Here is a 57,671-nt window from a genome sequence, read left to right on the forward strand (position 1 = left end):
CAAGGCTCTAACCGGCCGGCTGCTCCGCCGTCCCCGGACCTGGACGCTGATCATCGCCTTCGGCCTGGTCAACGCCGGCTACTCCTCCGCCGTTGCCTGGCTTGCGTCCTACTACCAGTCACTCGGCTGGAGCAGCGGCGACAGCGGCAACCTTGTGGCGCTGATGGCGATCTGTCAGGCCGCTGGCGCCCTTGGCCTCCCGGTCCTGGCCCGGCACAACATCGATCGCCGCGCCTTCCTGCGGTTGACGCTGGCCATGCAGGCGGTCGGCTTTGCCGGCCTTGCGTTCCTGCCGGAGGCAGCGCCCGCGATCTGGGTTGGCCTCTGCGGAGCCGGCCTCGGCAGCAGCTTCTCGCTGGCGATCGTCACCGCCCTCGACCACCTGCCGCGGCCGCAAGAGGCCGGCGTACTGGTGGCGTTGATGCAGGGCGGCGGCTTCCTGATCGCGTCGCTCGGCCCCTTTGCCACGGCGTTTCTGCACAACATCAGCGGCAGCTTCGCTCCCGGATGGACGCTGCATCTGGCCTGCGTTATCGGAGTGTTCTTCCTCTACATGCGCTTCAACCCGTCACGTTACGCGCAGGCCATGCAGTCGCCCGTCTGAGACATTGCCCTCGAAAGGGTGCGGCCTTGCCTCGCTTCGCGCGTGCTGGCCGCATCTTGCCGGCCCACGCGCGCGGGCACGAAGGGCGCTTCCTGGCGCCTGACTTTTCGAGAACCGACTTTTGGGGTCGCCGCTGTTGCCGTGATCCAAACGCCAAATCACTGGACAGCTCGCCGATTTGTATGCAATTCGAAGAAATAATTGCGACGACTTGGAGTGAACCGAATGGCAAAGAAAGAGAGCGAAGGAGGTGGCGGCCGCGCTCATGCCGTTCATCGCGTCCTGAAACGCGCGATCCTCGATCAGGCGCTGTCTCCGGGATCAAAGCTGCCCGAAGATTCGATCGGCGAACGATTGGGTGTCAGCCGAACCCTGGTGCGCGAGGCGCTGGTCCGCCTCAGCGAGGAGGGGCTGGTGGAACTCAGGCCGAACAGGGGCGCCGTGGTTGCACGACCGACGCTCGAGGAGGGCCGCAATCTGTTCCTGACCCGAATGGCGCTGGAACGGCTGGTGGTCGAGACGCTTTCGGGAAAACTCACGCGCGAGCAGATCGACGTTCTCTCGTCTCATATCGCCGCCGAGGAGGCCGCGAAGAAAGAGCGAGCTCAATCGATCCGGCTAGCCGGAGAATTCCATACGCTGCTGGCGCAGATGACGAACAATACCAGCCTCATCCGCTACGTGAACGAACTGGTCGCCCGCAGTTCCCTGATCCTCGCGCTCTACGGCCGGCCGCATTCATCGGAATGCGCCGTGTCGGAACACCAGGACCTGCTGGACAAATTGATTGCCGGCAAGACCGACGAGGCGGCGGCCCTCATGGCGCATCACCTCGATTCGGTGACGACCCGTGCACTGCTTCCGACCGACGGCGACAGAAACATCAAGGAAGTGCTCTCCGCCTACGCCGTGGCAGAGGGCCTGGCCTAGGCAAGGTGCGGCGCTCCCGGAGGATATCCGGGAGCCTTGCAGGCTGGTCCGGCGCGCGAACCATCTCCTAGACATCGGGGCTATCGGCCCTTGCGTCACTTCGACTGTGAACGAGGCGGCCACTGCCGCCTCGCGATGACAAGCGCTGTCGTGGCACGCAAGCGCCCAACTCGTCAGGCTTCGCCAACCCCACCCGACACGAGACGCCCCTTGTGGAACGTCGCAGTTCTCTCCGGCACGCGGGCGACCGCCTCCGCCGAGCAGCTTGCTCCGACGAGCGTGAACGAGGCCTCGTCGCCGACGTTCGGCCAGGCGCGCTTGCCCTTGTCGTCGAGCGGCAGGATGCCTCCGGTGGCAATGGACATCGACCGCGAGAGGCGGAACTCGTCCGACCCGCGATAAAGCTGCGCGTAGAGATACGCCTTCTCCAGCATGTCGCCGCTGCCGAATGGCGACCAGTGGTCGATCACGCTATCGGTTCCGGTCATGACAAAGACCCCCTTCTCGGCCAGCTGCGGCAGGGGCATCACCAAACCGATCGGCACCGTCGAGGCAATCGAGATCTTTTGTTCCGCCAGCCGCATGGCGGTCTCTTCCAGAGCCTCAGGAGCAAGCGTGCTCAGCGCGAAGGCGTGGCTGATCGTCACTTTTCCGCGCAGAGCGGGATTCTTCTCGACGGTGTCGATCATGTAGTTGACCGCGGCAACGCCGGCCGGGCTGGTTTCGTGCAGGTGGATATCCACCCCTTTGCCGGCATCGAGCGCGATCTGGAACATGGCGTCGAGCGATTTTTCCATCGCACCGTCGACATTCGTCGGATCCAGGCCACCAACATATTGAACGCCCATCTGCATCGCTTCGCGCATCAGGCCATCGACCTTGGAGTGAAGCAGGCCGTGCTGCGGGAAAGCGACGATTTCGCACACGAAATCATCGCGATGGTATTCCAACGCCTGCTGCAGGTGTTCGAGGCTCTTGAGACCGCTGACCGGGTCGATGTTGCAATGGCTGCGGGCGACGGTGCTTCCCTTGGACTGCAAAAGGGCGATCAGCCCCTCGGCGCGTTCACGCGAGGTCGGCAGCAACTGAGGCAGCAGCTTCTCTTCGAGCGCGATCATGTCCATGATGGTCTTGCCCTGACGCGGGCGCGGCGCCTGCCACGGACCACCATAAAACGTCTTGTCGAGATGGATGTGCATATCGCGCATCTGCGGCAGCAACAGTTGCCCATTCGCCTGATAACGCGGCACGCCCTCGGGCAGGTTCGCATTTTCCGGATGCAGAGCGACGATCGCGCCGTCCTTGATCTCCAGGCCGTAGAGCGCGGTCCGGGTGGCGACGACGACATCGCCGTCATATTCGAACCCTTCCTCCAGTCGCACGCCGGTCAGGACGTAATGGCGATCCGCGAGCGTCTTGGTGTTCGTCTCGCCGACGCTCTTGCCCGCGCTGGCCGATGCCTCGCGAACCGCCCCACCGGACAACCCAGCGACAGCGCACGCCGTAGTCAGCGACCCGGTGCGGCTGAGAAAGGTCCGGCGGCTTTGCGGTAGCATCTGTTCCAACATTTTTGCCTCATCATGGATTGGTTAGAGCCGCCAATTTACCGAACGGCGGCACGGCATGGCAGCGACATTTGCCAATGCTGGCTATTCGATTTGCCAATGCGAGCGGACAACATCACGGCATTCACGAATAGCAAAGGGGTGCGCCCCGTCGCTACCGCCTGAGGTCGCAATACTCGATGAGACGTTTCGCCAGCGCCAGTGCTGCAGGGCTGGCATCGTCGCGGTAAAACAGCGCCAGTTCGAAGTCATCGACGGACGGCAGACGTTCAGCCGCGCCCAGCACGCGGTGGGAAGGCAGCCGGCAGCTCGCGGGCAGCAAGCTGACACCAAGCCCGGCAGCGGAGGCGGCAGCGAGCGCTGCCAGGCTGGCGCTGCTGTAGCTGATGCGCCAGCGAATGCCGAGGGTATCGAGCGCCTGACACAATTCCTCTCGATAAAGACCGTTGAGCGGGAACACAGCCAGGGGCACTGGCACCTGTTCGATCGCCGGGCGCACAAGACTATCCAGCCACAGCAGGGGTTCCGGCCTCGCCGCGCGCGGCTGTTGCTTGCGGCGCTGCTTGACGAGGATGAGATCGAGCTCCCCGTCTCTATAGGCGTGTTGCAGATCGGCGCTGAGCCCGCTCGTCACGTCCAGTCGCAAGTGCGGATGCTGGCTGTTGAAAGACGCGAGCAGATCGGCCGTCGGCACCATGAAGTCTTCGGGCATCCCCAAGCGCAGCACGCCGTCACGCCAGGGGCCAGCCAGGGCATCATGCGCCTCTTCGTTCAGCGCGATGATACGACGCGCATAGCCCAGCAACTTGACGCCCTCTTCCGTCAGCTGCACCAGATGCGACGAGCGCTCGAAAAGCGCTTTCCCGAGCATTTCCTCCAGCCGGCGAATTTGCTGACTGACCGTCGACTGGGAGAGGTTTACCCGCTCGGCGGCACGGGTGAAGCTGTTGCTTTCGCAAATGGCCACAAAGCTCAGCAACAGCTGGGGATTGAACATGGGATAGCGGTTCATTCTTCCCCCAAATGCACTGGAACCGGTTGCTGGCGAGGATGACGGCTCCGACTGGAGCGTGACGGTGCGATCCCCGGGGCGTTCCAGTTCACGCGTCGCACCATGCTTGAATGCGCTGAATTTATTACATTGTATACAATCTGCGTGCAAAGAGAAAAGTGCAGGCTTCACCCCGGGGGCGATGGCCGCCCTTTGCCTTCACCAGCGCGATAAACCATAGAGCCCGCCAAGATTGCACCCAATGAGCTCATGAGGGACCGTTGCATTCGAGGCGGAACTTAGCACCTGCTACCATTCTCCAACGCAATGCTTTCCATCGGTTTTCTTAATTTCCGAACCGTCGAGATGTCGCGGTCTCCGGTCGCGAATTGCGCAATGCGGCAGCGGCGAAATCCGCATTGACACCCCAGACGCCGCAACGAGCAGCCACCTCTCGCAAAAAGAGATCCAGCCCCTCGGCGACTGGCTGCCTGGAAAGGTGCGATGCAATGATTGAAGACCTTGAGGGCGCCATGCGTTCCGACACTATCGCGAGCGGGCGTTCTTCGTCATCCGCGCCTCGCGCCGGCTTCCTGGCCCGGATCGCGTCGTCCCTTATCCTTTATCCAGGCTACCGAAGACTCTGGATATCCAACCTTTTCTTCTTCGGCGGTGTCTGGACACAGACGCTCGTGCTCGGCTGGCTGGTGTTCGAGACCACCCGTTCGGAGTTTTCCGTCGCCCTCTTCACCGCGGCAAGGTTGGGCCCGATGATGTTCGGTCCGCTCGCCGGCGTGATCTCGGACCGCTTCGACCGGCCGAGGCTGCTTTTGGTTGCGTCAGGCTGGGCCTTTGCCGTCCTCAGCGCGATCGCGCTGCTGGTGGCACTCGACAAGATATCCTTCTGGGGCCTGGTCTTTGGTGGCTTCTGCATTGGCCTGGCGCAATCTCCGTCTCAGCCGGCACGGTTCGCACTGGTCGCCGATCTCGTCGATCGCGAAAAGCTCAGCAACGCCAATGCTCTGAACTCGCTTGTGCTGAGCATGACGCAGATGATCGGTCCCGCGCTTGGGGGAACGATGATCGTCGCATTCGGCGCTGCCTCGGCGCTCGCCATCTCCGCCTGCTGGTATCTCGTTTCGTTCATAGCGCTCTGGCCGATGCGGAACCTGAAGAACAGCCGCCAGCAGCATCGAGGAGAAGACTTCGCGAGCCTCGTGGCGGCAGGCTTTCGCACCATCTCCGGGAACGTCCTCCTTAGGTCCGTCCTGGGTGTCACGTTCTTGGCCAATATTCTGTTGTGGCCTATCTACCAGGGCTTCATGCCTGTTATTGCCAAGGAACATCTGGGTCTGACGCCACAGGGGCTCGGCTTGCTGCTGGCATGCGCGGGCACCGGCAGCCTGGCCGGCGCCCTCGTCATCGCCAGCCTCGGGGACTTCCGCTACAAGGGCGGCCTCTTTCTGGTCGGCACAGCGGTTTGGGGCGGCCTTTGGGCTGTCTTCGCCCTGTCGTCCACGATGCCTTTGTCGTTTGTTCTCATGGGGCTGATCGGATTTTCGGCATCGCCGTTCGGCGTCCTGCAGACCACGCTCATGCTCATGATGACGGAACCGCACGTACAGGGGCGTGTGATGGGCATTCAGGAGTTGACGATCGGCGTCATGCCGGTTTCGGGCCTGGTTCTCGGCGCGGCGGCGGAAGTCTTCGGCATTGCCAATGTGGCGCTGGTCAGCGGGACGCTGCTGGCCATTTCACTTGCAATCTTGGCTCTGCGCGTTCCGGAACTGCTCCGCTACAGCGGCCACAACACCTGAACGCGCCAACGGAAGCTTGCCCTCGCGAAGGAACACCGTTCAGCGAGCTTCCGTTGAGAGCGCGATGCACCCAGCCATATTAGGCGTCAACGGGATCGGCGGCTAGCGGCTTCCACGAATGCGTCAAAGACGCGTGCGCCCGGATGGCTTTCGGCGTCCAGCATCTCCGGGTGCCATTGGAGCCCCATGGCAAAGGACTGCGAGCCGACCTCGATCGCTTCGACCACTCCATCCGGGGCTCGCGCCGCAACGGTCACGGCGTCGGAGACCTCCACGATCGCCTCGCGATGAAACGTGTTCACGGCGAATGTCTCGGCGCCGAAGATACCAGCCATTCTGGTGCCCGCGACGACACGGACATCATGCGAGAAATTGGCCTGGTCGTGATTGAGCGCGCCAGGCCACGACGAATGGACATCGGAAACCATCCGGCAGCCGTTGAGGCAGCCGAGCATCTGCATGCCGTTGCAGATGCCGAGCACAGGCTTGTCGCGCGCAAGGAAGCTTTCCATCAATGCCATATCGACGGCAAGGCGATCCGATGGCGGGTACTGGGATTGGTCTCCTTCGACATACCAGCTCTTCGGAAAATTGATGCGGCCGCCGACGCTTAAGAACCCATCAAACTCCTCGACGACCTGCTCGACGAGATCGGGAATATACGGGATGCCGAAGGCAAAGGCGCCGGCGCGGCGGATCGCGGAGAAGTAATTCCTCGAGGTGTCGTAACGTCCGCCACCTGAACTGGTGTTTTCATCCATGATCACGGCGATCTTCGGCATGCTTTTCATCGTGTTCATCCTAGATTTCAGAGATTCCACGCTCGAACGTCGGCCAACCTAGCCTATCCTTGCCGCAGGACGGAACGGGGCTTGTCTGACCGCGTCCCCGATTATGCCAAAGCCATCCGAACCCTATGGTTCCCGCCGATCTCGATCAGTTCGGATCGAACAGGGGCGGTAAAGACATCCGGCGCGGTGCTGCCATCGGAAACGAAGCGGCGGCCGGCAAGTTGCGGCACGGTGGCGTCGCTCCCCTGCATGGCCGCCGGCTTCAGCGCCGCATCCGGGTCAGGAATGGCGGCGATCAGGCGGCGCGTGTAGGGATGGGTGGGCGCTTCGAAGATCTCGCGCCAGCCGCCCTCTTCCACAACTTCGCCGAAATACATAACCAGCACCCGGTCGCTCATGTGCTCCACCACGCTCAGATCGTGGCTGATCATCAGATAGGAGAGGCCGAGTTTTTCCTGAAGGTCGAGCAGGAGGTTGATGATCTGCGCACGGATCGACACGTCGAGGGCCGAGACCGGCTCGTCGAGCACGACGATCTCAGGCTCGAGGATCAGCGCGCGGGCGATGCCGATGCGCTGGCGCTGGCCCCCGGAGAATTCGTGCGGATAGCGCCCTGCCTGTTCGGGCGTCAGGCCGACATTCTTCAGCATCGCCTCGATGCGGCTCTCAATTTCCGAAGCGGCGGTGATGCCGTGCAGCCGCAGCGGTGCGGCGAGCGAGGTGCGCACGGACTGGCGCGGGTTGAGCGAGGCATAGGGGTCCTGGAACACCATCTGCACCGCTTTCGCCCTGTCCATCCGGTGCGGCGCGCCGGCTCCCGCGAGCGGCTGACCGCGATAGCGGATCATGCCCTCGGTCGGCTCCTGCAGTCCGAGGATGGAAAGCGCCGTCGTCGATTTGCCGCAGCCGGACTCGCCGACGATCGACAGGCATTCGCCCTTGGCGAGTTCGAAGCTGATGCCGTTGACGGCGTGGAGCGTGCGCCGTCCTTTGCCGAGCAAGCCACCGCCGGAAATCGGGAAACGGACGTGGAGATCATCCACCTGCAGCAGCGGAGCGGTCATGTCTGGCTCCCTTCCAGTTCACGTGGCGCGATGAAGCGGCTCTCGGTCAGCTTCGAGCGATCGGCGATGATGCTGTCGATATCGACGAGCCGCTGCCGCCCATGTTCGCTGCGGCTGCCAAGGCGCGGCAGTGCGCCGAGCAAGCCGCGGGTATATTCATGCCGCGGGCTTTCAAAGAGCGCCCGCGTCTCGTTTTCCTCAACAAGGCAACCCGAATACATCACGCCGACGCGCTGGCAGATGCTGGCGATGACGCCGAGGTCGTGACTGATGAAGAGAACCGCCGTCCCGCGCGCCGCGCAGAGTTCCTTGATGAGGCGCAACACCTCGGCCTGTACGGTCACATCGAGTGCCGTCGTCGGCTCGTCGGCGATCAAAAGGTCCGGACTGCAGGCAAGCGCCATCGCGATCATCACGCGCTGGCGCAGTCCGCCGGACATCTGATGCGGGTAGTTCTTGGCACGGCGATCCGGGTTGGGCACGCGGACATTCCCTAGCGCCTCGACAGCGAGCTTTTCAGCTTCCGCCCAGCTTTTTCCCTGATGCAGCACGAACATTTCCGCGATCTGGCGTCCGACCGTCGAAAGCGGGTTCAACGCGGTCATCGGTTCCTGGAAGATCATGGCGATGCGATTGCCGCGCAGGCGCCGCATTTCACGCTTCGGCAGCGCCAGCAGGTTCTGCCCCTTGAACAATATCTCGCCACCGGTAACGGCGAGCGGTCTTTTCAAGAGCCCCATGACAGCGAGCGATGTGACCGATTTTCCGGAACCGGACTCGCCGACGAGACCATAGGCTTCGCCGGGCATGATCTGGAAGGAGACGCCCTTGAGCAGCGGATGGTGACTGGAGCGGCCAAGCGAAACGCCGAGGCGCAGGTCCCTGATGTCGAGAAGCGGCTGAGTCATGGCTTGCGCGTCCTCATATGCGGATCGAGGCTGTCGCGCAGTCCATCGCCGAGAAGGTTGAAGCCGAGCACCGAGAGGAAGATGGCAAGGCCGGGGAAAAGCGCTGCCCAGGGCGCGAGCTGGATGAGCTGGCGGGCGTCAGTCAGCATCGAACCCCAGCTCGGGAACGGCGGCTGGATACCGAGCCCGAGGAAGGAGAGTGCCGCTTCCGACAGCACTGCCGACCCCATGCCGAGCGTCGCCATGACGAGGATCGGCCCCATCATGTTGGGCAGGATCTGCGTGAACATGATGCGCAGGTCGCCATAGCCGAGAGTCTGGGCCGCCTGCACATAGCCCTGCGATTTCAGCGAAAGCGTCGAGGACCGGGCAATGCGGCAGGTCCAGCTCCAGTTGGTGAGGCCAAGCGCGATCAGCAGCGACGGCAAGCCTGGGCCGAGCACCGCCATCACGGCGAGCGCGAAGATCAACGAGGGGATGGCGAGCATGACGTTGGTCAGACCGTTCACCAGATCGTCCCACCAGCCGCCCCAGTAACCAGCGGTCATGCCGAGCGTGACGCCGATGATCGAGTTGATCACCTGCGATACGATACCGACGGTCAGCGAGATCTGCGCGCCGTAGAGAATGCGGGTATAGACGTCCCGTCCCTGCCCGTCCGTGCCGAACCAGAAGGTGGCGTCCGGCGGCAGTTCGGAGTTCATCAGGTCCGCATCGAGCACCGGGTCGAAGGGCGCGATCCAATGGGCAAGGACACCGGCGAAGATGACGAGCGCAGTCAGCGTCGCGCCGAGCCAGAAGTTGAAGCCGAGGCGCACGGGCGTCACTCCTGCTTGATGCGCGGATCGATCGCGGCATAGACCAGATCGACGGCGGTGTTGATGATCAGGAACCACAGCACGATGACGAGGATCGTGCCCTGCACCACGGGAATGTCGCGGATCGCCACGCTATCGACCAGCAGCGAACCGATCCCGGGCCAGGCGAAGAGCTTTTCGATGACGACCGCTTGGCCGATCAGCGAACCGAACTGCAGACCGATGGTGGTGACGATCAGCACCAGCGCATTGCGCGCCACATGCCAGCGCACGACCTTCGCCTCGCTCATGCCCTTGGAGTGGGCGGTGCGGATGAAATCGGCGTTCAACACGTCGAGCACGCCCGCCCGCGTGGTGCGCGCGAGCAGCGCCAGCGGCGTGACGCCGAGGGTCACGGCCGGCAGGATAAGGTTCCGCAATGAGCCGTCACCATAGCCGAAACTGGGCAACCAGTTCAGTTGCAGCGCAAAGAGATACATCATCAACAGGCCGAGCCAGAATTGCGGCATGGAAAGGCCCGAAACCGCACCGATCATCGTCACGGTGTCGAGGATCGAACCGGGCCGGAGTGCGGCGAGAGAGCCGAGCGGCACGCCGACGACAATGGCAAAGACCATGGCGGCGACGGCAAGCTGAAGCGAGGCACCCATGCGGTCGTTGATGAGGTCGATGACCGGCTGGCGCGTGCGGAAGCTGGTGCCGAGATCAAACCGCGCGAGATCCGTGACGTAGGTCACGAAGCGCTCCATCAGCGGTTTGTTCAGACCGAATTCCTCGTTGAGACGAGCGATCATTTGCGGATCGGCGGCACGTTTGCCGTCAGCAAAGAGGCTGGCCGCGAAGGTACCGGGAACGACGGAGAAGATAACGAAGATCAGCAGCGCCACCACGACGATCGTCGGGACGACCTGCAGAATGCGGCGCAGGGTAAAACGAAGCATGAGCGGTTCCATTTTGGCCACCCGGACGGGTGGGACAACTGATGCGTGGGGCGGCCGAAGCCGCCCCGAACCTCTCAGGGCTTATTTGCGTGCGTCCGGAGCCGTATCGTCGATCCAGATCTCGTCGTAGGGCTGGACCGCCAGTTCCGTCGCGTTCGGAACAAGGCCGTGGATCCATGGCTGGTAGGCCATGACTGCCTTGTTGTAGTTGAAGAACCAGACCGGCGCATCGTCCTGCACGATGTTGTTGGCCTGGCGGAGCAGATCGCTCTGCTTGGCCGGGTCGCGTTCCTGTTGGGCCGCCTCATAGAGCTTGTCGAAATCCGGGCTCGAATAGCTCGCGTAGTTGCAGGCCGACTGCGCCGTCTTGGAATAATAGCAACGCAGGGCGTTCAGCGGATCAGGACCGGACAGGTTCGACCAGATGAAGGCCTGGAAGTTGTTCGACGTCACGGCGTCGCCAAGGGCCGAGCTTTCGACCGGCTTCGGCTTCACGGTGATGCCGACCTTCTTCAGCATCGGCAGAATGGCTTCCACGATCGGCACGCCCCAGCTTTCGTTCGGGCTCGCCGTCACTTCGAATTCGAAGCCATCGGCATAACCGGCTTCGGCCAGCAGAGCCTTCGCCTTGTCCGGATCAAAGGCGTAAGGCGCCTTGTCCTTGTCGAAGGCAGGCGAAGACAGCGGCAGCCAGCCTGAAGCGGGGTATGCCTTGTTCTTCACGAGCCTTTCGATGATCAGCGGCGCGTTGATCGCATGGTTGATCGCCTGGCGGACCCGCTTGTCCTTGAACGGTTCGAAGGCCGGGTTGAAGCCGATGTTGCGCGTATAGACCTCGGCGACTTCGAGCAGGTGATCCTTGAGGGCTTCCTCACCCTGATAGGCCTGGTACTGGGTGGGACCGAGGATCGAGACGTCGATCTCCTTGTTGCGGAAAGCCACGTCGCGCGCGGCATCCTCGGCCATCAGCACGATGTTGATGCGGTCGAGGTAGGGCTTGCCCTCCTCGTAGTACTTGTCGAACTTCTCGACGACGACCTGCGAACCCGGGACGTGCTCCTTGAAGACGAAGGCGCCGAGGCCGACGGGGGTCTTGGCGAAGCTCGATTCATCCTCGACGTTCGATGGATAGATCACCGTCGTATTCTGCATCAGCGGGAAGCCGGGATTGATCGGTCCGGTATAGGTGATCTCCAGCGTGTGGTCGTCGATCTTCTTGAGACCGGAAATCTCCTGTGCCTTGCCGGCAATGAACTCTTCCGCGCCCTTGATGACGGCAATGTAGCTCGCGCCCGGGAAGGCGTTCTTCGGGTTGGCGATGCGCTTGTAGCTGTAGATGATGTCGTCAGCCGTCAGCGGCTTGCCGTTGTGGAAGACGGCGCTGTCGCGCAGGTGATAGGTGTGCACCGTGCCGTCTTCGGAGACCTCTTCCGAGCTTGCCAGTTCCAGCACCGGCTTGTTCTGGATCGAATCCCAGCTGTAGAGCGCGCGGTGGATGGCCTGGGTGATAAATTCTTCCTGCGTGTTCGGGCTTGCCTGCACGTCGAGCGTGGCGAAGCTCGAGCCATAGGGTGCGGTGAAGACGAGCGTCCCGCCATGGCGTTCGCCGGCGGCCAGCGCCCCGGTAGCCACGCCGAGGCTGAGCATTGCGGCCAGTGTCAATCTTTTCAGCATGCTGTTTTCCCTCTCGTGCCGTTTTCGGCTTTGTGTTGGTCAGTCCGGCAGGCCGTCAGCGCGCGTCATGCACGACGCGGCCTGCAAGCAGGGTCATCAGGCAGCGTGTGCCTGAGAGGATGGTGTCCGCCGGCGCTTCCAGCAGGTCGTTGTCAAAGACAGCAATGTCGGCCCATTGGCCCGGCACCAGCCTGCCCTTCACGCTCTCGGCCTTCTGCGAATAGGCGCCGTACTCCGTGTAGGCCTGCAACGCTTCCTCGCGGCTCAGCTTCTCCGTCTCCACCATCACGGTGCCCTTGCCGGTCTTGCGCGTGATCATGGCGTGAAGGTTCGGGAAGGGATCGGGCGAGCAGACCGGTGAGTCCGAGCCTGTCGAAGGTTTGAGGCCCATGCGCATCCACGTGCCGATCTGGTAGGACGCCTTGCCACGCTCATCACCAAGCACCGAGATGTAGCTGTCGCCGAAATCGTGGATGAAGGCCATCTGCGGCGCCGGAAGGATGCCAGCCGCCTTCATGCGTCGATCCTGCTCGGGGCTCGAGAAGCCGCAATGCTCGATGCGATGACGCCGATCCGGGTCGGGGTTGTCGGCCAGCGCCTTTTCATAGGCTGTGACCAGCTGCTCGATCGCACCGTCGCCAATGGCGTGGCAGGCCATCTGATAGCCGAGATCGTGACAGGATTTGACGATCGCCTCGACGTCCGCATCCGGCAGCATCTGCACGCCGATATTGTCGGGCTCACCCTGGTAGGGTTTCGTCATCCAGGCGGTGCGCCCCCCGGCCGAACCGTCGAGAAAGATCTTCACCGCGCCGACGCGCAACATATCGTCGCCCGCGCCGGTAATGAGCCCCGCGCGCCAGGAATCCTCGACGATCGAAACGCCGGGATCCCCCAGCAGCGTCAGCCAGACGCGCACCGGCAGCCGACCCGAAAGCTTGGCCATCTCATAGGCCTGGATTTCTGCAAAGCCCGCGAGTTGACCGACCGCCGCGTCCATGCAGCTCGTTATGCCCAGCGAGAGAAGATAGCGTCCGGCCCGTTCGATGCCGTCGATCAGCTCCTCGGTCGTCACCTCGGGCATGGCGGTCTTGATGAGGTTCTGCGCGTTTTCCGCAAGGAACCCGTTGAGGCGGCCGTCGGTGGTACCGATCACGCCACCATCCGGCACTGGCGTCGCCTCGGTCACATCGGCCAGACTGAACGCCAGCGAATTTGCGATGGCGACATGGCCGCAGGCGCGCGTCAAGAGCACCGGATGATCCGGAACGGCGCGGTCGAGCTCCTCGCGGGTCGGATGCCGGCCGACATCGAGCTTGACCTGGTCATAGCCCCGCGCCCGCACCCAGTTGCCCTTCGGTGTCGCGGCGGCGCGTTCGGCAAGCTTTTCCAAAAGGGCGGCAAGCGTCGGCGCGGCGGCAGGCGTCGCATCGACCCATCCCATGGTGATGCCGGTGGAGATCAGGTGAAGATGGTTGTCAATGAGCCCGGGGCTGGCGAAACGACCTTCGAGGTCGATGACCTCGGTGTGCGGACCCTTGAGGCTCAGCATATCGGCGTCGCTGCCGGTAGCCAGAACCTTGCCCTGCCAGATGGCTAGGGCCTCGCTGATCCCCTCCTCCCTGCCCCGCCAGATGCGGCCATTGCGCAGGATAAGATCAGCGTGAAGCTGGAAGGCCATTAACAATCCCCCTTTTGTTATCAGCTTGATTTCGTGAGCCTCCTCGCTGCCTCGAAATCAGAACTGTTTGCCTTGGGCGCAACGTGGAAGGTTTGTTGGGGTTTGGCTAATTCGCTTTTAGCAAAGGCTGATGCAATATCGGCATAGCGATTTCTTTCCAACAACTTATGATCCCCCACAACCATAAAGCACAAGGGAGCGGGGCATGGAGATCAAGTGGCTGGAGGACTTCGTGACGCTCGCCGACACGTGGAGCTTTTCGCGCGCTGCCGAATTGCGCAACGTGACTCAGCCGGCCTTCAGCCGCCGCATCAAGCAGTTGGAGGGTTGGCTCGGTGCAACGCTGATCAGCCGCGCCACCATGCCAGCGGAACTGACACCGGCCGGTCGCAATTTCCTCCCCATTGCGCAGGAGGCGATCCGAACCTTCTACGCGGCACGCGAGTCACTGCGACCGTCTCACGAAGAAGGCCTCATCCGCTTCGCCGCGCTCCATACGCTGACGGTAACGATCTTCCCGCGCTGGCTCAAACTCCTGGAGAAGTCTGGCGGCGCCTTCAGCACCTCACTGATGCCCGACCGCGGCGGCATCGAGGCCAATCTCGACGCCCTCATCGGCGACGAGGCGGATTTTTTCCTGACCTATGCGCATTCGGAGGTGCCGTTCCATCTCGACCGCGGACAGTTCTCGTCATTGACGATTGCGCATGATCGGCTGATCCCGCTCGCCGCCGCAAACGTCTCCATTCCCGGTGGCACACTGCCGGGGCTGCACATCCTCGACCGCGCCGTGGCACAGCCGCGGCTCGCCGTTCCCTATCTGAGCTACGGGTTCAATTCCTTTTTCGGCGTCGCCCTGTCGCGCCTCATGCTCCGTCGCCCGCCCTTCCGGCGCCGCACGACGCATGAAAACACGATCAGCGCCGGGCTGATGAACATGGCGGTGACGGGCGCCGGCGTCTGCTGGCTGCCAGAGAGCCTCGCGCGCGACGTGATCGAGGCCGGAGACCTGGTACCCGCCTCCGCGGACACGGGCTGGAATCTCGACCTCGAAATACGCCTCTATCGCCACGCCGCTGCGCGCAGCCGCAGGGTTGAAGACCTCTGGCACACGGCAAAGCTGCTGCTGGAACGCGAGCCCGCCTGATCAGGCTTTCAGGAAGACCAGCGCGCGCAGGATCTCCGCAAAATCCGCATGCTTGAAGGCGACGGCGCGAGGACCGTGCGCATAGGCACCGGGATACCAGCCGGCACGATAGGCATCTGTCGGATTGTTGAACTCGATCACCACTTCGTAGCGCTCGGCCCTGGACGGCAGCGCCTGAGCGAAATCGCCGGAAAGCGCTTCTGCCACGCCTTCGCGAATAAGTCGGCGCGACCAAGCAGGCGAGATCGACGTCGTCGAGCGACCTTTACCCTCCAGTGTTTCCACGGACTTCAGCCCCGGCACCATCGCCCGCGCCTCAGAGCAAATGCCGGCATCGCCGGCAAGGAAGACCGACGGTACGCCGTAACCGGCGGCGCAGAGCGCGTTGACAGTGAATTCCGAGGCGACCTCGCCGTTCAGAAGCAGACGCGAGATGCGCATGGTGGAGGTATGGGCGAGCGGATTTGCCTCGCTGCCCGCTTTGGAGTGGTAGCCCGTATAGATCGCGGCGGCGAAGCCGGCATCGAGGCCGAACATCATCGCATCCGGATGGCCGGACCAGCCGCGCACGATGCGAACATAGTCCGGCAGGCGGTCGAGGATGAGGTTGCGGCCGCTGTCATGGGCGTCTTTCACCACGACTTCGGTCGCCCCCGCAGCGCGCGCACCCTCGCAGGCGGAGACCACCTCGGCGGTCATCAGGGCGCGAAATTCGGTCCAGTCGGCATGGGTGCGCTCGGCTTCGTCCCATTGCGCGATGCCTGCGGTGCCTTCTATGTCAGCGGAAATGAAAACTTTCATGGGTGGGTTCCTCTATCGGTCAATCGGGAAGAGCGGGATAGATGCGGTCGTTTCAGGCAGGCATCGCGAAGGCCAAACAGCGCGCTCGGCGCCGCCAACCGCGGGGCTACAGCGGCCGCTTGGGCAGACTTGGTTATCGGCGAGGCACGCGTGACTGGTGATTGGCGATTTGCATGTCGTTTGGAAGGAACATTGGTGCAGCTCGCCGCCACAGGCCAATTCAATTTGGGCAAAACTCCATGCAAAAATCGCCTAAGTCCTGACATTTCAATCGGTTATGCATAACCCTCGCGAGCAGACGTGCGCGCTCGGTCGGTAGCGCGGAGCTCTCGCCGACGCCAAATTCGGTGACATCACCACACTCAAGTCTAGAGGAGCTCGCCCATCGACTGCAGGAGCCGATCGATCTGATCGGTCGTGTGCTCGGAAAACACCGCAAGCCGCATGGTCGCGACATCTGACGCGTCGGAATAGCCACCAGGTTGCTGCACCCTGACGATGATATCGCGCTCCGCAAGACGATCGCGCAGCTGTTCGAGGTCGGTGACGCCCTTGATGGTGACGATCGGCACCGGCGTGTCGGCAACCTCGAACCCGAGGGTCCGCAGTCCGCTGCGCACATGCTTGACGTTGCGGATGAGGTTGGCGCGCTTTTCCGGCGTCGCCTGCAGAACGCGCAACGATGCAGCGGCAGCGGCTGCAAGGCCCGGTGGTGCCGGCGAGGCCCCACGCATGATCATGGCATTGCCCGCGATCTTGGCGGCCAGATCCGCACTCCCCGGAACGATGCCGCCAAGCGCGCCGAACGCCTTGCTCATCGTGCCGGCGAGATAGTTGCCCTCGCCTTCGAGCCCCGCGTGCTGCAGCGATCCGCGGCCGGTCTCACCAAGGACGCCGACGCCGTGGGAATCGTCGATGCAGAGCAGCGCGCCATCATAGGGGGCCATGGCCTGCCGATAATCGCCAAGTGGCGCCAATCGCCCGGACGACGGAAAGACGCCGTCGGTCAGCACCGCCGGCCGCTCGCCCGCCTTCACATGCAGCAGCAGTTGTGCAGCAAGATCCTCCGGATCGGCATGCCGAAATTCATGAACCCGCTTGCCGAGCGTCGGGATCGCATCACGGGTGCTGTAATGCGTTGCGGAATCCATCAGGATGACATCGAATTCGTCGCGCAGCCCCTGCAGCAACACCATGGGGCTGGTGTAGCCGGAGATCATGTAGACGACCTCCTCCGTGCCGAACCAGTCGCGCAGCCGCTCCTGCAAATCGGCATACACCTGCATATGGGCAAGTGTCCCCGGCCCCATGCCGTAACGCCTCGTCGCTTCGCAGGCCGCCTCGATCACCTCGGAGTGGCCATGCAGGCAGAAGTAGGACGTGCCGCAATAATAGTCGACCTCGCGCCCGCCGATGAACATGCGGGCGCCAAGAGGTGACTCCATCTTGATTGGAGCGGTCATGGTCGGGTCACGCAGCTTCGGCCTGAGACGGGCTGCGTCGCTCCAGGAACATCGGCCCGACGCGGATGCCGCGCTTGCCGTTGTCGTCGACGGCGTCGAGTTCGAGGATCTCGTCTTCGTAAAGCCGCCCATGCATGCGGAAGCGTCCCTCTTCGACCGGCTCGCACGTGTGCGTGCAGAAGTACTCGATCAGGCACTTCAGTCCGCCGTGGCTGTAGGTCAGGTAGGTGATGTTGAAATCCGGCCCGTATTCGCCGAGATGCGGCGCAATGGCGTCGGGCACGGTCTCGTCATCAGGCGTCTCTATGCGTGTCCAGCTTGTATCCCGCCAGACGAGTTTGCCGGCCTCCGGGAAAGAGAGGTTCATGTGGGCGTAGTCCGCGCCGCGCCCGTAGATACGACCGTCGATGACGAAATCGTTGCCGGCAACCGGACGGATCCGGTGCGGAACGCCCTCTCCCATCAGGTAGATCTTGCCGTCCTTGGATTTGACCTCGACGATCTCCTGCGTGGCGTCGTCGCGGTAATAGCCCGGCAAGGCCTTGAACTGCGCCTCGAGGATCTCCGGCGGACGCTGTGTCCGCTCCGGCATCTTGCCCATCTTGCGCTCGGCAAGAACGATGCGCACGCCGTCGACGCCGAGCCGCGAGGCGATCTGGTTGGCGAAATCAAGGGTCGCAAAGATCAGCACGCCGACGCCGGCGGCAGGCAGAAGCATCATCTGCGAAGCATAACCATAGACGGCGCCACCATGGCCGACCGAGGTCCAGCCGTCGACGTCGCCGGAACCGAAACACAGGCCATACCCGTTGAGTGTCCTGTCGTGGCCAGCCGGACGTTTGCCGAACGGCGTCCACATCTCACGCAGCGATGCCGGCGAGATGATCGAGTTGCCTTCAGCATCGAAGCCGCCGCGCAGCAGGCACTGGGCGTAGCGTGCCATATCGCCCGTGGTGGAAAAGATGTTGCCGGCCGGCGAGCCGCCCAGGCTGAACACCGGCGCCGGCGTATCGCCGTCGAGCGTCCACATGTCGGCCGGCGCAAGCCGCTCGCGAATGCCGGGCGCCATGCCGCAGGAGGAACTGTCCATGCCAAGCGGTTTCAGGATGTTGGCAGCGACATAGTCGGAATAGCTCTGGCCGGTGACGACCTCGATCACCCGGCCGACGACCGCAATGCCGGCGTTGGAGTAATGCATCACCCCGAGGCTCGGATCCTGCTTCAAGGTCGAGCTTGCAAGCTCGTCGACGGTGTCCTCCAGCGGAGGACGGGTCGCGTCGAGATAGTGGCCACTCTTCGGTTCGCGCACCAGACCGGCCGTGTGGGTCATGAGCTTGCGCAGGCTGATGACCGAGCCGTAAGGCCCACCCTCGGCGCCGGCGAACGGGTTCACCGGCTTGAATCCGGGCAGATAGGTCGAGACGTCGACATCGATATCGACAAGGCCCTTTTCGACCAGTTGCATGATCGCCAGCGAGGTGAAGGTCTTGGTGATCGAGCCGATACGGAAGCACGTGTCCTTGCCCATGTCGAAATGGCGGTCATGGCGCTGGATATGGCCTTCGGCAAGCACACCGTCGCGGTCGACGAGGGCGTAGGAGATCGACGGGATCGCCTTATCCTCGACCTCGTACCGGATCAGATCCTCGAACAGCTCGATGGAAGCAGCAGACAGAGAGGACATGGAAAATGCTCCTTGGTCGTAAAGGGATTGGGTCTCAATGGGCGTGGCGTGGGTCGAGCATGTCGCGCAGCGCATCGCCGACCAGGTTCCACGACAGTACGAAGAGGAAGACAGCCGCACCGGGGAAGGCCAGCGTGTACCAGAACTGGAAGGGATTGCCGGGCTGACCGACGATCCAGTTGCGCGAATAGGCGATGAACTGGCCCCAGTCGGCATAACCTTCTTCGGTACCGACGCCGAGGAAGCTGAGCGCCGAGGCGGACAGCACCATGGAACCAGTCGCCATCGTCGCGAGAACCAGCACCGGGAACATGGCGTTGGGCAGGATATGCAGCACGATCAGCCTGAGATCGCTGGCCCCATAGCTCCTGGCTGCGTGGATGTAATCCATCTCGCGGATCCTCAGGATCTCGCTTCGAACGATACGGGCATAACTCATCCAGCCGAAAGTCGTGAGCGCGATCGTGATGGGCACGATGCCTTTGCCGAGCAACGCCGTCAGCACCATGGCGGCGATCAGGAACGGCACCGCCATGAACACGTCGACGATGCGCATCAGCACTTCCTCGACGACGCCGCCGTAGTAGGCCGCGACAGCGCCGACGACCGTGCCGATCAGCACGGAGATCGCCACGACCCCGAGCCCGATTTTGAATGCCGTGCGGGTACCCCAGACGACACCGTAGAAGATGTCGTACTGGCCCTGGGTCGTGCCAAACATGGCCTCCGGAGAAGGCGGTTGCGGCGTCGCCAGGAAACCCGCGCGCGGCGTGTCGTAGGGCGAAAGCTGGAAGCTCTGCGGTGGTGCCAAGACGGGGGCGAAGACGGCGATCAGCACGAAAGCGAGCAGGATCACGACGCCGAACAGCGACACCGGATTGCGTGCGAGGTAGCGAAGAAACTTCATTGCGTCTTCACCCTCGGGTCAAGCAACGGATAGATGAGATCGACGACCAGGTTCATCAGCACCAGGACGACCGCGAAATAGAGGCCGAAGCCGAGAACGGCGGGAAAGTCGAGATTGGCGGCGGTCTTGGCGGCAAACTGGCCGAGCCCGGCATAGTCGAAGATGGTCTCGGTGATGACCACGCCGCCCATCATCACGGCGAGTTCCATGCCGGCGATGGTTGCGAGCGGCAGAAGCGCGTTGCGCCTGGCGTGATGCAATTCGACAACGCGGCGCGGCAGGCCCTTGGCGCGGGCGGTGCGCACATAGTCCTGGCGCAGCGTTTCCAGCATCGAGGTGCGCATCACCCGCGTCATGCTGGCGACGTTGACATAGGTCAGCGTGATGACGGGCGCCGCAAGGTGACGAAGTGCATCGCCGAAGATCGCCAGGTTACCGTTCAACAGCGCATCGACGGTGTTGGCGCCGGTGTAGCGCACGAAATCGCCGGAACTGACGATGGTCTGGGCCCACTGGCTGAGCCGGCCGGGCGGGAACCAGTCAAGCGCCGAATAGAAGATCAGGAGCATCAGCAGGCCGAAGACGTAGACCGGAAAAGACCAGCCAAGAATGGTGAAGATGCGGATGACATGGTCCGGCCAGCGGTTGAGATAGATGCCGGCGCGTGAGCCGAGGTAGACGGCGAGCAGCAGACAGGGAACGAAGGCCAGCACGACCAGTTCCAGCGTCGCCGGAAACAGCGACATCAGGGCGGTCGACACCGGCTGGCGGGCGGTCTCGGACCAGCCGAGATTGCCGCTGAGAACGCCGCCGATCCAGCGGCCATACTGGAGGTAGAACGGATCGTTCAGCCCGTACTGCTCGATCATCCGGCGAATGCTTTCCTGACCGCCCTTGAGATAATCGGGCGACGGCGCGTAGGCCGCCAGTCTCTGTGTCGGCGAAAGCGACATCTGCAGCGCGAAGATCATCAACGACAGCGCGAAGAGAACGATCGGCAGCATCATCAATCGTCTGAGTGCGTAGTTCAGCACGGTTCACACGTTCCGATTTCAGGGAAAAATCAAACAAGGGCTGCCGGGTGGGATCGCCACCCGGCAGCCCTGGCCAATCAGTCGTTGGCCTTGGTGACCGGGTAGAAGTCCCACGCACCGTAGAGGATCATGTTGTCGACATAACCATCGATATTGCTGCGGGTGACGACGTAGCCGAAGTCTTCCCAGAGGAACTGGGTGGTGGCGTATTCGTACGACATTTCCTGCAGCTTGGCGTAGATCGGCTCGCGCACAGCGGGATCGACCGAAGCCCATGCCTCGTCGAGCAGAGGCTTGAACTTCTCGGCCATCAGATCGCGGTACCCCTGGCCGACCATGCCGCCGACGAGGCCGGTGGGCGAGAGATAGTAGCTGGCTGCACCGAGCGGACCGCCCGGATCGGAATAGTCAGGCCCCCAGCCCATCACCGTCAAAGGAGCCGCCGGCTTCTCGCGGTTGTTGAGCTTGTCCGAGACCGATGCCCAGGGCAGTGCCTGGATCTGCATCTTGAACTTCGGGTTGATGCGCGACAGGCCCTGCTGCAGCGCCGAGAGTGCGGCCGTCAGCTGCGGATTGCCCTCGGTCACATAGGCGGTGAAGGCGAAGCCGGTATCCCAGAGCTTGCCGCCGAATGCCTTCTTGAAGTGCTCCTCTGCCTTGGCAGGATCGTAGCTGTAGATCGGTGAGTCCGCGCGGTAACCCATGATGCCGCGCACCGTCGGCCCGCGCGACTGCACGGTCTTTCCGAGCAACACCTGGTTCAGGAGCGCATCATAGTTCTGGGCATAGTTGAAGCCCTTGCGCACGTCGATATCAGCGAAGAAGTCCGGCGGGATGCCGGCGCCGTCCAGCTTGCCGCTGCCGATCGCCGGATTGTCGTTGTCGTCGAGCGGCCAGGCGAAGAAGATGCCGCGCGAGAACACTTTCTGCAGGCCGTCGATGACCTTGACGCCTTCGGTCTTGCTGAGTTCGTCGATGAACTCGACCGGGGCGGTAACGAAATCAGCGTCACCGGACAGAAGCTGCAGGCGCCGCGTCGTCCATTCCGGCACCGTGCGCATGACCACGCGTTCAAGCTTGGCGGGGCCCATGAAGTAATTGTCGAAGCGCTTCAGGGTGATGCGCCGGTCGGTCCGGTCCCACTCCTCCAGCATGAACGGACCGGTGCCATTTTCTTCCGCAAACAGCGGATTGGCGCCGAGTTCCGGACGGTAATGGGCCTTCCAGGTGTCGCCCGAGCCATCCCAGCCGCCAACCGATGCAACCCATTCCTTGTCGACGACCGAGGTGCCGAAGGGCAGCGCGATCACGCCGAGCGTTGCTGGAAACGACTTCGGCAGCTTCAGCGTGACGTTGTCGCCATCGACGACAATCTGCGATGAGAGTTCGTCATAGACCTTGCGCAGGATCTCGGGGCTGGCGTCGTTGATGGACTTGATCTGGCCTTCGGCCTCAACCCACTTCGCGATGTCGGTGTATTTGCCGGCAGTGATCACCTCGGTGATCGCGTTCGACATCCACGACTGCCCCTGAAGGATGGCGCGCAACAGCGAATAGCGCACGTCCTCCGGCGTGATCTGGCCGTAGCCAGGCTCGATCGTCGCCTTCTGGGCGTCGGTCAGCTTGTCGTAATACTCCCAGGTGACTTTACCGTCGGCGCCCTTGATCCCGACCTTGTGGGCGAGAACGCCCTTGCGGATCGGGAAGGTGTAGCTGACGGAGCCGTCGGCAGCCTGCTTGATGAGGCCATTCTCGAGCGACGGTACTTCGGTCGAGAGCGACGGCACGAACTCGGAAATCTTCGAGCCGTTGAAGTTCAACAGGCGGCTGTAGATGTTGAGCGCGCCGTAGGAGCTCGGCGTGTTGGCGATATAGGCGGGGTCGAACGACTGGATGTCGTCGGTCCACATGAAGACGAAAGTGCCGGGGTTCTTGGTCTCGGCCAYAGCGGGCGCAGCCGCGATGCCGAGCCCCAAGCAGAGAGCTAGGGCTAAGGTGCGTTTCATCGTTGTTCCCATTTGGTGGAGGCGGAAGTTTTCTTCTCGTTATAGGGGAGGCTAGAAGAGCCCTTGCAGGTCTGTCCAATGTGTAATTAGGATAGACTATGCAAATCACGCATGAGGGCCGGCATGGAACTGCAATGGCTTGAAGATTTTCTCGAAATCGCCGCCACGCGGAACTTTTCGACGGCGGCGACTGCGCGCAACATTTCGCAGCCGGCCTTCAGTCGCCGCATCAAATCACTCGAGAACTGGATCGGCGCGGACCTCATCGACCGCAGCACCTATCCCGTGCAATTGACACGGGCGGGAACGATGTTCCTGCCGGGCTGCCAGCGTCTCGTGCGCGAGGCCTACAGGCTGCGCACCGATTGCCGCAATGTCGCGGGCGAAAGCTCGGCCATGCTGACATTTACCTCGCTGCATACGCTGGCGATGTACTTTTTCCCGAGATGGATCGGCTCGCCACTGATCTCGCGGATGCCGCTGCGCACTAGCATGCATGCCGCCGACTTCCTTGAAAGCATCGATCACCTGTGTTCGGGCCAGTGCGATTTTGCCATCACCTATGTGCATCCCGATGGCCCGCCGGTGCTGGAAGGCGGGCCGTTCGAATCCCTGCAGATCGGCAAGGACAGGCTCATCCTGGTGTCTGGAACCGACGAGAGCGGCCGACCGCTGTTCGACATCGACGGGCCCGAAAGCACGGAAATCCCTTACCTCGCCTATTCCTGGAGCGACGGCTACATCGGCAAGCTGGCGACCTTGATCCAGTCACGCTGGCGCCGGCCGCTCAATCTCAGCACCGTCTATCAGTCGGGCCTCGCCGACGGTCTGAAGCACATGGCCGTCGCCGGGCGCGGCGTCGCCTGGCTGCCGCAGATCTGTGTGGCGGAAGCCTTGCGGCAAGGCCGCCTCGTCCAGATCGGCGGACCACAAATGTCGCTCGAAATGGAGATCCGCATCTTCCGCCGCGCCGGCCCCGGCAGCGCCGACAGCGATGGGTTGTGGCAGCATCTCAAGCAGTGTGCGGCACTGCCGCAATACAAGAACGGTTTCGATGCCGGCATCGACGCCGCCTGAGGCATCGTCATGACCGAAATCGTCCGACCGAGGCCATATGCGAAGACAGGCGACACGATGCAGAAAGCGCATAGTTTCGATTGCCGCATTCGTGACACATTGATTTCACTCGGTTTTGTGGCGCGGACCGAAGCTAATCGCGTGCCGCCCCGGCACTGACGGTCTACCGCGCAGGGCGTTCACCGCCATCCGAGCATATTGACAGGATGCAACCCCGTTGCGAGACCTGATAGGGCAACGTCCCCTCTAAATCGGGTCCATGTGCTGATGTTCCTGTCTAAATCCGCGCCCCCTGAACTGCCCGAGGATGTCATCCTTTCCGTCGAAGACCTTGAGGTTTCTTTCGCGGCCGGCACCCGTTCCCAGCTGCGCGCGGTGCGGGGCGTCTCCTTCCGCATTGCGCGCGGCGAGACCGTCGCACTGGTCGGCGAGTCCGGATCCGGCAAATCGGTGACCGCCATGACGATCATGCGACTGACCGAGTATGACGGCGCGGCGATCACCGGCGGACGGGTGCTGATGCGCTTGAAGGACGGCAAGGTCGCCGACCTCGCGACATTGTCGGAAAAGCGGGTCGAAGCCCTTCGCGGCGCGGATATCTCGATCGTGTTCCAGGACCCGATGTCGAGCCTGAACCCGGTCTTTACCGTCGGCGACCAGATTGCCGAAGCGGTGATCCATCATCAGAACAAGACACCGGAGGAAGCGCGCCAGATCGCGCTCAACACCCTCAAGCTGGTGCGTGTGCCCGATGCGGAACGCAGGCTCGACCAGTATCCTCACCAGCTCTCCGGCGGCATGCGCCAGCGCGTCATGATCGCCATTGCGCTCGCCTGCCGCCCGTCGCTGATGATCCTCGACGAGCCGACGACCGCACTCGACGTGACCATTCAGGCGCAGATCCTCGATCTGGTCCGCGCCCTGCAGCGCGAGATCGGCATGTCGGTGCTGTTCATCACCCACGACATGGGCGTCGTTGCGGAAGTCGCCGACCGGGTCTGCGTGATGCTCAAGGGTGAAATCGTCGAGACGGGTTCGGTCTACGAGATCTTCGCCAAGCCGAAGCATGCCTATACACGCGCCCTGATTTCCGCCGTGCCGCGCCTCGGCAGCATGGCCGACAAGGATGTGCCGGAAAAATTCCCGCTGCTGGTGTTCGAACCGGAGCGGCAGCCCGCGGAGACGACAGAATGAACGCGCCGGCTCACATGACGGAAGCCCTCCGCCCACTCGTCGAGGTGCGAAACCTTGTGACGCGCTTCGATCTCAAGGCCGGGCTATTCGGCCACGTCTCCGGCCGGGTGCACGCGGTGGAGAACGTCTCCTTCGACATTTTTCCCGGCGAGACCCTGGCGCTGGTCGGCGAATCCGGCTGCGGCAAGTCGACGGTCGCCCGCTCGCTCATGCAGCTCGATCGGCCGCGTTCGGGCTCCATCCGCTTCGATGGAACCGAGCTGATCGGCGCGCCGCGCCCCGTCCATGCGCGATTTCGGCGCGAAGCCCAGATGGTCTTCCAGGATCCGTTTTCCTCGCTCAACCCGCGCATGACGATCGAGCAGTCGCTGATGGACCCGATGCGGGTCCACAAGCTGGGTTCGACCGGGGACATGCGCGCCCGCGCCGCCGAACTTCTGGCGAAGGTCGAGCTTTCGCCTGAGCATCTCGAGCGCTATCCGCATGCATTTTCCGGTGGCCAGCGCCAGCGCATCTGTATCGCCCGGGCGCTCGCGCTCAAGCCGCGTCTCATCGTCGCCGACGAAGCGGTCGCTTCGCTCGACGTGACGATCCAGGCGCAAGTCATCAACCTCCTGATGGACCTGCAGCGCGAGATGCAGATCGCCCTTCTGTTCATCAGCCACGACATGGCGGTGGTCGAGCGCATCGCCCACCGCGTTGCGGTCATGTATCTCGGCGAAATCGTCGAGATCGGCGATCGCCGTTCGGTGTTCGGCAATCCGCAGCACCCCTATACCCGCAAGCTGCTATCGACCGTGCCGATTGCCGACCCGACGCGCCGTCCGGAAGGGCGCCAGCCGATGTCCGACGAAATCCCGAGTGCGGTGCGTGCGCCGGACTTTGTGCCTCGCGAACTGCCGATGCGGCAAATCTCATCGACCCACTACGTGCGCCAGGTCGCAACCGGCTGACCGCAGCCGCGATACCCCGTTCCAGATCAGAGTATCCCAACATGAGCACTTTCGAAGTGACGCAACCGGCTGCGAGCGCTGCCGGCATCGCGTCGACAGATATCCGCGACAGCGCAAGCGAGACCAAGACCACCGGGTTCCTGCGTCCAGCAGCCGCCGATCAACCGACACCCTATATCGAGGTCGACGAGGGACGGCTTACCCGCAACATCAAGGCCATGCAGCAGCGCGCCGATGCAGCAGGCGTGGCAATGTTTCCGCATGTGAAGACGCACAAGAGCCTCTACATCGCCCGGCAGCAACTGGCCGCAGGCGCGCGCGGCATCACCGCCTCCAAGCCCAGCGAGGCGCTTATCTTTGCCGAAGCCGGGATCCCGTCGATCATTCTGGCCTATCCCATCGTCCGCGCGGCGTCGCTCGATCGCCTGCTGCCTGTGGTCAAGGCGCGGGGCGTGGAACTGCGTACGATTGCGGCTAGCGAAACAGGTGTCGATGCGCTGTCGGAGGCCGCCAGCCGGCACGGCGTCGAGATCGGCGTGTTCCTCAAGGTCGACGTCGGCCTCGGCCGCGTCGGCCTCAAACCCGACGACCCCGCAGCGCCTGAACTGTGCGCAAGGATCACCGGCGCCCCCGGTTTGCGATTTGCCGGACTGCTTTCGCACGCCGGACATGCGTACGCCGCTCCTGAGCCGCACGCCCTGGCCACGATCGCCCGCGACGAGGCGGAGGCCCTCGCCGGCCTCGCCGACCGGCTTCGGCAACGCGGAATCGCCGTCGATTGCATTTCCGTCGGCGCAACGCCGACTTGCCTCGGTGCACCGCTGCCCCGGGAAGTCGACTACATCCGGCCCGGCAACTACGTCTTTCTGGACGGCACCGCCCTTCGGCTTGGCATCTGCACCGCCGACGACCTTGCGCTTTGCGTGGTCGCTCGCGTCGTTGCCTCCAACGACACGCACTTCATCATCGACGCCGGTTCGAAGTCCATGAGCTCCGATCGCGGCGCACATGGCATGGGTGGCGCAGGGTTCGGCACGATCGTCAGCGCCGAAGGCGACGGCGAAACCGGCATGTGGACGCTCGAGCGACTGTCCGAAGAACATGGGTTCGTGCCCCATTCCGGGCGTGCCCTGCCGCTCGGCAGTCGCGTGCGCGTGTTCCCCAACCACTCCTGCGCCTCGATCGCCAACTTCGACAATTTCATCCTGGCGTGCGCGGATGGCACCGCCGCCAGCCTGCCGGTCGACGCCCGCTGCGGTCAGACCTGAAGAGCGCACCTGCCTTTTTGGCCACCTGGGCGGCGATCAATCGCCGCCCGTGAGCGAGCTGAAGTTCTCGCTCCTTCGTCCATCATCAAGATGGATAGCTGGATTCTGCGGCCTAGATCTCCCAAATATCATTGCGACGCCAATATCACTGCATCGAGAAGCCGACGCGGCTGATCGGACTTCAAATCTACTCCTCCAGTGCAAAGGAAATGATCCATGAAAGTCCTAATGGTCCTCACTTCGCACGACACTCTCGGCAACACCGGCAAGAAGACAGGGTTCTGGCTCGAAGAGTTGGCGGCACCCTATTACGTCTTTAGGGATGCCGGGGCCGAAATCACCCTTGCATCGCCCAAGGGCGGCCAACCGCCGCTTGACCCGAAGAGCGATGAACCGATGTTCGAGACCGACCTCACTCGGCGTTTCAAGGCAGACCGGGAAGCCAAGGCCCAGCTCGCCGAGACGGTTCGCCTCGACAGCGTCAACCAGGGGGACTTCGACACCGTCTTCTATCCCGGCGGTCACGGTCCGATGTGGGATCTCGCCGAGGACGGAAACTCGATCAAGCTGCTCGAAGCCTTCATTGCGGCGGGCAAGACGATTGCCCTCGTATGCCACGCCCCCGGCGTTCTGCATCGCGTCAAGAACCCGGACGGCACACCTTTCGTAAACGGTCGAAGGGTCACCGGTTTTACCAATTCCGAGGAAGCGGCCGTCGGCCTGACGGAGGTCGTGCCCTTCCTGGTGGAAGACGAATTGCTCGATCTCGGCGCCGTTTTCTCGAAGGTGAAGGACTGGGGCGTCCACACGGTCGTGGATGGCCGGCTCATCACAGGCCAGAATCCCGCCTCGTCTGGCGATACGGCAAAAGCCCTCCTGGCCGCCTTGAAAGCGTGATCGAAGATTGGATCGAGGCGCGTCGCCAGAAAGAGCGGCCGCCTCGCCTTCCAGAAAACGAACGAAGGCGTTCGTCCGCCCATCCAGGGCAATCGGCAAGCATCCGACCACCAACCGCAACGTTCTCGCGCGCATAGTTCGGCTCGGCCTCAACATCGTTGGGAACCGTCCTCGAGTTGCAGCGTTTCCCGTCCTCCGGTGCTTTCGGATACCGGGCCGCAGGAGAGAACCTGGATCGAACCGATCACAGGCAAGCAGGGGGTAAGGGACGATATGGGTTTGGTACAACTCGGCCGGGCTCGCCTTTCGTTGGTGCTTCCACGGCACCGCGAACTTCTGCGCATGACAAAGAACCATCAGCTCTACGACCTCTTCGAGGCCTATGCGCGCGAGTCGATGACGCTCGACAGTCTTTTGCGAGAGCTTCCGCGCCGGGAGAAGCAGGTGTCCGAGCATCAGCAAGTATGCCTGGATCTACAGGCCGAAGTGGTGACGCTGCTGACGCGCCTGACGGAACCGCTGAAGCCCGGGGCGTTGTAGCATGCTGCCTCGCCAAGCTCTGGAAGCGCCGTGACGACCCACAGCGCGGAATTCGATCCATGTTTTTGGCTACCTCCTGACCTGAGCAAAACGAGTTCCTATATTACTGGTCCATCGCCGACGGTTCCTTCGCCGTGAGTGGAGAAAAGACCAAGGCGTATTACCAACCGGAGGGATTCTGGATGACGAAGAGAGCTGTTCTGGCCGGTGGCTGTTTCTGGGGGATGCAAGACCTGATCCGCAGGCTCCCCGGCGTCACCGATACGCGCGTCGGCTACACCGGCGGCGACGTGCCACACGCAACCTACCGCAACCACGGCACCCATGCCGAGGGCATCGAGATCATCTTCGACCCGGAGCGGATCAGCTACAGGCGCCTTCTGGAGGTCTTCTTCCAGATCCACGACCCGACGACCAAGAACCGCCAGGGCAACGATATCGGCATGTCCTATCGGTCGGCGATCTACTACGTCGACGACGAGCAGAAGCGGGTTGCCGAGGATACCATCGCTGACGTGGAAGCCTCAGGCCTGTGGCCGGGCAAGGTCGTGACCGAGGTGGAGCCAGTTGGAGATTTCTGGGAGGCCGAACCGGAGCATCAGGATTATCTGGAACGCTATCCCAACGGCTACACCTGCCATTTCCCGCGCCCGAACTGGGTGCTGCCGCAACGTTCGGCGGCAGAATGAAGGATCGTTCTGGCTGATGCGCCTCTGGGGCCTCGCGTCATGCACGGGCACGGCGGTGAGCATGCCAGGCAAGGCTTGGGCCCAACCCTCTAGGTTGGGCCCTCTTCTAGGAGACGCTTGGGAGACAACCGATCAGCCTGGTGTTGCGCTGCCGGTCACAGCTTTTGCGTGAAGACCCCAAGGTTGATCAGTTGCACGCGCCTGTTGTTCGAGGCATCGGCGTTCGAGCCTTCGATCGGCATGTATTCGCCAACACCGACCGCGTAGAGACGTTGTGGGTCGACGGCGAAGGTGGTTGAAAGGATCTCCTTTATCGCAGCGGCGCGCTTGTCGCTGAGCTGGAGATTGTGCTTATCGTCGCCTGTCGCACTCGAGTGGCCGACGACGAGGAACTTGTAGGCCCAGAGGTTCGGGTGATGCAGGGCATCCGCAAGCATCCCCAAGGTGCGATAGGATTTCGGCTGGATTGCTACAGAGTCGTTTTCGAAATTGATCTCAACGACCATCTGCGGAAGCTTCGAAATTTTTTKCCAGTTCGGCAGAGCCGCCATCGGCTGGCCGCCGCCGTTCACCACCTCCTGCCTCAAGATCTCCAGATCAATTGCCGGCGCCGCCGAGGTAAGCTTTCCGAGCCCGGTGATGATCCGCTGTTGAGAAACCTCCTGGGCAAACGTCAGGCAGGGGAAGAAAGCGATTGCGGCAAGCAAAGCGCCTGCTTTTGCGAGAAACCTCATGGAATTATCTCCACCCTGCATCTGTGATCACTTGATTGCATTCCTGGCTGATGCGTTCCTGCTTTTTCGCCAGGCAAGCGAGGATGAAGCCGTCGCCCTTGATATCGGAGCACCTCTTGGCGATGTCGCGCTGGCAGACCTTTTGATAGGAAGCCTGGGCCTGTTCCCGCTGGGCAATCGACTGGAGAACGACGCTGATGGCACCCTTGCAGGTGGGCGTCACCTTCGAAGCGTTCTGCTGCAGGCAATCGGCGATTCTTCCGTTGCCGAGATTCAGTCCCTTGCACAACTTCTGAATATCCGCCCCGCAATCGTCCGCCAGTTTGGTGATCGCGTCGGCGTAACTGAGGGTCTGGGCTTGGACAGGCCCGGTAAAGACGATGGCGGCAAGCACGGTGGCCGCCGCGAAATATCTGCCCTTCAACATTATGACCTCTTATCGACTGGTCGCCGGACGGCGCCAAACGGCGACAAGGTGCATGAAGGCCGGGTAGTGCGGGAGTATGTTACAGTAACGCACAGCGCTCCTGTGGACGGATCACTATGCTCCATGCAGACACCGGACAACTTCGCTGATCTTCTGTCCGGCCAGTTGGAACAGCCGCTTGCGCGGCGGCAGCGGCAGCGGTCGCAAGTTGCAGAGCCGGTTGTCGAAGCATCGCAAGAGGTTTAACATTCGCGTGGCTAATGACGGTATGCCTCTCGCCGGAGTTGGGTTCACCTGCGCGTCAAAGAATTGGTGACGGCGGTCGTCGTCAAGCATTCGCCTGACAACAGCGGTCAGACAGGCAAGCCGAATTATGTTGGACAACCCCATCAGCGACCTCCCCGTTGCTGGCGATGAAAGCCTGTTCGTGAGTCTTAATCAACAAGGGCAAAGAACCGCACGGATGTTGGCAGAGAATGTCTGAAGCGCCGAGGCGCAGCCACGAGGTCTCGGGTCAGTTTCCGCCATAGCCAGTACTGGCATCAAGGCCCGCAAAATACGTCGAAGTCATACAAGCTGGAGGAGCATGAAATGGCAAAGACGATGAAGGCGGCTGTCGTTCGGCAGTTCCGCGCTCCACTCACCATTGAAGAAATGGCCGTTCCGACACCTGGACCAGGACAGATACTGGTCAAATACGAGGCGACGGGCGTGTGCCACACCGATCTCCACGCCGCCAATGGCGACTGGCCGGTAAAGCCGTCGCCACCCTTCGTACCCGGACATGAGGGAGTTGGCTTCGTCTCGGCGGTGGGAACGGGCGTCAAAAGAGTGAAGGAAGGCGACAGGGTTGGGGTGCCTTGGCTACACACTGCCTGCGGTTACTGCCCATACTGCCGAACCGGTTGGGAGACCCTGTGCGCTTCCCAGGTAAATACAGGATACTCCGTCAACGGAACCTTCGCGGAGTTCGGACTGGCAGATCCTGACTTCGTGGGCGCCGTACCAGACAAACTCGAGTTCGGTGCGGCCGCGCCGGTGCTTTGCGCCGGGGTGACCGTATACAAGGGGCTGAAGGAGACGGAGGTCCGTCCCGGCGAGTGGGTGGCGATATCCGGTGTCGGTGGCCTCGGGCACATGGCAGTGCAATATGCCAAGGCGATGGGGATGAATGTCGTTGCTGCCGACATATTCGAGGAAAAGCTGGTGCTGGCAAAACAGCTCGGCGCCGACGTTACTGTCAATGGCAAGGCCAAAGACGCCATCGAACAGGTCACGAAAGCGACCAATGGCGGCGTTCACGGCGTCCTTGTGACCGCGGTCTCTCCCGCCGCGATGGAGCAGGCCTTCGGGTTCATGCGGTCGAAAGGCACGATGGCGCTTGTCGGCCTTCCCCCGGGAATGATGTCCTTGCCCGTGTTCGAGACAGTGCTGAAACGCATCACGGTGCGCGGCTCGATCGTCGGCACCCGCCAGGATCTGGAGGAATCGCTGGTGTTTGCCGCAGAGGGAAAAGTGAAGCCGCATTTTTCCTGGGATCGCCTAGAGAACATCAACGACATCTTCCATCGGATGGAGGCAGGCAAGATCGACGGCCGCATCGTCATGCGACTGCACTGATTTGCACGCCGGCCACCCGGAGGAATGTCAGCACGGGTCGTGTTGAACGGGAGGCGCAAATGGCCTTTCCCGAACAACATCCATGGAAAGAGCCGGCGTCCGGCTTGAAGCAAAGCTGCTATCGATTTGAGGGATCTCGCAATGGTCCGGTCGATTGACGAAAATGAAAATCTGGTTTCCCCACATCGAACAGGCCCGGCTACCGAAACCGCCCTGCTTTCGAACGGCAGTTATCATGTGCTCCTCACAGAGAACGGGTCAGGATACGCAATCTGGCGCGGCCTCGATGTCACGCGTTGGCGAGAGGATGTTACGCGCGATTGCTGGGGCCAGTTTTGCTACATCCAGGATCTCGAAAGCGGCGATGCCTGGTCTATCGGCAGGCAACCGATCCGACGGCCGGATGCAACATATGCGCAGGAGCTTGATGGAGACCGCGCGGAGTTTCTTTGCGCTTTCAAAGACATCGAAGTCACCGCGCAAATATGTGTAGCCGGTGATTGCGACGCCGAAGTGCGCTTGCTGCAGTTCGTCAACAAGGGAGCCGCGACCCGGAAATTTGCGGTAACGAGCTACTCCGAGGTCTGCTTGAGCGGCCGACGCGGCGACAGTGCGCACCCTGCATTCGCCAAGCTTTTCGTAGAAACCCGGTTTGACCCGGAAACGACGGCGCTGTTTGCAAGGCGCCGACCGCGCAGCGCCTTGGACAAGCCGAATTTTGCCGTCCACGTTTCGGCATCGAGCCAGAACGGCGGTTCTTCGGTCGAATATGAGACGGACCGCTGCCGCTTTCTGGGCCGAGGGGGAACACCGTCCAATCCCCTCGCCCTTGAGAACCGGCAGCGTCTTTCAGCGACGACAGGCCCCGTCCTTGATCCGGTCTTCAGTCTGCGCAGAACGTTGGCATTGGGACCTTCCGAGACCGCGCAAATCGCATTCGTGACGGGTGCCTCTGACGACGAAGGGGCCGCACTGGCGATCGCGAGACAGTTTTCAGATATTGCAGCGGCAATTAGGGCTCTATCGCCTGCGACCCGAAACTCCACCAATGCGGCCGCCGCTTCCCAATTTACGGCCGACAAGGTGGCGGTCTGTTATCAACTCGCAGGAGCGCTCATTCGCTCGCATCCCGACCTCCGGAATGGCAGCGTCCATGGGGGCCCGCGCCTTGAAATCGGTGCGTTGTGGTCGAATGGGATTGGCGGCGACATTCCCATTCTGCTGCTGCGGCTCGATCAAAAAGTAGGGAACGCGCTTCTTCCGGATGTTCTCGATGCACATGCGTTCCTGACCGGCCGTGGCCTCGCCTTCGATCTGGTTCTGCTCGATGAACGTAACGCCGACGAAAGCGTGCACTTGCGCGAACAGGTCGCAGAAAGCCGCGGAGAAGAACTCCTCGATAAGCCAGGAGGAATTCATACGCTTCGTGGCAGCAAGCTCCCGCACAGCACAACGAACACGCTCCTTGCTGCCGCGCGTGTGGTTCTTGCTTCCAGCCGCGGACCGCTGGCCGTTCAGATCTCGCCGAGAACAAGCATTCCGCTTTCCGCACCACCACCCGAAGCATCTTCGCGCCGCCGACCGGTGCGGCCCGGCGACGCTCTAGAGGACCTGCTTTTCTGGAGCGGACACGGGGGCTTCACGCATCAGGGCAATGAATATGTGATCGCTGCGGAGCGGCCGACGCCTGCGCCATGGTGCAATGTCATCGCCAACCCCGATTTCGGCTGCATGACGAGCGAAAGCGGCCTTGGGTATAGCTGGGCAGGCAACAGCCAGTTGAACAGGCTTACCCCGTGGTCGAACGATCCGGTTTCAGACCCTCCGGGCGAGGTCGTCTATCTGCGCGATGAGCAGACCGGAGAAGTATGGACGCCGACGCCACTACCGCTTGGGCACTCGTCGTCCAGCAATGTGAAACATGGGCAGGGCTATACGCGCTATGAAGGCGCCAGCGGAACGCTTCGCCACGAAATGACGGTGCATGTTCCTGTTTCCGCACCGCTCAAGATCATCCAGCTCACCATTCGCAACGAGGGAACCGAAGCGCGCGCACTGAGCATAACCTACTTCATCGAGTGGGTGCTCGGGACCTTGCGCGAGGATACGTCGGCGCGGATCGCCTGCGAACATGACACCAAGACACACGCCATCATCGCCAGGCCCATCTGGGAAGGTCCTTTCGCTGGACGACTCGCTTTCGCCGCATCCAGCATGCCGCTGCGATCGTTCACCTGTGATCGCGGCGAGTTCCTGGGGCGCGGCGGTTCCGTCGCACAGCCCTTGGGGCTGAATGGCTCCGAGCTGAGCGGCTCCACCGGCACCCCAGGTGATCCCTGCGCGGCGTTGACAGTCGAGGTATCGGTCCTTCCTGGCCAGAGCGCCGAGCTTGTGTTCGTGCTTGGGCAGGCAGCCAGTCGCGACGAAGCCCGCAAGCTCGTTCGGGAATATGCCGACCCGGGCGGTGCACGGCGCTCAATGGAGGCCGCCACCCGGCAATGGGACCAGACCCTGGGCGCGATTACGGTCCGCACGCCAGACAAGGCCTTTGACCTCATGATGAACCGGTGGCTGCTCTACCAGGTGCTGGTTTGCCGGGTTTGGGCGCGGACCGGGTTTTATCAATCCGGTGGCGCCTATGGTTTTCGCGACCAGCTCCAGGATGTCATGGCGCTGGTTCACTGTGCGCCCGACGAGGCGCGCGCACATATCCTGCGCGCCGCGGCACGCCAGTTTACCGAAGGCGACGTCCAGCATTGGTGGCACCCGCCGACGGGCGTTGGAGTTCGGACCCGCATCACCGATGACCTCTACTTCCTGCCTTACGTCGTCCAGAACTATGTTTCGGTCACGGGCGACTATGCGCTTCTCCGCGAGCCTGTGCCTTTCATCTCGTCGCCAGTCCTTACGGACGAGCAGGAAGAGACCTTCGGCGTGCCCGAAATCTCCCCGGAGACAGCAACGCTCTACGATCATTGCTGCCGCGCCCTCGAACGGGGTCTACGCACCGGTCGCCATGGCCTGCCCCTGATGGGAACAGGCGACTGGAACGACGGGATGAACAAGGTGGGCGCGGAAGGCTCGGGCGAAAGCGTCTGGAACGGCTGGTTCTTCCTGACCACGCTCAGGTCGTTCGCAACGTTGGCAACCGCCACCGGCGACAGCGAACGGGCCGCCTGGTGCGAAGAGCGAGCCGAGGCGCTCCGCGTCTCATTGGAGACCCACGCCTGGGACGGTTCCTGGTATCGACGCGCCTATTTCGACGACGGCACGCCACTTGGCTCCTCGGTGAACGATGAATGTCAGATCGACGCCATACCGCAGGCATGGGCCGTTATATCGGGGGCAGCCGACGCGGGACGCGCTTCGAAGGGCATGCAGGCCGTGTGGGATCGATTGGTTCGTCACGAGGACAAGTTGATCCGGTTGTTCGATCCGCCGTTCGACAAAGGCGCGCTGCAGCCGGGATATATCAAGGGCTACGTTCCAGGAATTCGCGAAAACGGTGGCCAGTACACCCATGCCGCTGCCTGGGTCGTCCTGGCCACCGCACTGTCGGGGGACGGTGACCGGGCGTTCGAGCTCTGGAGCATGCTGAACCCGATCAATCATGCCCTCTCCGCCGAAGACACCGGGCGCTACATGGTCGAACCCTATGTCGTGAGCGCCGATATCTACGGTGCGCCGCCCCATTCGGGCCGCGGAGGGTGGACCTGGTACACCGGATCTGCCGGCTGGCTCTATCGTGTTGGCCTCGAAGCGATCCTCGGCATCCACCGGCAAGGCGCGCAGCTCTTTATCGAACCCTGCATGCCGACCAATTGGCCCGGCTATGAAGTGGACTTCCGATTTGGAGCAGCCACCTATTGCATCGAGGTCAAAAGGGGATCCGGGCGGGCAATCACGCTGGATGGCGAGGAACTCAAGGACGTCAGCGTCCCGCTCGTCGATGACGGACAAAACCATCAAGTCCTTCTGGTTGTCGGCTGATGAGGTCGGAGGCGCTGACGCCATATCCATAGCAAAGGTGGCGAGCCGGGCGAAAACTCGCCCGGCGCAAAGCACGAAGTTGGCGGCTCTCGAAGCCGCCGCAACGCACAATTCAACGCGGTACCGACCTTCTGCAGAAAGGAAGTGACCATGACGAAGGGCTCGTTCTCTCATCAGCATGCCGGACTATACAGAAGAGACCTTCTGATCATTGCCGGAACTGCAGCCGCGGCACTCGCCAGCTCCAGCCACAGGGCGGCAGCGGCGTCCGGCGAAACGGCAATCAAGATCGAAGAGGTCAGACGCGATGAGGATGTGTTCGCCTACCTCAACAGGATCAAAGGTGGCTTTACCCAAAAAGCCTACCAGCAGGTGATCGGCGCTGCCAACGAGTTCAAGGAGGGGGATCAAACGATTGGCGTGGGCGCTGAAGACGACGCGACACGGCTCCATGCGCGCGCTCTGCTGACCAACACCAAGATCGGCGAACTCTACGAGCATCCGCTGTTTGAGGACAGTCTGCAGCGCCTCATCTGGCAGACGACCGACCAGGCCCAATTCGAAAAGGTCAAAGACTGGACGATGGGACGATTGAAGGACTTTCTTCTGAACGAACCGGAAGAAAGCATCAAAGCCATGATGACCGGGCTGACCAGCGATACGATCGGATGCGTCCCCAAACTGATGACAAATGAGGAGCTCATTTCCCTCAGCAGCAAGATCTTCAATGTGATGCCTGGCACCAAAATGGGCGCGAAAGGGTATATGGGCGCTCGGATCCAGCCGAATTCTCCCACGGATCACCCCGAAGACATCGTCTGGCAGGTGTTCGATGCGTTCTCCTATGCGACCGGCGATATCGTCATCGGTACCAATCCGGTGGACAGCACGGTCGATAGCGTCGTCACCGTCGAGCGCGCGCTCAAGGACATTGTCGATACATTTGCTCTCGGTGACGTGATCCCCTGGTGCGTGCTTGCGCACATCGACGTTCAGGCCGAGGTCAACGAGGATTTCCCGGGAACGGTGTCGACGATGTTCCAAAGCCTTGCTGGAACGGACGACTGCAACAAGATCTTCGACATCACGAACGACAAGATCCTGAAGTATGCGAGCGCCAAGGCCGGCGAACGATATGGCCTCTACTTCGAAACCGGGCAGGGTTCGGAATTCACCAACGGCGTCGCAAACGGCGTCGATATGATGGTGCTTGAGGCACGCAAATACGGGTTCAGCAGGGCCGTCGGAATTGAACTGGCCAAGGTCCAGCCCAAGGGCGCGTGGCTTCATGTCAACGATGTTGCCGGCTTCATAGGACCGGAGGTCTTCAAGACCCGCGACCAGCTGGTCAGGTGCTGCCTCGAAGACATGGTCATGGGCAAGCTGCATGGGCTGATCATCGGGCTCGACATCTGCACCACCCTGCACATGACGGTCAGTCTTGAAGACCTGGACTGGTGCCAGGACCACATCCTTCCCGCCAATCCCGCCTATCTGATCGCGCTGCCGACCAAGAACGACCCGATGTTGAGCTATCTCACCACATCGTTCCAGGACCACGTGCGGGTACGGGATAAATTCGGCTTCAAGGTCAATGATGCAATGTGGGAATTCTACAAGCGCATCGGGATCGTTGGCGAGGATGGCAGCTACACGGCAAACTATGGAGACCCCCTCTGGGTCTATTACCAGTATCGTCTCGCCAAAGGTGACGGACGATCCAAGGACGCCGTCTACGCCGAAGGCCGCGAGAAGATGCAGGAGGTTGAGGCGAGAGGCGTAGACCTCGCAACCGGTCACGGTGCAGAGATCTGGGATCTCAACCCGGCCCTCGCGGCCAAGGTCAAGAGCCTCTACGACGATGCCAAGCTATCGCTCTGGGCTGAGCTCACGCCCGAGTTCATTGCCGCCGTGCCCAACGCCGTGCCGGTGCGCACGCTCTCCAGGGACCGCAACGACTATATCGCCCACCCGACCACAGGCGAAACGATTAGCCCGGAAACGGTCGCCGAGATTGAAAAGATCCGGGAACTCTGGGGTGATGACATCCCGAAAGGGCAGATCGTCATTTCAGACGGCCTGAACGCCAAGGCCATCATGGACGAGGGTCACCTTGCACCCTTCCTCGAAGAGATGCGCAAGCTTCTTTCCGACGCGGGCGTCTCGGTGGGAGACAAGAACATCGTCGTCACGAGCGGAAGAGTGCGGGCCGGCTACCGCATTGGCGAGATGCTTTACGCGAAGGCCGACCCCGACAGCCTGAGAGGGATCCTTCACATCATCGGCGAACGTCCCGGCACGATGCATCACGCCTACTCCGTCTACATCACCGTCGCCAAGGGCAAGCGATGGGCGGAGAAGAACATCGATCACGACATCACCAGGCTGGTCAGCAATGTCGCCGATACGGCGCTGGACCCGAAGAAGGCGGCCAAGGAGACCTTGACCATCATCCGGGAAGTCGTCGGCAAGGAGGTCAACGGAAGCCGTCGATACGGATAACCGTGACAGCCGGCGTCTAGCGACTAGGCGGCAAAAACCTTCGCGCGGCGCAACGTGACAAATCCAGTGTCACCGGATTTCACCGTGCGTTCCGGTTCCAGGTCGAGTTCCAGATGCGCACCGTCCCGGGTGGTCGCAATCACCCGGCGTCCGCCGGGCCGGTCCATGACACGGCTGACGGTGGCGGCGATGCCGGCTCCCTGCGGCGCCCAGTCGAGATCACCCGGACGGGCGTAGAGTTCAGCCTTGCCATCCGCCAAGCCTGCGGCGTCGATCTCCGCGCCATCGGCATATGCCCTGCCGTCACGCACCTCGGCGGCCAGCATGTTGGCATCCCCCAGGAACTTCATGACAAATGCCGACTTGGGGTCGCGGCAGACTGCCTCCGGTGTTCCCTGTTGGACGATGTGGCCATCCTTCAGGATCACGACGCGATCGGCAAGGTCGAGCGCCTCTTCCTGGTCGTGGGTGACGAACAGCGTCGTGATGCCGAGCGTTGTATGGATCTCGCGCAGCCAACGGCGAAGCTCCCGCCGGACGTTGGCGTCCAGCGCGCCGAAAGGCTCGTCGAGCAGCAGCACTTTCGGATCGACCGCAAGAGCGCGGGCAAGCGCGACGCGCTGACGCTGCCCCCCGGAAATCTGCGCCGGAAACCGGTCACCCAGACCTTCGAGACGGACGAGCCGCAGCAGCTCCGTCACCCGTGCCTGGATCGCCGCCTTCTCGCGTTTGACCTTCGAGACGTCCATACCGAAGGCGATATTTTCCGCCACGGTCATATGCGGGAAGAGCGCATAGTGCTGGAAGACGAATCCCACGCCCCGATCGCGCACCGGGATATCCGTTGCATCCTGATCACCGAAATAGATGTGGCCACCATCGGCGAATTCGAGCCCGGCGACCATGCGCAGAATGGTCGTCTTGCCGGAGCCGGACGGCCCGAGCAGAGCGACAAGTTCGCCGCTCTCGACCTCGAGGGAAACGTGCTTGACGGCGCGGAACGTTTCGAAAGTCTTGACGACGTGGTCAAGGCGGATCTTCATGATGTTTACTCCGCAGGATTGGCTGCCGGACGGACACGGCCCGCCCCACGGCGCTCCAGCGCCACTTTGGCAATGATGGTGAAGACGGCGATCAGCGCCAGGATGGACGCCGACGCGAAGGCGCCCGCCGCCTGGTAATCGTGGTAGAGCAGTTCGATATGAAGCGGCAGCGTGTTGGTCTGTCCGCGGATATTGCCCGAAACCACAGACACGGCGCCAAACTCGCCCATGACACGGGCATTGCAGAGAACGACGCCATAAAGCAGCGCCCATTTGATGTTCGGCAGCGTGACCGAGAAGAAAGTACGCCAGCCGGAAGCCCCGAGCGACGTTGCCGCCTCCTCGAGGTCCCTGCCCTGCGCCTGCATGAGCGGGATGAGTTCGCGCGCGACGAACGGCGCGGTGACGAACATCGAGGCGAGGATGATGCCGGGGATCGCGAACAGGATCTTGATGCCGTAGGCATCGAGTGTCGGACCGAAGATGCCCTGCAGGCCATAGACAAAGAGATAGGCGACACCCGCAACGATCGGCGAGACCGAGAACGGGATTTCTATCACCACCAGCAGGAAGGCCTTGCCGCGGAAGTCGAATTTGGTGATGGCCCAGGCCGCCGCAATGCCGAACGCGGTATTGACCGGCACTGCGACCAGCGCCGCAAGCACGGTCAGCATGATCGCGTGCCGGGTGTCGGGATGAAGGATCGTGTCGCGATAGACCTGCCATCCCTTGGCAAAGGCTTCGACACCGATGATCAGCAAAGGTGCAAGGATAAGGAAGGCACCGAGGGTCAGGACGGTGCCGATCAGCATGCGGCGGAAGAATGGTCCGTCACCGACCCGCGGCGGGGTGCGTCCGGTTCTCATCATTCTCATGGTCAGCCCCTCGCCGTATAGCGCAGCGCACGCGCCTGCAGCCAGTTTGTGATGCCGAGCATGAGGAAGGCCGTGAGCAACAGGACGGACGCGATCGCCGCAGCGGCCTGGTAATCGTATTCCTCCAGCCGGATGAAGATCAGCAACGCGGTGATCTCGGTCGACATCGGCTGGTTGCCGGCGATGAAGATGATCGCGCCGAACTCGCCGAGGCAACGGGCGAAGGAAAGCGATAGACCTGCGAGCAGGGCCGGCGTGAGAAGCGGCAGGATGACCTTACGGAAGATCGCCCAATCGGACCCGCCAAGCGACTGGGCGGCCTCTTCCAGCGACGGATCGAGATCTTCCAGCACCGGCTGCACCGTGCGCACGATGAAGGGCAGCGAGGTGAAGCACATGGCGATCATGATGCCGAGCGGCGTATAGGCAACCTTGATGCCGAAATCGCCGAGGATGGAGCCAAACAGGCCGTTCGTGGTGAAAAGCGCCGTCAGCGAAATGCCGGCGACGGCCGTCGGCAGCGCAAACGGCAGATCGACCATGGCGTCGACGATGCGTCTCCCCGGAAAGCGGTAGCGCACCAGAACCCAGGCGAGCGCGAGGCCGAAAAAGAGATTGAAGAAGGTCGCGGCAAGTGCGGCAAGCACCGTGACGCGATAGCTCGCGAGAGCCCGCGACGACGAGACGATCTGCCAATAATCAATAGGACCAAGGCTTGCTGCCTTGAAAACGAGGGCTGCCAGCGGCAGGACGACGATCAAGCTCACGTAGAGCAGCGTCACCCCCAGCGACAGGCGCAATCCGGGCAGGACATTGCGTCTCAAGCGGTCATTTCCTTGTCATGTCATGGTGAAACCCGGCAAACGGTTTGTCTGCCGGGCTGGCTGAAATCGGGAGCGGCTAGCGCTTAGCGGCTGCCGTAGAGCTTGTCCAAAACCCCGCCGGAAGCGAAGTGCTCGCTCTGGATCTTGCTCCAGCCGCCAAAGACGTCGTCGACGTTGACGAGGCGGATCGCCGGAAACTGATCCTTGAACTCGCCGGCTACCTTCTCGTTGCGGACGCGGTGGCCGAACTCGGCGGCGATCCGCTGGCCTTCCTCCGTATAGAGGAAATCGAGATAGGTCTTGGCAAGCGCTTCCGTGCCATGCTTCTCGGCAACCTTGTCGACCACGGCGACCGGGAATTCGGCAAGGAGGCTCACCGACGGGATGACGCTCTCGACCTTGTCGGCGCCGTACTGCTTGACGATGCTGCGCGTTTCAGCCTCGAAGGTGATCAGGACGTCGCCGGTTTCGCGTTCGACGAAGGTCGTCGTGGAAGCGCGGCCACCCGTATCGAAGACCGGAACATTGTCGAAGATCTTGGTGATGTAGGCCTCGATCTTCGCCTCGTCCCCCTCATAGGCCTCCTTGGCCCAGGCGTAAGCGGCAAGATAGGTGTAGCGGGCATTGCCCGAGGTCTTCGGATTGGGGAAGACCGCATGAACATCGTCGCGCGCGAGATCGCTCCAGTCCTTGATGTTCTTCGGGTTGCCGGTGCGCACCAGGAAGGACGGGAAGGAATAGAACGGCGAGGCATTGTTCGGGAAGGCCTTCGCCCAGTCCTTGGCGACGAACCCATTCTTGGCCAGGAATTCGATGTCGGTGGTCTGGTTGAAGGTCACGACATCAGCCTCGAGACCCTCGAGGATCGAGCGCGCCTGCTTCGACGTGCCGGCGTGCGACTGGTCGATCGTTACCCCGGGATGCTGCTTGATGAACGCCTCGTTCTCGGCCACGAAAAGCTCGCGCGAAACGTCGTAGGAGGCGTTGAGGAGTTTCGTGGGCTCCTCAGCCAGCGCGGGAGTGACGAAGTGCGCGGCAAGGGCAGCGCCAAGAATGAGGAGGCGTTTCATGCAATTCTCCGGTGTTGTTTTCCCTGAGAACCTACCGGCGGGCGTATAGCAGCGCGAGGGACCGAGCACTTTGGTTGTGCAACGCTTTAGAAATTCCGTCTCGTTTTCGCCATAATTTACGGAGGTTTTTGCCCCGTTCCCTCTATCGGTCTGCGGGTCGGTTCACAGCACGTCACCTGAGCCATCGGCGAGAATGCAACTGGCCCTCTTGAAGATAACCGAGCATCGCCATCGTGGTCAGGCCGCCAAATACCACCTTCAGCACACGTTCTGTCGCACCTCGCGCTTTTGCCCTACCGGCGTAAGTCCCCGTCGCCTAAACAGGTTGATACGAGAAGAATCGGATTGGAGGCCGCCATGAGCCAGGACCAAAAGACCATAACCACCTGGTATGTCGATCCGGACGCAGAAGACCGGATGTCGGATGGGCATGCTCCGATCTGGCGACATCTGATCGACTTGATCGTCGAGCGCGACCTGTCCCAGAAGAGCGTCCTTGATTTCGGTTGCAATCAGGGTGGCCTGCTACGGCATCTCTATGCGATCCGGCCATTTCGCAAGGCCCTTGGTATCGACATTGCCGAGCAATCGATCGCCAAGGCCGAAGCCTTCAAGGGCAATATTCCCGTTCAGCACGCGGTCGGCGGAAGGCTCGAAGGCTGGGTCGAGGAGTTCGATCTCGCAATCAGCCACGAGGTGATCTATCTCGTCGAGGACATCGACGCCCATGCCGCCGACATCTTCAAGGCGCTGAAGCCGGGCGGCGTCTACTATGCCGTCACGGGCTGCCACACCGACAATCCGCTCTGGCCGAAGTGGCGCGATCTCGTCGCCAAGCGCACGAATACGGTCGTTCAGGATCGATCGATCACCGACTACGGAAATGCCTTCGCCAAAGCCGGCTTCGAGGTCTCGGGCCGCAAGCTGGAATTTGACGGCTTCATTCCCTTTGTCGCGGATGGCTGGACGCCGAATTTCGCCGATGCGCTCGACTATTACACCCAGACGAAGATCGTTTTTCGGCTCGTCAAGCGCCTGGCGGGTGCAACTTCGTAAGCTCGACGTCGAAATGGGGTGGTTTGCCGGGGGCAACCTCGACGAACGTCCCCCTGACCCGGAAGGCCTTCTCGATCAGGCCGCTTTCGGCCAAGGCCCTGGGCTCGCCGTCGAAGCGCAACACGCCCCTCTCCAACAGAGATATCCGGTCGCTGACGGCGATCGCCTGATTGATGTCGTGGATCGCCATGATGATCGTCACGCCGCGCTCGCGGCTCAGACGGTGGACGAGGTCCATGACCTCGACCTGATAGCCGATATCGAGAAAGGATGTCGGCTCGTCGAGGAGCAGGATCGCCGCTTCTTGCGCCAAGGCGGCCGATATCCACGCGCGTTGACGCTCGCCGCCGGACAATTGCTGGAGCGTGCGGTCTGCAAGGCTGGCGAGGCCTGTGCTGTCCAGCGCCCATTCGATGGCTTCTTCGTCCCGGCGACCGTAGGAACGAAACAGGCCGACATGGGGAAAACGCCCCTGGCGGACGAGTTGAGCAACCGTCATCTCGTCCGGAGCGGTGGGTTGCTGGGGCAGAAATGCGAGCTTCTTCGCAATGGCGCGGCGCGACATCGATGCAACGGCGACACCTTCAATCAACGCCCCGCCCTCCGCTGGCGAAAGCAGCCCAGCGAGCGCCTGAAGCGCAGTGCTCTTCCCCGATCCATTTGGTCCGATCAGAGCGCGTATCTCCCCTCTCTCCATGGACAGGGAAAAATCGGACAACGCTCTTCGGTGACCGTAGAGAACCGACAATTGCGAACAGGACAACGGCATGGATGATCTCAAGGAACCTTGCGCAGAAGCGCGAGCAGGACGGGGACGCCGATGAGGGCGGTGACGACACCGATCGGCACCTCCTCGGCACCGCCGACCAGGCGACCGATCAGGTCGCTGAGCGTAACGATGACCGCGCCGAGGACGATGGTGAGCGGAAGGACCAACGGAAAGTGCCGGCCTGCGATGAAACGCGCCAGGTGCGGGACGATGAGGCCGACGAATACGATCGGCCCGACGGCGCCGACGGCACTTGCGGCAAGCGCACAGGACACGAGCAGAACGAGCGAGAACTGCCGCCGATAGGAAAGGCCGAAGGATTGGGCGACGGCCGCGTCGAACCGGAGCAGGATGAGCGGGCGGTAGATCAAGGGTAGCACGGCGAGGCCGGCAACCGTGAAAGGCAGCAGAAAGAGCGCGTGATGCCAGGTCCGGGCATAGAGGCTGCCGGAAAGCCATTCGAGAATGATTTCGACGCGCGCCGAACCCCAGCCAGCGATGAGCCCGATGGCGATGGCATGAAGCACGGCGCCAATGGCGATACCGCAGAGCGTGATCCGCAGCGGGCTGAGATCGAGACGGAAAGCGAGCAGATAGATGATGCCGCCTGCCACCATGCCGCCAACCATGCCGGCGGGCGGTAGCCAGGCGATCGGCAACTCGTTGACGGCGTAGGAGTCTGGATGGGCGAGGTAGACCGTGGCCAGGAGAAAAAGCGTCACGGTCAGCGTCGCCCCCTGAGAAACACCCATCAGAGATGGATCGGCAAGCGGGTTTCGCGTGATGGTCTGGAGAAGCAACCCCGCCAACGCGAACTGCACTCCGGCGAGAACACCCGTCACAATCCGCGGCAATCGGATGTCGAGAATGATCGAGCGTGCCTCCGGCGACCCGCGTCCGCCCAGGGCCGACAGGACGTCGGCAACGGGAATGTCGACGATGCCCAGGAAAATGGCAGCGACGAAGGACCCGGGCATGAGCAACAAAACGGCAGGAAAAAACCAGCGGTTTGGTTGCCCGAGAGTGGAAACCTTCACGATCGTCCGCCCTCCCCCCTGAAGTCGAGCCGACCGCGCTGGATCAGATAGACGAAGATCGGTCCCCCGAGCAGTGCGGTTATGATCCCGACCGGTAACTCCTTCGGGATGGCGATTGTCCGCGCGATCAGATCGGCCGAACTCACGATCAGCGACCCGATGGCGGCGGTAAGGCCAATCTCAAGAGCTGTGCCGCGCGGCCCTAGGAGCCTGGCGATATGTGGTGCTGCGAGGCCGACAAAAGCGACGGGCCCTGCGACGGGGGCAACGCCGGCAACAGGGCATACGCCCAGCACCAGCAGGACCGGCTTCCACACAGTCAACTGCACCCCCATGGCTGCGGCGGAATGGTCGCTCAGGGAAAACATCGCAACGACCCGAGAGAGGGTGAAAGCGCCGATCACGCCCGTCAGCACCCACGGCAGCATCTGGACGAGGTTCATCCACGTTCGGCCCGCAAAACCTCCGGCGAGCCAAAACAGCAGTGCCGTCGACTGTGGGCCGGCTAACAGCAGAACGTAGATCGTGATCGCCCCCAGGAAGAGGGAAACGCTGACGCCTCCGAGCGCAAGGTGAAGCGGATGGCTGCTGCCGCCGCGCGCCACCCAGAATGTCACGGCTGCCGCTGCGAGACCGCCGGCAAGCCCGATAACGGGATAGTAGAGACCGGAAACCCAGGGCAGAAGAACGAAGCAGGTGACGATCGGCGCGATCGCGCCGGCCGTGACGCCAGTGATGCCTGGATCGGCGAGCGGGTTGCGGGTCAGAGACTGGAGGAGATAGCCCGAGACGGCAAGGCCCGCGCCCGCGATGGCGGCCGTCAGGCTCCTCGGGAACCTGAGGGTCCAAACGAGGATCGACTCGATCTTGCCGTCGGGATTGACGAGTGCCCTGAAAACGGCCTCGAACGAGAGCGTTCTGGCCCCCGGCATCAACCCGACCGCAACGACCAGAACCGTCGCAAGGACGATGAAGCCTATGGCAATCGAGGATTTCCGTGCGTCCATCGTCGTTGCGATCAATCGCTCACTTCTGCAGTTCAGCGGGGATCAGCTTGGCCGCTTCGGCCCTGACGTCGATCTTGGGAAAGGCATCCGGATAAAGGTAGTGCGCAGCCTCGCGCAGAACGATCTCGCGCGCGATCGGACCATTGGTCTCGACCCAGTGATCGCCGACATAGAAGACCCGGTTGTTCTTGACGGCAGAGAGCTGGCTCCAGATCGGATTGTTCTCATGCGGGCGATCCGGACCGTAATCATAGATGAAGAGGACCTCCGGGTCCTTCTCCAGCATCGTCTCAAGGCTAAGGTCGGTGCCGAACTCACCGCCCGGCGTCATGGCTCCGGCGATGTTTTCGCCGCCGATCGCATTGACGATCGAGGCAGAAGTGTTTTCGTCATGGAAAGCGAACGGGACTTCGCCGCCCCACATGATCGCGTAGCGCGGATGCTGGTCTTTCGGCGCCTTGGCCGCGGTATCGGCCAGATGCGCGCGGAACTCCTTGTTGAGCTCGATGCCGCGCTCAGGCTTGCCCAGGATTTTCGACAGCGCCTCGATTTCCTTGTCGCTGCCGTCGAGCAATTCCATGTTGTAGGCGACGTAGGGGGCAATCTTCTCGAGCTGCGGAGCATTGCCGACCGTGTAGCGGCGGATAGCGACAATCAGATCCGGCTTTGCTTCCGAGAGAAGCTCAAGGTTCGGCTTGGCACGCTGGCCGATCTGCGTCATGTCCCTGGTCAGGCCGAGCAGGAATTCCGGCGGGCGATCAGCCACCATATAGGTGCTGGCTACAGGCTTGATACCGAGCGCCAACGCCACGTCGTCAGCGAAGAACGAAACCGATGCGATACGCTGGGGCTTCGCGGGGATCTGAACCTCGACGCCGCGGTCGTCGATGACCTTTTGCGTTGCGTCTTCGGCAAGGACTGGTCCCGCGATCACGGCGAAGCACGTGGCAAGCATGCCAGACATCACGGCGTGCCGGATCGGCGAGGCAAAGTTCCGAAACATGAATATCTCCTGGATATGGTCAGTGATGACAGTGGAGCGCCGCCAGCCACCCAAGCCGTTGCGCAGAATGCATGCTCCCCCTGACAGCGAAGCGGGGCATTCCACAGACGTGCTGATTTCGGATCGGTGCGCTCAATGCCGGTCCACCCGATGGTTTATTGTTATGCTCGGGATTTGTGGATAGATATAGTCAAGTTATTTGCAAGCGAAAGATTCTCACGCCGGCATGAGAAATCCTCAATCCAATCGCACCAAGCTTCCGCCACTGGCCACGCTGCCTGCGTTTTCTATCGCGGCCCGTACCGGCAGCCTTACGCTGACAGCCAGGGAGTTGCACCTGACGCCCGGGGCAATCAGCCGGCAGATCAAGTCGCTGGAAGACACGCTGGGCGTCCAACTCTTCCATCGCGGTCACAACGCGATCACGCTCACCGACGCAGGGCGGCAGTACCTGACCCACGTGAACGCCGCATTGGCAACGCTCGACAACGGCACACGCTCCCTTCTGCCGGATCGCGTGCGTCTGGTAATCCATGCGCCAATCACGCTTGCACGGCGGTGGCTCATTCCGAGGCTTGGCTCGTTTCTGCAGGAAAATCCGAGCGTCGACCCGAGCATCCAGTCGCTCGCACTCGGCGCAAGCGACGTCCCCGATGCCAGGATCATTTATAGACGGGGCTCGGAGGAAGGCCGATTTTCATCCGCCTTCCTTCTCGACCGAACGGTTGCAGTCTGTTCGCCGCTCCTGATCGGCAACGTCACGACAACGGTGGCGCCGCAAGCGCTCCTCGATCTGCCGCTCCTGCTCGACACCGCGGACGGGTGGTCGTGGCGGCGCTGGTGCGAGGCAGCAAACATCGCGTTTCAGCCGCGCAGCGGCAGCATCACATTCGACACGGATGAAGCCTCGATCGACGCCTGCATGAACGGGCTCGGAATCGGGCAGGCAAGTCCCTCCCTGATCGAGCGAGAGTTGCGGGAGGGGCAATTGATCGTACTCTGTCCGAGTATCGATCCGATTGTCGGCGCCTACGAGATCGCAGGAACGCCGACAAGCGCCGTAGCGACAGCCTTCGATCGATGGCTACTGTCGTGGCGGGAGGTCTGATCCTTGCCTTCACGCGGATTTGCGTGGCGCTGCGGCCTCGACTATCTCCCCGACCCAAGGTCGACGTCAACCCATGCGCTCGGCAGGGACCTCCTCCGGTGTATAGTTGAAGCTCATATAGACGACGATCGTGATGATCACCGTCAGGAAAAGGAGGCTGGTGTAGATGGTGCCAAGCCCCATCCCGCCGTATTCGACCTGTTGAGACATCAAATCGCCAATTGAAGCGCCGAGCGGTCGAGTAAAGATGTAGGCCAGCCAAAACGTAAGAATGCCATCAAGGCGAAGGACATAATAGGCGGCGGCAATTGCGGCGATAAGCGCACCGAAGATGATCGCTGTCGTCAGATAGCCGAGTGCGAACACTTCGGCGACCAGATCTCCGACCGCCGTACCAAGCGCGAAGGTCAGCAGAATTGCGAGCCAATAGAACGTCTCGCGCCGATTGGTGGAGACGGTGTGGATCGATAGCGTGCCTTCAAGCGCGTACCAGCACGCAAACGTCGCCACCAACAGGATGCAGAAGGCGGTTGCCGTCGTTTCCAACGCTACGCCAAAGTTGTCGACAAGGTTGTCGGTGATCAAGGTGCCGACCACGCTGATCAAGACGACGGCAGACCAATAGGCCCAGGGGACGTAACGCTTCTGCGAGAGCTGCAGCACCATCACGACCACCAGCACGGCAGTCATGATCAGCGACGTTGCCGTAAGCCCGTATCCGAGATTGACGGCGAGGTAGTCGGCGGCGGTCTCCCCCATGGTGACGGCCATGAGTTTGATCAGCCAGAAGTCAACGGTGACGCGAGGAACGCGGTTCAATCCACTTTCCGTGGTGAGCGTGACATGGGACATGACGGCAGTGCTCCCTGTGCTGTCTGTTACTTGCCCAAGAGCGTCATCGCTTCGGTGAGAAACTTGTCCGAACGGACGTCGTCGTCAGCGTTGCAACGTTCGACAGCCTTCGCTTCCAGTTCCTCGACCTTCGCCTTGTCGGTGTCGTTGAGCATCGTGTTCGCTTTCGTGGCGCGCATTTCCTTGAGCATGTCCTCGCACGGCACGGTCGCGTGCGCAGGCATGGAAAAGGCGACCGTTCCAAGAACAATCGTCGATGCGGCCTGGATCAGTTTACGAACTCTCATGGCTTAGGCTCCGACAAACGAGCAGGGCGACCCGCCCCGGTGGGACCGAGAAGATCTCTTCCGGCGAATGGAAGTTGTAAGCCACCGAAAATACGCACGCTTTGTGAGAATCATACGGTTTCGTAATATCCGACCGATCTCTGCACGGTCGCCTTTACAATGACGCACGCTTCTTCGAAGCTGCACTAACCGCCGAAACTGGAACCGGACCAGGACATGCGCATCCTCGTCATCGAAGACGACAAGAAGACCTCCGATTACATTATGAGGGGCTTGAACGAAGCGGGGCATGTCTGCGACGTGGTCGCCGATGGTCGCCAGGGCCTCTACCAGGCAACGCAGGACAACTACGACATCGTCGTCGTCGACCGGATGCTGCCCAACCTGGACGGCCTTTCCATCGTGAAGGCCCTTCGGGCCGCGCGTGTGGGCACGCCGGTCCTGTTCCTGACTGCGATCGGCGGCGTTGGCGACCGCGTGGAGGGGTTGGAGGCCGGCGCCGACGACTATCTGGTAAAGCCGTTCGCATTCTCCGAACTATTGGCGCGCATCAACGCACTATCTCGCCGGCCGCCGGTCCAGGAACAGCAAACGGTGCTGCGCGTCGCCGACCTGGAAATGGATCTGGTGAAGAGATTTGTCACGCGGGCCGATCGGATCATAGATCTCCAGCCGCGCGAATTCACCCTGCTTGAGGTTCTGATGCGTGCCGAAGGGCGGGTCCTGACACGCACGATGCTGCTCGAGCAGGTCTGGGATTACCATTTCGACCCGAAGACGAGCGTCGTCGAAACCCATATCAGCAGATTGAGGGCCAAGATCGACCGCCCCTTCAACGCCCCTCTTCTCCATACGGTTCGTAACACCGGGTATAGCTTGCATGCCCCGCGCTAAGCTGTTGCGCAGCACGCCGATCAGGTTCGCGCTGACCTATGGCCTGCTGTTTGTTTTTACGTCGCTCGCCGTTTGGGCGGTCAGTTACGAGTTGCTGAAACGAAGACTGCACGACGCCTTGGATGGCTCGGTTCAGGAAACCTACTCGGTTCTCGAGGCGGCTTACGCCCCTGATGACATCGAGGATTTGGTCGCCACAATGAACAGCTTCGTCCGGCTGAATGCCAACGGCTCGCGTGTATTCCTGTTGACTGACCGGGCGGAAAAGGTCCTGTCGGGAAACCTGGTGCATACCATCGATGGCAATGGGCTCATGACAGTTTCCGCAGCGGCGCTCGGCTTGCCAGGAAACGAACGCTTTCGCGTCTTGAGCGGTACAATCGATGGATATCGATTAATCGTCGGCCACAGCTTCGCCGAGACGGACGACCTGGCACGAATGATCCTGGTGAGTTTCGGCTGGGCCTGCGCCCTGGCTGTGCTGCTGGCGTTCGGCACGGGTGCCTACCTCGCTCGCCGCGCTCAACAGCGCCTGGATGCGATTGCAGACACGATGTCGGCCGTCTCTAAAGGTCAACTTCAAGTGCGAATCCCGCTATCCAGGTCGCGGGACGATATTGATGAGATTGCCGGGCACATCAACCAGGCGCTGTCGCGTCTTTCCGCTCTGATCGACAGCATGCGGCAGGTCAGCACAGACATAGCGCATGATCTGAAGACGCCGCTCAACCGTCTCAAGCTCATGGTGGAGGACGCGCTCAGTCACGACGCGGCTGACGGCGAGCTACGCCTCCTGCTGGAGGAGGCTCTGTCCGAAAGCGACCAGATCAACGCGACGTTTGACGCCCTGCTGCGGATATCCCAGATCGAGGCCGGCGGCCGCAAGCTTCGGTTCTATCCGCTCGATCTCGGCCAGCTCGTGCGCAATGTGGTCGAGACCTATTCGGATGTGGCAGAGGACAACCATCAATCCCTGATCGTCGGTCGGATCGACGATGTCCTGGCCCAAGGGGACAAGGAACTCTTTACCCAGATGTTGGTCAATCTGATCGAAAATGCGATCACACACTGCCCCCAGGGGACAAAAATCGCGGTGGATCTGGTTCACGGCGAACAATGCTGGATCCTCAGTGTTGCGGACGATGGGCCAGGCATTCCCGAGGACGAGCGCACCAACGTGTTTCGACGGCTCTACAGGCTCGACAAGAGCCGCAGCACGCCGGGAAGCGGCTTGGGACTTAGCCTCGTACAGGCAATCGCGGACTTTCACGGTGCGGCGATCACGATCGAGGACAACAATCCCGGAGCGAGGATCGTCCTCAGATCACATCGCGCTCGCACTGGAGGTCAGGTCTCAGGCACCTGACGCTGGCGAACGGACCAAGACGTCGCGCCGACCCCCACTCTGCCTGATAGCTACATTTGAGGCGGCTCTCCGCTCGGCTTTCGCACCGAACTCGCCTCAGGCTTGCAACACCTTACGGCTTACAAATCCGTAAGGTGCAGGTAGAGCCGCCGTGAGAATTCGTCAGCAATATGCGCCGCGGCAGGCCAAACGCCCGCCACGGCCTGTGAGTCGCGCGGCGGCGTCCACCCGGCATCCCCCACGGATGCGACGGGGTCGGCGTGCCGGCAATCAACTCTCCTGCCGGTCAACCCATGTGAACGGTCAACCGTCTCCCCGTTAGGAAACATCATGGTTTCACATTCCTCATCCGATATTTCCAGCACGGCGCCCACGGGCGCACCACTTACCAAGGTCGCCGCCGTGACCTTGGCCTTCTGGATTATGAAAATTCTAGCCACCACGCTCGGAGAAACCGCCGGCGATTTCATCTCGATGACCCTCAACCTCGGCTACTATGTCGGGTTCGGTATCACCTTCGCAGCGCTGCTGGTCATTCTTATCGCCCAGATCTCGGCGCGGAAATTCTATTCACCGCTGTTCTGGCTGGCGATCGTCGCGACCACGACCGCCGGAACGGAAATCTCCGATATGATGGACCGTTCCTTCGGCCGCGGCTACCTGTCAGGCTCCATCATCCTGACGCTCGGGCTCGCTGCGTCCCTTGGCGTCTGGTATCTACGCGACGCGAAGCTTGACGTCGTGCATGTGAACCGCAGGGACACGGAAGCCCTGTTCTGGATCGCGGTCGTCTTTTCAAACAGCCTCGGCACGGCCTTCGGCGACTTCCTCACCGACAACATGGAGCTCAGCTATGTACAAGGCGCGATCATCACGGCCGGGATCATCGGCATCGTTGTCGCGCTGCATTACCTGACGAAGATCAGCGACGTCTTGCTGTTCTGGATAGCGTTCGTCTTTACGCGCCCCTTCGGTGCGACATTTGGCGACTTCCTGACCAAGCCGATTGAAAAAGGCGGACTGAACCTTCCGCGTGACAATGCATCGCTGGTCACGCTCGGCCTCCTGGTGGTTGTGCTGCTTCTGTCCATGTGGAAGCACAGGTCACGGATGATTGCGCAGCCGGCGTAAAGCGGCACCGCAAGATCGACGGCCTCTGCTCCTTCGCCAAGATACCGAGCGAAGCCGAGCTACAGAACGGTCACGGAGCCGCGCCCACACAACAGGGCGCGGCTCGCTACGCGAGCCATTGAAGTGCTCCCGGATTACACCGACAAACTAGACACTTTAGGCTGCCGCTCAGACGAACGCGCCAGCGTCACATCCAAGAGTACGTTGGCGCCGGCCGTGGCATCTGCGGGAGACGCGTATTCGCGGGGGTTATGGCTGATCCCCTCCCGGCAAGGCACGAAGATCATCGTGGTTGGCACCCGCCGCGCCAGATTGAAGGCGTCGTGCCCTGCCCCGGAGACAATATCACGCTGCGTCAGCTGCCGATCCCTCGCGCTTGCCCTCACCGCCTCGATCAGTGCACCGTCAAATGTGACCACCGGTGAGTGCCAGGTCAGGCAGGCCTGGAGATCGACCTCCCTATGGCTCTGACGGAGCGCCTCGATCCCGTCCATCAGGCCCCGATGCATCCTGTCGAGCACCTCCTCGTTGGGATGCCGTAGGTCGACAGACATATCAGCACGCCCAGGGACCACATTGATCGCACCTGGAGAGAGATGGATCTTGCCGATCGTGCAGCGCGCGTCTTCGTCGACCCGGCCGATGGCTTGCACCAGCCCGATCAGATGCATGAGCACCGGCACGGGGTCTTTGCGCAATGTCATCGGTACGGGGCCAGCATGGGTCTCCTCGCCACGAACCGATATCTCATACCAGCGGATGCCCTGACCGCCGGTGACAATGCCGATGGTCTTTGCCTCCGCTTCCAGGATCGGTCCCTGTTCGATGTGGAGTTCGACATAGCAATCAGCAGCGGGAAGTCTCGGCGCCGCCTCGCGATCGTATCGATGCCGAACTATCTCGTCGGCCAGCGCAATCCCGGAACCGTCGCGGGCGGCCAGAACTTTTTCCAGGTCCAGCACGCCGCAGGCGACGCCCGATCCCATCATCGCGGGCAGGAAGCGGCAGCCTTCCTCATTGGTCCAGACGCAGAGATCGATCGGCCGGGCGGTTTCCACCGCCGCATCGTCCAGCGTCTCCAGAACTTCGAGCCCGGCGAGCACGCCGAGTACACCGTCGAACCGCCCTCCCGTCGGCTGAGTATCGAGATGACTGCCGATAAGGACCGGTAACGCCTCGGGATTGAGACCCGGACGGCGAATGAAGAGATTGCCGATTTGGTCTTTGCTAACTCCATATCCACGCGCTTTACACCAGCCAAGGAACAACGCGCGGCCCGTCTCGTCCGCGTCCGAAAGCGACTGCCGGCACGAGCCCCCTTCCGCCGTCGCGCCGACTTCGGCCATCGCCATTAGCCGAGCCCACAATCGTTCTCCATCGACAGCTAGCCGCATCTTGCCCTCTTCGCGCATCTCTTTTCCGAGGCCAACTTCCCTGGCCGCCCGTGAGCGCGCCAGTCACCCATGTGGGGGACTGTGATGGCCTCGCGGCCCCTCGCTACAAAGGAGCTGAAGATCGTCAACCCTGGAGGCAGGTCATGGACACGACACCCAACAGACGATGGCACCGTATTGCAGAAGCGCTCCGTCCTGAGACGCGGTTGCTGATCGACGGGCAATTTCGGGCGGCAGCAGACGGCGAAACGCTCGCCTCGATCAACCCGGCAAACGGCGCCCTGATCGCACGCGTCGCCTGCGCAAATGCAGCCGATATCGAGACGGCATGCGAGGTTGCGGCAAAGAGGTTTCGTCAGGGTGTTTGGTCGCGCATGGCGCTCCGATGGCGCATCGATGTCCTGACCCGGTTTTCCGAACTGATCGCCGACAACCGCGAAATTCTCGCGGTACTCGACACCATGGAGATGGGCAAGCCGATTGCCGAGATGTGCGCGATCGACGTTCCGGGCGCTGTACTGACCATGCGCTTCATGGCCGAAAGCATCGACAAGATCGCAGGCTCGGCTCCGCTCACCAATCCCGACGCGCTGCACTACATCCTGCGACAGCCGCTCGGCGTCGTCGGCTGCATTACGCCCTGGAACTATCCGCTGATGATGGCCGTCTGGAAAATCGCGCCGGCGCTTGCGGCCGGAAACAGCGTTGTCCTGAAGCCCGCTGAAGATACGTCGCTCAGCGCCCTGCTGCTGGGGCGCCTGTTTCTGGAGGCCGGTGGACCGGACGGGGTCTTGAACGTCGTACCGGGACGCGGTGCCGTCGCCGGCCAGGCGCTGGCGCGCTCGATGCACGTCGAAAAGATCGCCTTCACCGGTTCGACGGCAATCGGCCGGCAGATGTATCGCTACGCCGCGGACTCGAACCTGAAGGCGGTGTCGGCCGAACTCGGAGGCAAGTCGCCGCAGATCGTCCTTGCCGATGTCGAGAATTTGTCTTCAGTGGCAGAGAAGGTCGCCGACGGGCTGTTCGGCAATCAGGGCGAAGTCTGTTCGGCCGGTTCCCGCATTCTGGTGGAGCGAAGCATCCACGACGAATTTTGCGACCTCATCGCCGGGCACGCCTCACGGAAGTATCGGCCGGGCGATCCGCTCGATCCCTCGACGACGATGGGACCGCTCGTCAACAAGGTTCATCAGGGCCGTGTGCTCGACTATATCGACGGCGCCCGCAAAGACGGCGCAACGCCGATCATCGGCAGTGACCCCAGCGATTGCAGCACCGAAGCTACATGTTTTGTCGCGCCGACGCTCTTTGCCGGTGTCGACAACTGCATGAAGATCGCGCAGGAGGAAATCTTCGGACCGGTCGGCGCGATCATTCCCCATGAAGGCCCCGAGGATGCCGTGAGAATTGCCAACGACAGCCCCTATGGCCTCGCTGCCGGCATCTGGACCTCCAAACTTGGAAACGCCCACCGCATCGCCCGCGATCTCGAATGCGGCATGGTCTGGATCAACGGTTACATGAACGGCGACATGAGCCAGCCCTGGGGCGGCTGGAAACTCTCCGGTCACGGCCGCGACAAATGTCTGCAGGCGCTGCTCGACAACACCCAGTCCAAATCCGTCTGGGTGACGCTCGACTGAGAGCCGGCGACAGCCGATAGCATACGACACGTGGCTGTCGGCAACCAAGCGCCCGCAGCATCGATAATCGGAGAGTTCACCTGCATTGATGTGAGGGACGTGATAACTGGAACATTCGACAGGAAAGGCACGAACCCCATGGCCCCAAACACCAGGAGAACGCTGCGGTCGCTGACCGGCCTGCTTCTCGCAGCTTCGGCACTTTGCGGTGCCGCTGCCGGCGCCGCCGCCGAGACGCTCGTCATCACCGACGCGAAGGTCCGCACGATGAACCCGGCCGCGCCGCTGGCGGAGGCCGTGGCGATCGACGAGGATGGCGTGATCCTTGCCGTCGGCGACGAAGGAACGGTGCTGGAGAGGGCGGGAGAAGACGCTCTTGTCGTCAGGCTCAGCGGCAAGCTAGTCCTGCCGGGTTTCCAGGATGCGCACGTGCATCTGATCGAGGCCGGCGTCAACGCAAGCCTCTGCGAATTCGAAGCCTTCGCCTCACTCCAAGAGACAAAAGCGACGGTTCGTGAATGCGTGAAGCAGAGCGAAGGCGATTGGGTGGTCGGCTCGGGCGTCAGCATGACCAACCTGCTCGACGAAACCGACGACCCGGTCGGCGTGCTGGACGAAATCTCCGCGGACAGGCCGATCCTGATCCTCGACGACATCGGCCATGGCGCCTGGGCAAACAGCGTCGCGCTTGAGGCTGCCGGCTACGACAAGATCGACGGCAACCCGCCGGGCGGCATCATCCTGCGCGACAAGAAGACCGGCGCTCCGAATGGCATCGTCCTTGAAAACGCCCAGCAGAAGCTGCGCAACCTCGCCTTTCCCGATACGCCTGAAAACGTCAAGTTTGCTTACGAGAGCATGCTGCCGACGCTGAAGACGATGGCCGAAAACGGCATCACGACCGTCAGCGATGCCGGCGGCTTCTGGCCGCAGGGGCACCTGAAGGCCTGGGAAATGGCCGAGAAGAACGACACGCTGACGCTGAGAGCCGCCAATGCGCTCTACGTCTATCCTGACCTGCCGTTCGACGCGCAGGTCGAAAAGCTCGCAAGCTTCTACAGCAACGACCCGAACCGGCTGCTGAAGTTCAATCAGGTGAAGATCTATGTCGATGGCATCCTCGAGCAGCGCACCGGTGCGCTGCTCGCGCCCTACAAACAAGGCCCGGGCATCGACCACGGGTTTGACAGCGGCTTCCTCTATTTCGACGAGGCGACGCTTGACCGCTACTCCAAGGTGCTTTCTGAAAAGGGCTTCAAGCTGCACTATCACGTAACCGGCGACCGTGGCGCGCGCCTGGCGCTCGACGCCATCGCGCAGTCCGACCCGAAGCCCGGCCCGCATCGGCTCACGCATATCTATCTGCTCGACAAGGCCGATTACGGCCGGTTCGAGGAAGAGGGCGTCGTTGCCGATTTCCAGCTGGCGCCAAGTTCGCTCAGCCGGGAATATGACAGCTTCATCCGCAAGTTCATCGGCGATCGCGCCGACACCATGATGCCGGCCGGAAGCATCGAGAAGACGGGTGCGACCGTGGTGATGAGCAGTGATTTCGACGCCGACGAGCTATCACCGCTCGTCAAGATCCAGAC

Annotated in this window: 49 protein-coding genes (2 of these 49 running past the window's edge); 21 read left to right on the forward strand and 28 right to left on the reverse strand. The window is 62.0% G+C overall.

The window, feature by feature from the left end:
• Positions 1–604 carry the 3' portion of a cyanate transporter gene (locus AB4Z53_RS19110; RefSeq protein ID WP_441597164.1) on the forward strand. The gene continues 593 nt to the left of window position 1, outside the view, so only the last 604 of its 1,197 coding nucleotides appear in the window; the start codon falls outside the window, past its left edge; it ends in the stop codon at positions 602–604.
• A 225-nt stretch (positions 605–829) separates the two neighbouring features.
• Complete coding sequence (locus AB4Z53_RS19115; protein WP_113541239.1) at positions 830–1,534, forward strand: GntR family transcriptional regulator; 705 nt, start codon at positions 830–832, stop codon at positions 1,532–1,534.
• Positions 1,535–1,707: 173 nt separating this feature from the next.
• Here AB4Z53_RS19115 and AB4Z53_RS19120 read toward each other — a convergent pair whose 3' ends face one another.
• Both AB4Z53_RS19120 and AB4Z53_RS19125 read right to left on the reverse strand, forming a co-directional pair.
• Positions 1,708–3,102: an amidohydrolase family protein gene (locus AB4Z53_RS19120; protein ID WP_441597166.1), complete on the reverse strand. Its 1,395-nt coding sequence runs from the start codon at positions 3,100–3,102 to the stop codon at positions 1,708–1,710.
• Positions 3,103–3,253: 151 nt separating this feature from the next.
• A complete protein-coding gene (locus tag AB4Z53_RS19125) occupies positions 3,254–4,111 on the reverse strand; it encodes a LysR family transcriptional regulator (RefSeq protein ID WP_441597168.1) in 858 nt (285 codons plus the stop codon).
• A gap of 488 nt (positions 4,112–4,599) precedes the next feature.
• Between AB4Z53_RS19125 and AB4Z53_RS19130 the strand changes: the two genes are divergently transcribed.
• Positions 4,600–5,907 (forward strand): MFS transporter, encoded by a 1,308-nt coding sequence (locus AB4Z53_RS19130; protein ID WP_441597170.1) that lies wholly within the window; start codon positions 4,600–4,602, stop codon positions 5,905–5,907.
• An 86-nt stretch (positions 5,908–5,993) separates the two neighbouring features.
• On the opposite strand, the gene AB4Z53_RS19135 is transcribed toward AB4Z53_RS19130, so the two are convergent.
• The 7 genes from AB4Z53_RS19135 to AB4Z53_RS19165 form a co-directional block, all read right to left on the reverse strand.
• Entirely contained in the window at positions 5,994–6,698 is a 705-nt protein-coding gene (locus AB4Z53_RS19135; protein WP_441597172.1) for a gamma-glutamyl-gamma-aminobutyrate hydrolase family protein, read from the reverse strand.
• Between the two features lie 101 nt (positions 6,699–6,799).
• Positions 6,800–7,762: an ATP-binding cassette domain-containing protein gene (locus AB4Z53_RS19140; protein ID WP_441597174.1), complete on the reverse strand. Its 963-nt coding sequence runs from the start codon at positions 7,760–7,762 to the stop codon at positions 6,800–6,802.
• Positions 7,759–8,670: an ABC transporter ATP-binding protein gene (locus AB4Z53_RS19145; RefSeq protein WP_291159816.1), complete on the reverse strand. Its 912-nt coding sequence runs from the start codon at positions 8,668–8,670 to the stop codon at positions 7,759–7,761. The genes AB4Z53_RS19140 and AB4Z53_RS19145 overlap by 4 nt, the downstream gene beginning before the upstream one ends.
• Positions 8,667–9,488 carry an ABC transporter permease gene (locus AB4Z53_RS19150; protein ID WP_034794912.1) on the reverse strand — a complete coding sequence of 274 codons (822 nt, stop codon included), beginning with the start codon at positions 9,486–9,488 and terminating at the stop codon, positions 8,667–8,669. The genes AB4Z53_RS19145 and AB4Z53_RS19150 overlap by 4 nt, the downstream gene beginning before the upstream one ends.
• 5 nt (positions 9,489–9,493) lie before the next feature.
• Positions 9,494–10,429 (reverse strand): ABC transporter permease, encoded by a 936-nt coding sequence (locus AB4Z53_RS19155; protein ID WP_441597177.1) that lies wholly within the window; start codon positions 10,427–10,429, stop codon positions 9,494–9,496.
• An 81-nt stretch (positions 10,430–10,510) separates the two neighbouring features.
• On the reverse strand, positions 10,511–12,103 hold the full coding sequence (locus AB4Z53_RS19160) for an ABC transporter substrate-binding protein (protein WP_441597179.1): 1,593 nt from the start codon (positions 12,101–12,103) through the stop codon (positions 10,511–10,513).
• 55 nt (positions 12,104–12,158) lie between these two features.
• The gene (locus tag AB4Z53_RS19165) at positions 12,159–13,784 is read right to left on the reverse strand and encodes an amidohydrolase (protein WP_441597181.1); all 1,626 of its coding nucleotides are present in this window, start codon (positions 13,782–13,784) and stop codon (positions 12,159–12,161) included.
• A 205-nt stretch (positions 13,785–13,989) separates the two neighbouring features.
• Here AB4Z53_RS19165 and AB4Z53_RS19170 point away from each other — a divergent pair, with 205 nt between their 5' ends.
• Entirely contained in the window at positions 13,990–14,931 is a 942-nt protein-coding gene (locus tag AB4Z53_RS19170; RefSeq protein WP_441597183.1) for a LysR family transcriptional regulator, read from the forward strand.
• On the opposite strand, the gene AB4Z53_RS19175 is transcribed toward AB4Z53_RS19170, so the two are convergent.
• From AB4Z53_RS19175 to AB4Z53_RS19200, 6 genes are all read right to left on the reverse strand, one after another.
• Complete coding sequence (locus tag AB4Z53_RS19175) at positions 14,932–15,732, reverse strand: M55 family metallopeptidase (RefSeq protein ID WP_441597185.1); 801 nt, start codon at positions 15,730–15,732, stop codon at positions 14,932–14,934.
• A 368-nt stretch (positions 15,733–16,100) separates the two neighbouring features.
• Entirely contained in the window at positions 16,101–17,195 is a 1,095-nt protein-coding gene (locus tag AB4Z53_RS19180; protein WP_113538103.1) for an aminotransferase class I/II-fold pyridoxal phosphate-dependent enzyme, read from the reverse strand.
• A gap of 7 nt (positions 17,196–17,202) precedes the next feature.
• Positions 17,203–18,879: a serine hydrolase domain-containing protein gene (locus AB4Z53_RS19185; RefSeq protein WP_441597188.1), complete on the reverse strand. Its 1,677-nt coding sequence runs from the start codon at positions 18,877–18,879 to the stop codon at positions 17,203–17,205.
• A gap of 34 nt (positions 18,880–18,913) precedes the next feature.
• Positions 18,914–19,786, reverse strand: coding sequence for an ABC transporter permease (locus AB4Z53_RS19190; protein WP_441597190.1), 873 nt, complete (start codon positions 19,784–19,786; stop codon positions 18,914–18,916).
• On the reverse strand, positions 19,783–20,820 hold the full coding sequence (locus AB4Z53_RS19195; RefSeq protein ID WP_244546825.1) for an ABC transporter permease: 1,038 nt from the start codon (positions 20,818–20,820) through the stop codon (positions 19,783–19,785). The genes AB4Z53_RS19190 and AB4Z53_RS19195 overlap by 4 nt, the downstream gene beginning before the upstream one ends.
• Positions 20,821–20,897: 77 nt before the next feature.
• The gene (locus AB4Z53_RS19200) at positions 20,898–22,826 is read right to left on the reverse strand and encodes an ABC transporter substrate-binding protein (protein WP_441597192.1); all 1,929 of its coding nucleotides are present in this window, start codon (positions 22,824–22,826) and stop codon (positions 20,898–20,900) included.
• Between the two features lie 123 nt (positions 22,827–22,949).
• On the opposite strand from AB4Z53_RS19200, the gene AB4Z53_RS19205 reads away from it, so the two are divergent.
• From AB4Z53_RS19205 to msrA, 7 genes are all read left to right on the forward strand, one after another.
• Positions 22,950–23,903 carry a LysR family transcriptional regulator gene (locus AB4Z53_RS19205; protein WP_113538107.1) on the forward strand — a complete coding sequence of 318 codons (954 nt, stop codon included), beginning with the start codon at positions 22,950–22,952 and terminating at the stop codon, positions 23,901–23,903.
• A gap of 267 nt (positions 23,904–24,170) precedes the next feature.
• Positions 24,171–25,097 carry an ABC transporter ATP-binding protein gene (locus AB4Z53_RS19210; protein WP_441597195.1) on the forward strand — a complete coding sequence of 309 codons (927 nt, stop codon included), beginning with the start codon at positions 24,171–24,173 and terminating at the stop codon, positions 25,095–25,097.
• A complete protein-coding gene (locus tag AB4Z53_RS19215) occupies positions 25,094–26,050 on the forward strand; it encodes an ABC transporter ATP-binding protein (RefSeq protein WP_441597197.1) in 957 nt (318 codons plus the stop codon). Before AB4Z53_RS19210 ends, AB4Z53_RS19215 begins: the two co-directional genes overlap by 4 nt.
• Before the next feature lie 41 nt (positions 26,051–26,091).
• The gene (locus AB4Z53_RS19220) at positions 26,092–27,318 is read left to right on the forward strand and encodes an alanine racemase (protein ID WP_441597199.1); all 1,227 of its coding nucleotides are present in this window, start codon (positions 26,092–26,094) and stop codon (positions 27,316–27,318) included.
• A gap of 216 nt (positions 27,319–27,534) precedes the next feature.
• Positions 27,535–28,215, forward strand: coding sequence for a type 1 glutamine amidotransferase domain-containing protein (locus tag AB4Z53_RS19225; RefSeq protein WP_441597200.1), 681 nt, complete (start codon positions 27,535–27,537; stop codon positions 28,213–28,215).
• A gap of 342 nt (positions 28,216–28,557) precedes the next feature.
• Entirely contained in the window at positions 28,558–28,755 is a 198-nt protein-coding gene (locus AB4Z53_RS19230; protein WP_441597202.1) for a hypothetical protein, read from the forward strand.
• 182 nt (positions 28,756–28,937) lie between these two features.
• A complete protein-coding gene (msrA, locus tag AB4Z53_RS19235) occupies positions 28,938–29,444 on the forward strand; it encodes a peptide-methionine (S)-S-oxide reductase MsrA (protein WP_441597204.1) in 507 nt (168 codons plus the stop codon).
• A gap of 155 nt (positions 29,445–29,599) precedes the next feature.
• Here the strand turns inward: msrA and AB4Z53_RS19240 are convergent, their stop codons facing one another.
• Together AB4Z53_RS19240 and AB4Z53_RS19245 are read right to left on the reverse strand one after the other, a co-directional pair.
• Positions 29,600–30,178, reverse strand: coding sequence for an OmpA family protein (locus tag AB4Z53_RS19240; protein ID WP_441597206.1), 579 nt, complete (start codon positions 30,176–30,178; stop codon positions 29,600–29,602).
• A gap of 4 nt (positions 30,179–30,182) precedes the next feature.
• Positions 30,183–30,605, reverse strand: a complete 423-nt coding sequence (locus AB4Z53_RS19245) for a cysteine rich repeat-containing protein (protein ID WP_113538114.1) — start codon at positions 30,603–30,605, stop codon at positions 30,183–30,185.
• 591 nt (positions 30,606–31,196) lie between these two features.
• On the opposite strand from AB4Z53_RS19245, the gene adhP reads away from it, so the two are divergent.
• The 3 genes from adhP (at position 31,197) to eutB (ending at position 38,717) form a co-directional block, all read left to right on the forward strand.
• A complete protein-coding gene (gene adhP, locus AB4Z53_RS19250) occupies positions 31,197–32,225 on the forward strand; it encodes an alcohol dehydrogenase AdhP (protein ID WP_441597208.1) in 1,029 nt (342 codons plus the stop codon).
• 141 nt (positions 32,226–32,366) lie between these two features.
• Entirely contained in the window at positions 32,367–36,215 is a 3,849-nt protein-coding gene (locus AB4Z53_RS19255) for a GH36-type glycosyl hydrolase domain-containing protein (protein ID WP_441597210.1), read from the forward strand.
• Between the two features lie 150 nt (positions 36,216–36,365).
• A complete protein-coding gene (eutB, locus tag AB4Z53_RS19260; RefSeq protein WP_441597212.1) occupies positions 36,366–38,717 on the forward strand; it encodes an ethanolamine ammonia-lyase subunit EutB in 2,352 nt (783 codons plus the stop codon).
• Between the two features lie 23 nt (positions 38,718–38,740).
• On the opposite strand, the gene AB4Z53_RS19265 is transcribed toward eutB, so the two are convergent.
• From AB4Z53_RS19265 to cysP, 4 genes are all read right to left on the reverse strand, one after another.
• On the reverse strand, positions 38,741–39,760 hold the full coding sequence (locus AB4Z53_RS19265; protein WP_441597214.1) for a sulfate/molybdate ABC transporter ATP-binding protein: 1,020 nt from the start codon (positions 39,758–39,760) through the stop codon (positions 38,741–38,743).
• Positions 39,761–39,765: 5 nt separating this feature from the next.
• Positions 39,766–40,635 carry a sulfate ABC transporter permease subunit CysW gene (gene cysW, locus AB4Z53_RS19270; RefSeq protein WP_223729434.1) on the reverse strand — a complete coding sequence of 290 codons (870 nt, stop codon included), beginning with the start codon at positions 40,633–40,635 and terminating at the stop codon, positions 39,766–39,768.
• 2 nt (positions 40,636–40,637) lie between these two features.
• Positions 40,638–41,459 carry a sulfate ABC transporter permease subunit CysT gene (gene cysT, locus AB4Z53_RS19275; RefSeq protein WP_223729435.1) on the reverse strand — a complete coding sequence of 274 codons (822 nt, stop codon included), beginning with the start codon at positions 41,457–41,459 and terminating at the stop codon, positions 40,638–40,640.
• An 83-nt stretch (positions 41,460–41,542) separates the two neighbouring features.
• On the reverse strand, positions 41,543–42,529 hold the full coding sequence (gene cysP / locus AB4Z53_RS19280) for a thiosulfate ABC transporter substrate-binding protein CysP (protein ID WP_113538121.1): 987 nt from the start codon (positions 42,527–42,529) through the stop codon (positions 41,543–41,545).
• 357 nt (positions 42,530–42,886) lie between these two features.
• Here cysP and AB4Z53_RS19285 point away from each other — a divergent pair, with 357 nt between their 5' ends.
• Positions 42,887–43,585, forward strand: a complete 699-nt coding sequence (locus tag AB4Z53_RS19285) for a class I SAM-dependent methyltransferase (protein ID WP_441597217.1) — start codon at positions 42,887–42,889, stop codon at positions 43,583–43,585.
• Here AB4Z53_RS19285 and AB4Z53_RS19290 read toward each other — a convergent pair.
• Genes AB4Z53_RS19290 through AB4Z53_RS19305 form a run of 4 tightly spaced genes read right to left on the reverse strand, consistent with a single transcriptional unit; the run spans position 43,557 to position 47,401 of the window.
• Positions 43,557–44,354, reverse strand: a complete 798-nt coding sequence (locus tag AB4Z53_RS19290) for an ABC transporter ATP-binding protein (RefSeq protein ID WP_441597219.1) — start codon at positions 44,352–44,354, stop codon at positions 43,557–43,559. The two genes, AB4Z53_RS19285 and AB4Z53_RS19290, sit on opposite strands and share 29 nt — an antisense overlap.
• An 8-nt stretch (positions 44,355–44,362) precedes the next feature.
• Positions 44,363–45,331 (reverse strand): FecCD family ABC transporter permease, encoded by a 969-nt coding sequence (locus tag AB4Z53_RS19295; RefSeq protein ID WP_441597320.1) that lies wholly within the window; start codon positions 45,329–45,331, stop codon positions 44,363–44,365.
• A 56-nt stretch (positions 45,332–45,387) separates the two neighbouring features.
• Positions 45,388–46,398 carry a FecCD family ABC transporter permease gene (locus AB4Z53_RS19300; RefSeq protein WP_441597322.1) on the reverse strand — a complete coding sequence of 337 codons (1,011 nt, stop codon included), beginning with the start codon at positions 46,396–46,398 and terminating at the stop codon, positions 45,388–45,390.
• Between the two features lie 19 nt (positions 46,399–46,417).
• A complete protein-coding gene (locus AB4Z53_RS19305; protein WP_441597221.1) occupies positions 46,418–47,401 on the reverse strand; it encodes an ABC transporter substrate-binding protein in 984 nt (327 codons plus the stop codon).
• 226 nt (positions 47,402–47,627) lie between these two features.
• On the opposite strand from AB4Z53_RS19305, the gene AB4Z53_RS19310 reads away from it, so the two are divergent.
• Positions 47,628–48,509 (forward strand): LysR family transcriptional regulator, encoded by an 882-nt coding sequence (locus AB4Z53_RS19310; RefSeq protein ID WP_441597223.1) that lies wholly within the window; start codon positions 47,628–47,630, stop codon positions 48,507–48,509.
• A 66-nt stretch (positions 48,510–48,575) separates the two neighbouring features.
• Here the strand turns inward: AB4Z53_RS19310 and AB4Z53_RS19315 are convergent, their stop codons facing one another.
• Both AB4Z53_RS19315 and AB4Z53_RS19320 read right to left on the reverse strand, forming a co-directional pair.
• Complete coding sequence (locus AB4Z53_RS19315) at positions 48,576–49,361, reverse strand: hypothetical protein (RefSeq protein ID WP_113538126.1); 786 nt, start codon at positions 49,359–49,361, stop codon at positions 48,576–48,578.
• A 26-nt stretch (positions 49,362–49,387) separates the two neighbouring features.
• On the reverse strand, positions 49,388–49,648 hold the full coding sequence (locus AB4Z53_RS19320; protein WP_113538127.1) for a hypothetical protein: 261 nt from the start codon (positions 49,646–49,648) through the stop codon (positions 49,388–49,390).
• 216 nt (positions 49,649–49,864) lie between these two features.
• On the opposite strand from AB4Z53_RS19320, the gene AB4Z53_RS19325 reads away from it, so the two are divergent.
• The 3 genes from AB4Z53_RS19325 (at position 49,865) to AB4Z53_RS19335 (ending at position 53,039) form a co-directional block, all read left to right on the forward strand.
• Entirely contained in the window at positions 49,865–50,542 is a 678-nt protein-coding gene (locus AB4Z53_RS19325; protein ID WP_113538128.1) for a response regulator, read from the forward strand.
• Complete coding sequence (locus AB4Z53_RS19330; protein ID WP_441597226.1) at positions 50,529–51,908, forward strand: sensor histidine kinase; 1,380 nt, start codon at positions 50,529–50,531, stop codon at positions 51,906–51,908. Before AB4Z53_RS19325 ends, AB4Z53_RS19330 begins: the two co-directional genes overlap by 14 nt.
• A gap of 330 nt (positions 51,909–52,238) precedes the next feature.
• Entirely contained in the window at positions 52,239–53,039 is an 801-nt protein-coding gene (locus tag AB4Z53_RS19335; RefSeq protein WP_441597228.1) for a COG4705 family protein, read from the forward strand.
• Between the two features lie 134 nt (positions 53,040–53,173).
• Here AB4Z53_RS19335 and AB4Z53_RS19340 read toward each other — a convergent pair whose 3' ends face one another.
• Positions 53,174–54,451 (reverse strand): Zn-dependent hydrolase, encoded by a 1,278-nt coding sequence (locus AB4Z53_RS19340; RefSeq protein WP_441597230.1) that lies wholly within the window; start codon positions 54,449–54,451, stop codon positions 53,174–53,176.
• 125 nt (positions 54,452–54,576) lie between these two features.
• On the opposite strand from AB4Z53_RS19340, the gene AB4Z53_RS19345 reads away from it, so the two are divergent.
• Together AB4Z53_RS19345 and AB4Z53_RS19350 are read left to right on the forward strand one after the other, a co-directional pair.
• Positions 54,577–56,079 (forward strand): aldehyde dehydrogenase family protein, encoded by a 1,503-nt coding sequence (locus AB4Z53_RS19345; protein WP_113538133.1) that lies wholly within the window; start codon positions 54,577–54,579, stop codon positions 56,077–56,079.
• Positions 56,080–56,217: 138 nt separating this feature from the next.
• Positions 56,218–57,671, forward strand: the 5' portion of a protein-coding gene (locus tag AB4Z53_RS19350; protein ID WP_441597233.1) for an amidohydrolase. It continues 256 nt past the right edge of the window; 1,454 of the gene's 1,710 nt are visible here — the first part of the coding sequence; it begins with the start codon at positions 56,218–56,220; the stop codon falls past the right edge of the window.

This window comes from Ensifer sp. 2TAB8 (assembly GCF_052115125.1).
Taxonomy (GTDB): Bacteria; Pseudomonadota; Alphaproteobacteria; order Rhizobiales; family Rhizobiaceae; genus Ensifer.

Bases quoted from the DNA above. Each gene is read 5' to 3' on its own strand.
- AB4Z53_RS19220 (WP_441597199.1), top strand. From the start codon at position 26,092: ATGAGCACTTTCGAAGTGACGCAACCGGCTGCGAGCGCTGCCGGCATC.
- AB4Z53_RS19310 (WP_441597223.1), top strand. From the start codon at position 47,628: ATGAGAAATCCTCAATCCAATCGCACCAAGCTTCCGCCACTGGCCACG.
- AB4Z53_RS19130 (WP_441597170.1), top strand. From the start codon at position 4,600: ATGATTGAAGACCTTGAGGGCGCCATGCGTTCCGACACTATCGCGAGC.
- AB4Z53_RS19255 (WP_441597210.1), top strand. From the start codon at position 32,367: ATGGTCCGGTCGATTGACGAAAATGAAAATCTGGTTTCCCCACATCGA.
- AB4Z53_RS19120 (WP_441597166.1), bottom strand. From the start codon at position 3,102: ATGTTGGAACAGATGCTACCGCAAAGCCGCCGGACCTTTCTCAGCCGC.
- AB4Z53_RS19265 (WP_441597214.1), bottom strand. From the start codon at position 39,760: ATGAAGATCCGCCTTGACCACGTCGTCAAGACTTTCGAAACGTTCCGC.
- cysW (WP_223729434.1), bottom strand. From the start codon at position 40,635: ATGAGAATGATGAGAACCGGACGCACCCCGCCGCGGGTCGGTGACGGA.
- adhP (WP_441597208.1), top strand. From the start codon at position 31,197: ATGGCAAAGACGATGAAGGCGGCTGTCGTTCGGCAGTTCCGCGCTCCA.
- AB4Z53_RS19320 (WP_113538127.1), bottom strand. From the start codon at position 49,648: ATGAGAGTTCGTAAACTGATCCAGGCCGCATCGACGATTGTTCTTGGA.
- eutB (WP_441597212.1), top strand. From the start codon at position 36,366: ATGACGAAGGGCTCGTTCTCTCATCAGCATGCCGGACTATACAGAAGA.
- AB4Z53_RS19170 (WP_441597183.1), top strand. From the start codon at position 13,990: ATGGAGATCAAGTGGCTGGAGGACTTCGTGACGCTCGCCGACACGTGG.
- AB4Z53_RS19135 (WP_441597172.1), bottom strand. From the start codon at position 6,698: ATGAAAAGCATGCCGAAGATCGCCGTGATCATGGATGAAAACACCAGT.
- AB4Z53_RS19285 (WP_441597217.1), top strand. From the start codon at position 42,887: ATGAGCCAGGACCAAAAGACCATAACCACCTGGTATGTCGATCCGGAC.
- AB4Z53_RS19185 (WP_441597188.1), bottom strand. From the start codon at position 18,879: ATGTCCTCTCTGTCTGCTGCTTCCATCGAGCTGTTCGAGGATCTGATC.
- AB4Z53_RS19305 (WP_441597221.1), bottom strand. From the start codon at position 47,401: ATGTTTCGGAACTTTGCCTCGCCGATCCGGCACGCCGTGATGTCTGGC.
- AB4Z53_RS19225 (WP_441597200.1), top strand. From the start codon at position 27,535: ATGAAAGTCCTAATGGTCCTCACTTCGCACGACACTCTCGGCAACACC.
- AB4Z53_RS19210 (WP_441597195.1), top strand. From the start codon at position 24,171: ATGTTCCTGTCTAAATCCGCGCCCCCTGAACTGCCCGAGGATGTCATC.
- AB4Z53_RS19145 (WP_291159816.1), bottom strand. From the start codon at position 8,670: ATGACTCAGCCGCTTCTCGACATCAGGGACCTGCGCCTCGGCGTTTCG.
- AB4Z53_RS19335 (WP_441597228.1), top strand. From the start codon at position 52,239: ATGGTTTCACATTCCTCATCCGATATTTCCAGCACGGCGCCCACGGGC.
- AB4Z53_RS19300 (WP_441597322.1), bottom strand. From the start codon at position 46,398: ATGGACGCACGGAAATCCTCGATTGCCATAGGCTTCATCGTCCTTGCG.
- AB4Z53_RS19315 (WP_113538126.1), bottom strand. From the start codon at position 49,361: ATGTCCCATGTCACGCTCACCACGGAAAGTGGATTGAACCGCGTTCCT.
- AB4Z53_RS19155 (WP_441597177.1), bottom strand. From the start codon at position 10,429: ATGCTTCGTTTTACCCTGCGCCGCATTCTGCAGGTCGTCCCGACGATC.
- AB4Z53_RS19230 (WP_441597202.1), top strand. From the start codon at position 28,558: ATGACAAAGAACCATCAGCTCTACGACCTCTTCGAGGCCTATGCGCGC.
- AB4Z53_RS19165 (WP_441597181.1), bottom strand. From the start codon at position 13,784: ATGGCCTTCCAGCTTCACGCTGATCTTATCCTGCGCAATGGCCGCATC.
- AB4Z53_RS19340 (WP_441597230.1), bottom strand. From the start codon at position 54,451: ATGCGCGAAGAGGGCAAGATGCGGCTAGCTGTCGATGGAGAACGATTG.
- AB4Z53_RS19160 (WP_441597179.1), bottom strand. From the start codon at position 12,103: ATGCTGAAAAGATTGACACTGGCCGCAATGCTCAGCCTCGGCGTGGCT.
- AB4Z53_RS19215 (WP_441597197.1), top strand. From the start codon at position 25,094: ATGAACGCGCCGGCTCACATGACGGAAGCCCTCCGCCCACTCGTCGAG.
- AB4Z53_RS19290 (WP_441597219.1), bottom strand. From the start codon at position 44,354: ATGCCGTTGTCCTGTTCGCAATTGTCGGTTCTCTACGGTCACCGAAGA.
- AB4Z53_RS19125 (WP_441597168.1), bottom strand. From the start codon at position 4,111: ATGAACCGCTATCCCATGTTCAATCCCCAGCTGTTGCTGAGCTTTGTG.
- AB4Z53_RS19180 (WP_113538103.1), bottom strand. From the start codon at position 17,195: ATGACCGCTCCAATCAAGATGGAGTCACCTCTTGGCGCCCGCATGTTC.
- AB4Z53_RS19140 (WP_441597174.1), bottom strand. From the start codon at position 7,762: ATGACCGCTCCGCTGCTGCAGGTGGATGATCTCCACGTCCGTTTCCCG.
- AB4Z53_RS19330 (WP_441597226.1), top strand. From the start codon at position 50,529: ATGCCCCGCGCTAAGCTGTTGCGCAGCACGCCGATCAGGTTCGCGCTG.
- AB4Z53_RS19190 (WP_441597190.1), bottom strand. From the start codon at position 19,786: ATGAAGTTTCTTCGCTACCTCGCACGCAATCCGGTGTCGCTGTTCGGC.
- msrA (WP_441597204.1), top strand. From the start codon at position 28,938: ATGACGAAGAGAGCTGTTCTGGCCGGTGGCTGTTTCTGGGGGATGCAA.
- AB4Z53_RS19245 (WP_113538114.1), bottom strand. From the start codon at position 30,605: ATGTTGAAGGGCAGATATTTCGCGGCGGCCACCGTGCTTGCCGCCATC.
- cysP (WP_113538121.1), bottom strand. From the start codon at position 42,529: ATGAAACGCCTCCTCATTCTTGGCGCTGCCCTTGCCGCGCACTTCGTC.
- AB4Z53_RS19115 (WP_113541239.1), top strand. From the start codon at position 830: ATGGCAAAGAAAGAGAGCGAAGGAGGTGGCGGCCGCGCTCATGCCGTT.
- AB4Z53_RS19325 (WP_113538128.1), top strand. From the start codon at position 49,865: ATGCGCATCCTCGTCATCGAAGACGACAAGAAGACCTCCGATTACATT.
- AB4Z53_RS19205 (WP_113538107.1), top strand. From the start codon at position 22,950: ATGGAACTGCAATGGCTTGAAGATTTTCTCGAAATCGCCGCCACGCGG.
- AB4Z53_RS19175 (WP_441597185.1), bottom strand. From the start codon at position 15,732: ATGAAAGTTTTCATTTCCGCTGACATAGAAGGCACCGCAGGCATCGCG.
- AB4Z53_RS19345 (WP_113538133.1), top strand. From the start codon at position 54,577: ATGGACACGACACCCAACAGACGATGGCACCGTATTGCAGAAGCGCTC.
- AB4Z53_RS19295 (WP_441597320.1), bottom strand. From the start codon at position 45,331: ATGCCCGGGTCCTTCGTCGCTGCCATTTTCCTGGGCATCGTCGACATT.